This is a genomic window from Pseudomonas profundi, assembly GCF_008638305.1.
Classification (GTDB): domain Bacteria; phylum Pseudomonadota; class Gammaproteobacteria; order Pseudomonadales; family Pseudomonadaceae; genus Halopseudomonas; species Halopseudomonas profundi.
Genome location: NZ_VTPZ01000007.1, coordinates 172,281 through 214,955 on the forward strand (window position 1 = coordinate 172,281; position 42,675 = coordinate 214,955).

A 42,675-nucleotide genomic window follows, 5' to 3' on the forward strand; every position below is an offset into this window, starting at 1 on the left:
GTGGGGCTGGTTTCCCGGTAAAAGACCTTTGAAATCAGTTGAGCAGATCGCGCCTGAGCGCTTCCGCATGCACCTTTTCCAGGACCTCATCGATTGTCATGCTGGTAGAGTCAATCAGGAGCGCATCCTCAGCAGGCCGTAAAGGCGCAACGCTGCGGTTCATGTCCCGCTCGTCTCGAGCAACAATCTCATCAAGAAGACTCGCCAGATTAGCAGTTTCACCCTTACCCAGCAACTGCTTGTGGCGCCGTTCAGCCCTTTCCTCGGGACTGGCGGTCAGAAATACCTTCAGTGGCGCGTCGGTAAATACCACGGTGCCCATATCCCGGCCGTCAGCAACCAGGCCCGGCGGCTCACGAAACACGCGTTGACGCTGCAACAACGCCTCGCGAACCGAGGATAACGCAGCGACGACAGAAGCATTGGCGCCGACCGCCTCGCTTCTGATCGCCCGGGTGACCTCCTCTCCTTCGAGAAGAATGTGCTGTTCCCGGTTGTCTTCCGAGGTTGCGAAGCGGACGTCAAGGTGAGCCGCCAATGCTTCCAGGCTTTTCTCGTTGTCCAGCGCGATACCATGATTTTGCGCAGCAAACGCCAGCAGCCTGTACAAGGCACCGGAATCGAGAAGATTCCAGCCCAGCTTCGCCGCCAGCAAACCTGCAATAGTGCCTTTCCCCGAGCCACCGGGCCCATCGATGGTAATTACCGGTATGGCTTGTTCTGTCACACGCTTTCCTCCAACCGGACCTGAATGCCCGCCGTTTGGGCAAGCCCGATAAAGTCCGGGAATGATGTCGCTACGTTGGCGCAGTCGTTGATATGAATCTCTCCAGTCGCACGCAACGAAGCGACGCTGAACGACATCGCGATGCGATGATCACCGTGGCTATCAATGCTGCCCCCATGAATATTGCCACCCTCGATAATGATGCCGTCAGGCGTCGGCTCAGCGGACACACCCAGCGCCTGCAAGCCGTCCGCCATCACCTGAATGCGATCCGATTCCTTTACCCGCAGCTCCTCTGCACCGCGCAACACGGTGCGGCCTTCAGCGCACGCCGCGGCAACAAACAGCGCGGGGAATTCGTCGATAGCCAACGGCACCTGGTCCACAGGAATCTCGATTCCCTTCAGTGACGCATAGCGCACGCGTATATCGGCTACTGGCTCGCCACCTACCTCGCGCTCGTTCTCAACAGTCAGGTCGCCACCCATGGCGCGCAGGATATTGATCACGCCGATACGGGTCGGGTTGATGCCGACGTGCTCAAGCAGCAGGTCGGACCCTTCGGCAATACTGGCGGCCACCATGAAAAACGCAGCGGACGAGATATCTGCAGGAACGTCGATCTTGCACGCCGTCAGCTTATGTCCCGGTTCGACCGTGACCGTGGCGCCTTCGACTTTTACCGGATAGCCAAAGCCTTTCAACATACGCTCGGTGTGGTCACGGGTAGGCGCAGGCTCGGTGACCGAAGTCGACCCTGATGCATACAAGCCCGCCAACAGCAGGCAGGATTTCACCTGCGCACTTGCCATCGGCATAGTGTAGTCCATGCCCATCAGGGTGCCATCGCCGTAGATCCGCAGCGGTGGACGCCCATCGCTGGCGGTCTCGATACGAGCGCCCATTTCACGCAGCGGCTTGGCGACCCGGCCCATCGGCCGCTTGGAGAGCGACGCATCGCCAGTCAGTACCGTATCGAACCGCTGCGCGGCAAGCAGGCCGGACAGCAAGCGCATGGACGTTCCGGAATTGCCCACATACAGCGGACCGGGCGGCGCTTGTAGTCCGTTCATGCCAACACCGTTGATCGTCACCCGGCCGTGGTGCGGGCCTTCGATGACTACGCCCATGTCGCGGAACGCCTGCAAGGTCGCCAGGCTGTCCTCGCCCTCGAGGAAACCTTCGACCTCGGTTACCCCTTCGGCGAGTGATCCAAGCATGATTGAGCGATGGGAGATAGATTTGTCGCCTGGTACGCGGATGCGTCCTGTGACAGACCCACCCGGAGCGGCTATGAAGTTGGTCATTTTAGTCTGCATGGGTTCCATATATGCCCTGCGGGCCAGAATAGTACTGAAATGCTCACGCGCCGACTTAGCCCGGGTAAACACACCCAGCAGGGTATTGGCATCCCGCGCTTCGACCGCCGCGCGCAAGCGGCTTAAATCCTTGGTAAAGGCATCGAGACTACGCAACACGGCGTCCCGATTGGCCAGAAACACATCGCGCCACATCACCGGATCGCTGGCGGCAATACGGGTAAAATCCCGGAAACCGCCTGCAGCGTAGCGAAAGATGTCGAGGTTCTCACTGCGGGCGGCCAGCGTATCGACCAGCGAAAACGCCAACAGATGCGGCAAATGACTGGTCGCGGCCAGCACTTCATCGTGATCTGTAAGCCCCATGAATTCCACATCTCCACCCAGGGCACGCCACAGGCTCGCCACCCGCTCGAGTGCCTGCTCGCTGGTATTTTCCAGCGGAGTGAGAATGACCTTGTGTCGCTTGAACAGATCTGCCCGTGCAGCTTCGATACCGCTTTTTTCCGAACCGGCGATCGGATGACCCGGCACGAACAGCGACGGGATATTGCCGAACGCCTTCTCAACCGCTTCGACGACCCCGCGTTTGGTACTGCCGGCATCGGTCAATACAGCCCGACCCAGGTCCAGCGTGGCCAACGCAGCGAGCACTTCTTCCATTGCCAGCACTGGCACGGCGAGCATGATGACATCGGCCCCCTGCACCGCCTCGGCCAGATCGGCAGTGACCCGGTCCACGATCCCGAGCGGAACAGCCATACGACGCGCCATCGGATCAGGATCGCAACCGACCACTTCCCGACAGATCCCGCTGGCCCGCAAGCCCTTCGCAAAGGAGCCGCCAATGAGGCCCAGCCCTACTACCGCCAGCCGCCCGATAATAGGCGCCTCGGGTGACGGAGCGGTGACATCATTCATCGGCCAGGACCTCTGCCAGCGCATCCAGGAAACGCTGGTTTTCGGCCGGCAACCCAATGGTGACACGCAGGTGATTCGGCATGCCGTAGCCTGCAACGGGACGTACGATGACGCCCCTGCGCAACAGCCCCTGGTAAACAGGCGCTGCTTCGCGTCCAAGATCGACCGCAATGAAGTTGCCGCGCGAGGGAATCCAGTTCAGCCCCAGCTCACGGAACCCCTGCTCCAACTGCGCCATGCCTTCGCGATTGGCGCGGCGACTTTCTTCCAGGTAGGCGTGATCAGACAGACTGGCCACTGCGGCCGCCAGCGCGAGACTGTTTACGTTGAATGGCTGGCGAACCCGGTTCAGCACATCTGCGATAGCCGGACTACTGATGCAATACCCGACGCGCAAAGCGGCCAGGCCATACGCCTTGGAGAAGGTGCGCGATACGACCACATTGGAATAGCGCGTCACGTAATCGAAGCCATTCACTGCGTGCTCGTCTTCGACGTACTCGGTATAGGCCTCGTCCAGCACCACCAGCACCCGCTCAGGCACCCGGTCAAGAAAGGCTTCTAGCGCCGCGCGCTCTACCCAGGTACCCGTCGGGTTATTCGGGTTCGCCACAAATATCACGCGTGTAGCTGGCGTGATCGCGGCCGCCATGGCGTCGAGATCATGCCCCCAATCGCGCGCAGGCACTTCCACCGCGCGGGCGCCCACCGCCTGAGTGACGATCGGATACACAGCAAAAGCGTGCTGACTGAAGATCACCTCATGCTCAGGTGCAACGAAGGCGCGGGCCAGCAACTCGAGAATGTCATTGGAGCCGTTTCCGAGTGTAATCATCGCCAGGTCAAACCCGAAGCGGCTACCAATAGCCTGCTTCAGAGCAAAACCGTTACCGTCCGGATATCGGGTCAGATCCGGTAATGCCTGCTGGATGGCCTTGATTGCCATCGGTGCCGGACCGAGCGGATTCTCGTTGCTTGCCAGTTTGATGATTTCAGCCGGATCGAGATCGAATTCCCGAGCCAGCTCTTCAATGGGCTTTCCGGGTACATAGGGGCTCAACTTCTGCACGCCCGGAAGCGCCAGGGCGAGGAAATCACAACTCATAGTTCATACCTCAAGCTTCGAGAGAGACCGGGCAATGCTGTTCGCAAACAACGCTTGCCCGCTACAGGCAGATTACAGGACGGCTTTTGGATAGGAGCCCAACACCTTCACAGCCACCGAATCGTTGTTGACCTTTTCCAGCACATCCCTGACCAGGGGATCATCCTGATGGCCAAAGAAATCGATGAAGAAGACGTAAGTCCACTTGCCGATGCGCGACGGACGCGTTTCGATCCGCGTCAGATCAATTCCATTGGCATGGAAAGGCTGCAGCAGCTCATGCAGCGCGCCAGGCTTGTTGCGCGTGGACACAATAACGGAGGTCTTGTCATCACCGGTCGAAGGCACTGACTGAGTGCCAATAATGAGGAAGCGCGTGGAGTTATCCGGACGGTCTTCAATCTTCTCGGCAATCTTGGTCAGCTCGTACAACTCACAGGCCATATCACCGGCGATAGCCGCGGAGTTCCATTCTCCACGAACCCGCTTGGCTGCCTCGGCGTTGCTGCTGACTGCCACCCGCTCGACGTTGGGGTAATGCGCATCCAGCCACTTGCGGCACTGCGCCAACGACTGGGCGTGAGAATACACGCGGGAAATCTTGTCAGTGCGGGTGTTCTCGCCGACCAGTAAATGGTGATGAATACGCAGCTCGACCTCGCCACAGATGACCATATCGTGTTCGAGAAAGCTGTCGAGCGTATGGTTGATTGCCCCTTCCGTGGAATTCTCCACCGGCACCACGCCGAATTGCACCGCGCCAGCGGCAACCTCCCGGAAGATTTCGTCGATGGCCGCCATCGGCACACTGATCACCGAATGCCCGAAATGCTTGATCGCGGCAGCCTGGGTAAAGGTGCCCTCCGGCCCCAGGTAGGCGACCTTGAGCGGCTCTTCAAGTGCCAGGCAGGCAGACATGATTTCGCGGAACAGCCGGGCCATTTCCTCGTTATCGAGGGGCCCCTTGTTCAGCTCCATGATGTGTTTGAGTACCCAGGCCTCACGTTCAGGCCGGTAGTACACCGGCTTGGCACCGGCGGGCAACGACTTCTGCTTGACCTGAGCAACCGTCTGCGCGCACTGGGCGCGCTCACTGATCAGCTCGAGAATCTTCTCGTCAATCGTATCAATACGGTTTCGTAGAGCCTGGAGCTGCGCTTCATCTGACATGGACATCAACCGTGCTGTTTCTCGAATTCGGCCATATAGGCCACCAGCGCATCCACCGCCGTTTCAGGCACTGCGTTATAGATGGAAGCGCGCATACCGCCTACTGACCGGTGCCCCTTCAGGTTGAGCAGGCCGCGCTCAGCCGCGCCCGCAAGGAAAGGCTTGTCCAGCCGATCATCAGCCAGCCGGAACGGAATGTTCATCCACGACCGGTCGGCGATGTTGATCGGATTGGTATACAGCTCGCTGCCATCGATAGCCGCGTAGAGCTTGCGCTGCTTGGCATCGTTGATCTTTTCCATCGCATCCAGACCACCCTTGTCCTTCAGCCACTGGAAAATCAGGCCGGAGAGATACCAGGCAAAGGTCGGCGGCGTGTTGTACATCGATCCGTTCTTGGCTGCCACGCTGTAGTCGAGCATGGTGGGGCACTTGCTGTGCGCCTTGCCCAGCAGACTTTCGTGAACGATGACGACTACCAGACCGCTGGGCCCGATGTTCTTCTGTGCGCCGGCATAGATCAGACCAAATTTCGACACGTCCAGCGGACGGGACAGGATGGTCGAGGACATATCCGCGACCAATGGTTTGTCGCCTACTTCCGGAATCCAGTTGAACTCCAGCCCACCGATGGTCTCGTTGGGGGTGTAATGTACGTAGGCCGCCTCGTCTGACAGGCTCCACTCGTTCTGCCCCGGAATAGCGAAATAGTCATAGGCCTCTGCCGAGGCGGCCACATTGACGTGCCCGTACCGGGACGCTTCCTCGATGGCCTTGCGTGACCATATACCGGTATCGATATAGTCGGCGCTTCCGCCTTCTCCCAGCAGATTCAACGGTATCTGCGCAAACTGCTGGCTCGCGCCACCCTGCAGAAACAACACGCGGTAGTCACTCGGGATCAATAGCAGATCGCGTAAATCCTGCTCCGCGCGCTCGGCGATACCGACGAACTCATCACTGCGGTGGCTCATTTCCATGACTGACAGACCCTTGCCCTGCCAGTCAAGCAAATCAGCCTGGGCTTGCTGCAGTACCGCTTCGGGTAGCGCGGCCGGGCCGGCGCAGAAATTGAACAGACGCTTGCTCACATTCACTCCTGGTCATCAATCGTCGGTGCGGCATCATCGTCTGCCGGGCCGGTCGCCATGTCATCCGTCACATCCGCTGCGTCGGCATCTTCTTCGAGTTCCTCATCATCAAGCTCGCTGGGCTCTTGCACGCGCTCCAGGCCGACCAGCTTCTCGCCATTGGATAGCTTGATAAGCGTCACGCCCTGGGTATTGCGCGACAGGCTGGATACTTCGCTGACGCGGGTACGCACCAATGTGCCCTGATCGGAAATCAACATGATTTCCTCACCGTCGACGACCTGTACGGCCCCGACCAGCGGACCATTGCGCTCATTGGAGACCATGGCAATGACGCCCTGACCACCGCGCTTGTACTGGGGGAAGTCCTCGATTGGAGTGCGCTTACCGAAGCCTCGCTCGGAGGCGGTAAGGATCGCAGTGCCTTCTTCAGCCACGATCATCGACACCAGGCACTGCCCTTCTGCCAGGCGCATACCGCGCACACCACGGGCCGTACGACCCATTGCCCGCACATCGGTCTCCTTGAATCGAGTCACCTTGCCGCCATCGGAGAACAGCATGATTTCACGTTCACCATTGGTCACAGCGGCGGAGATCAGCGTATCGCCTTCGTCCAGATCCAGCGCGATCAGACCCACTGTACGCTGACGACTGAACTGCTCGAGCGGCGTCTTCTTCACCGTGCCCTTGGCGGTCGCCATGAACACAAACCAGCCTTCGGTGTATTCATCGACCGGCAGCATCGTTGTGATGTACTCGCCCTCGTCCAGCGGTAACAGATTCACCAGCGGACGGCCACGCGCGGTGCGGGACGCCTCGGGAATTTCGTAGGTCTTGAGCCAGTACACCTTGCCCTTGCTCGAGAACATCATGATGGTTGTGTGACTGTTGGCTACCAGCAGGTGAGAAACATAATCCTCATCCTTCACGCCTGTGGCTGCTTTCCCACGGCCGCCCCGGCGCTGCGCCTGATAATCAGCCAGCGGCTGGCTCTTCGCGTAACCGCCATGGGAAATAGTGACAACGCGGTCTTCCTCGGTGATCAGGTCTGCGATAGTCAGATCCAGGCGTGAGGCGACAATTTCACTGCGACGGGCATCGCCGTAGTTGCTGCGAATCAGCTCGAGCTCCTCGACGATCACTTCCATCAGCCGTACCTGGCTGTTCAGAATGCGCAACAGCTCGCCGATCTGGACCAGGATTTCCTGATACTCGGTCAGCAGTTTTTCATGCTCCAGACCGGTCAGGCGATGCAGGCGCAATTCGAGAATGGCCTGAGCCTGTTCCGGAGACAGATAATATTTGCCTTCACGCAGCCCGTACTGCTCAGGCAGCTCATCGGGGCGACAGACATCCGCACCAGCACGATCGACCATCTCCAACACCGCACCGGGTTCCCAGGCAGTGGAAATCAGACGTTCCTTGGCTTCAGCTGGTGAGGGCGATGCCTTGATCAGTGCAATGACCGGGTCGATATTGGATAACGCAACCGCCTGACCTTCAAGAATATGGCCGCGTTCACGCGCCTTGCGCAATTCATATACGGTACGGCGGGTAACCACTTCCCGTCGATGCCGTACGAAGGCTTCCAGCAGCTCCTTGAGATTAAGGATCCGTGGGCGCCCATCCAGCAAACCAACGATATTGATGCCGAATACGTTCTGCATCTGGGTTTGCGAGTACAGGTTGTTCAGCACGACCTCGGCCACTTCGCCGCGACGCAGTTCGATAACTACGCGCATGCCGTCCTTGTCGGACTCATCGCGCAGCTCAGTAATGCCTTCGATCTTCTTCTCTTTAACCAGCTCGGCGATCTTCTCGATCAAACGAGCCTTGTTGACCTGGTACGGTAGCTCATGGATGAGAATCTGCTGGCGGCCACCGACCTTGTCGATGTCCTCGATCTCGCAACGAGCGCGAACGTAAATGCGGCCGCGACCGGTCTTGTAGGCTTCAACAATGCCCGCTCGCCCGTTGATGATCCCGGCCGTGGGAAAGTCAGGACCCGGAATATGTTCCATCAATTCATCAATGGACATTTCAGGGTTGGCAATCAGCGCCAAACACCCGTTGATGACCTCGGTCAGGTTGTGCGGCGGAATATTGGTCGCCATACCGACTGCGATACCGCTGGAACCGTTTACCAGCAGGTTCGGGACCTTGGTCGGGAGTACCGCTGGGATCTGCTCGGTACCGTCATAGTTTGGTACCCAGTCAACGGTTTCCTTTTCCAGGTCGGCCAGCAGCTCATGGGCCAGCTTGGTCATCCGGATTTCGGTATATCGCATGGCAGCAGCGCTGTCGCCATCTACCGAACCGAAGTTGCCCTGCCCGTCCACCAGCAGGTAACGCAGCGAGAATGGCTGAGCCATACGAACAATGGTGTCGTATACGGCGGAGTCGCCATGCGGGTGATATTTACCGATGACGTCACCCACCACACGGGCGGATTTCTTGTATGGCTTGTTCCAGTCGTTATTCAGCTCGCTCATGGCGAACAGCACGCGGCGGTGAACCGGCTTCAGGCCATCGCGCACGTCAGGCAGAGCACGACCGACGATCACGCTCATGGCGTAGTCGAGGTAGGACTGTTTCAGCTCGTCTTCGATATTGACTGGAAGGATTTCTTTGGCCAGTTCGCCCATGAAACGGCATTCCTTTTGGTGGCGGCAACCTGATGATGCCTATCGCGTAAGATCGACGCTTGCGAGGCCTCCTGAGAGGCCCCGGATTAAAGGCGGAAAGTGTACCACAGTCGAGCCCTGGAGGGAGTCGCAAGAAAGGCTGGGGGCGCTCACAAGCTTACTGTGAGCGTAAATCTGCCCGGGGATGCGAAAGCGCTCTCAATGAAGCCGCCGATGACTCATCAAATCCGCGATTCTGGCCGCGTCCGGACGTTCAATAAGACCTTTTTCCGTCACGATCACATCCACCAGATCTGCGGGTGTGACGTCAAAGGTCAGCGGGCCCGGGGACAGCGCACTGACCTTGCTGCGCTCATCGTTACCCGGCTGCTCATCCGGCGCAACGTCATCATCGATTTCCAGACCCATGTCGATGGCTGACGAAGGCGCCACGACCATAAAGCGCAACCCATGGTGCATCGCCAGTATCGCCAACGCATAGGTACCGATAGTGCTGATCACGTCACCGTTTGCTGCGATACGCTCTGCGCCTACGACCACCCAGGTCATCGGCACCGATTTCATCAGATGGCCGGCTGCCGAATCCACGCCAACCCGGGCAGCAATACCCAGCTGTGCCAGCTCCCATTCAGTCAGCCGCGCCCCTTCCAGCCCCGGCCGCGTTTCGTTTACATATATCGCATCCACCAGCCCCGCGGCATGCGCAGTCCGCACTACGCCTAACGCCGTACCGTAGCCCGCAGCGGTCAGCGCACCAGCGTTACCATGGGTCATCAGGTTTTGCTTGCCTTTCTGATGCTTGCGGATCAGTTGTGCACCCAGCTTGCCCATAGTGAGATTGGCTTCGATATCGCTGTGATGGATGGATATCGCCGCGCTGAGCAGCTCACCCGGCACATCGACATGATCCGCCAGGCGCCGCGTGCGTTCGTGCATCATGCGCAATGCCCAGCTTGGCTGCATAACCTCTGGCATGGACGCTTCGAGCATGGCGAAAGCATCGGCAAGCGCCGCCTCCCAATTGTCCGACGTGCCTATCGCTTTGGCTGCGAGCACGACGCCATAGGCTGCCGCAATGCCAATCAACGAATTTCCACGGACCGCCTGACCCCGGATAGCCCCGGCTATCGCGGCGGCGTCCATGCATTCCAAATAATCTACATCATCCGGCAAAGACCGCTGATCCAACAGGCGAAGAGCATTGCCGCTCCACTCGATGGCATTGATACTGGCTTCCATAGCCAACTGCTGTTGTGGCTGCATATCTCGCTCCGCTACTAAAGGAGCAGTATACGCCCCTCCCGGGGCGATTAATTGTCGCTGCAAGCAATAAAAGCCAGAGGGTATACTGCCAGCCTATGATGCAAAGCGAACTGTTAATGACTTCACTGCCCGACGCGATCGACCTGCTGATCACGCCGCGCTGGATCGTGCCCGTGGTGCCCTCGGGCCTGGTGCTCGAAAACCACGCCATCGCCGTACATCAAGGCCGAATCGCCGGTATCGTCCCGGTCAGCGCGACGCTCGATCTGAAAGTCGCGGAGCGACGCGACCTGCCCGACCGCCTGCTGATACCCGGCTTGATCAATGCCCACGGCCACGCTGCGATGAGTCTGTTGCGCGGCATGGCCGACGATCTGCCGCTTATGGACTGGCTTAACGACCACATTTGGCCGGCCGAAGCCCAGTGGGTCAATGAAGCCTTCGTGCGCTGCGGCACTGAACTGGCCATAGCTGAAATGCTGCGCGGCGGGACGACCTGTTTTGTCGATATGTACTTCTATCCCGAGATCGCTGCCAGCGTGGCGCTCGAGTACGGAATCCGCGCGCAGGTGGCCTTTCCGGTCATCGACAATCCGATTCCCGGCGCGAAGAACAGCGATGAAGGTATAGCCAAGGGGCTGCGACTGCACGACGAGGTCAAACACAGCCAGTTGGTCAATGTTGCCTTCGGACCCCATGCACCCTACACCGTAGGCGACGCGACGCTGACCCGGATTCGCACCCTGGCCGACGAGCTGGATCTGCCGGTGCATATGCATATCCACGAATCCGCCGTGGAGATCGAAGACTCCGTGCGCCAGACCGGCTTGCGGCCACTGCAACGGCTGCACCAATTGAACCTGCTGACGCCCAGATTGCAGGCCGTACACATGACCCAGATCAGCGATGAGGATCTCGAGCTGATCAGGGACCTCGGCGTGAGCGTAATCCACTGCCCTGAATCCAATCTCAAGCTTGCCAGCGGCTTCAGCCCGGTGCAGCGCATGCTTGATGCCGGCATAAATGTAGCGCTCGGTACTGATGGTGCCGCCAGCAATAACGATCTGGATATGCTTGGTGAGATGCGCACTGCTTCACTGCTGGCCAAAGGGGTGTCAGGCCAACCGACGGCGATGGATGCCCATACCGCCCTGCGCATGGCGACACTGGGTGGCGCCCAGGCGCTATGCATGGGCGACGAAACCGGATCCCTGGAGCCTGGCAAAGCCGCAGACATGATTGCTGTCGACCTCTCGGGTCTCGACCAGCAACCCGTTCATAACCCATTGTCGCAGCTGCTTTATAGCTGCAACGCCAGCCATGTATCCGACGTCTGGGTGGCCGGCGCGGAGAAGGTCCGCGACGGCAAGCTACTAGGTATCGACCAGACCAGACTGCTTGCCGAAGCGCAGGAATGGGCACGCAAGATTCAACGAGGGAAACAAAATGACGCTTAACGTCGATCGGGCTGAAATCGCCAAATTCGAAGCCCTGGCCAGCCGCTGGTGGGACCGCAACAGCGAGTTCAAGCCGCTGCATGAGATCAACCCGCTTCGCACCAACTGGATCGACCAGAAGGTCGGGCTGGCTGGCAAGGAAGTACTGGATGTCGGTTGCGGCGGCGGGATTCTTGCCGAGGCAATGGCGCTGCGTGGGGCCAAGGTGACCGGGATAGATATGGGCGAAGCGCCCCTGGCCGTGGCCAGCCTGCACAAGCTCGAGTCCGGTGTCGAGGTTGATTACGAGCAATGCACGGCCGAACAGATGGCCGAACAGCATCCCGGTCGCTTCGACATCGTTACCTGCCTGGAGATGCTTGAGCACGTGCCGGATCCGTCTTCAGTGATCCGCGCCTGCGCCACGCTGGTCAAGCCGGGCGGGCACGTATTCTTCTCGACCATCAATCGCAACCCGAAGTCCTTCGCCTTCGCCATTGTCGGCGCCGAATATGTACTGCGCCTGTTGCCGCGTGGCACCCACGAGTTCGCCAAGTTTATTCGACCGGCCGAACTCGGGGCCTGGTCACGGCAAGCCGGACTGGACGTGCAGGACATTACCGGGCTGGGCTACAACCCCCTTTTCAAGACCTACAAGCTGGAACGCAGCGTAGATGTCAATTACATGATCCACACCCAGCGCGGAGCCTGATACATGCTCACCAGCGTTCTGTTCGACCTCGACGGCACCCTGCTCGATACCGCGGGGGACTTCATGTCGATCATCCAGGCCATGCGCGCGGACCGCAACCTGGCACCAGCCGATCCTGATCTGGTGCGCCCGACGGTATCCAACGGTTCGGTTGGCATGCTCTGCGCTGCATTCAACATACAGCCTGACGCACAGGGCTTTGATGATCTGCGCGAGGATTTTCTTCAGCGTTATCAACGCGACCTCGCGGTGTTCACGCGCCCCTTTCCCGGCATCGAGCCGCTGCTTGACTGGCTGGATGACGAAGGCTTGCCCTGGGGCGTGGTAACCAACAAGCTGAGCCGCTTCAGTATTCCTTTACTTGAAGCTCTGGAATTGTCGGATCGCTGTCAAAGCCTGGTTTGTCCTGATCAGGTGACGCGCAGCAAGCCGCATCCCGAGCCCTTGCTCAAAGCCTGTACGCAAATGGGCGTCAAACCCGAGCAATCGGTATTTGTCGGCGATCATTTGCGTGACATCCAGGCCGGCCGCGCCGCCGGAATGCCCACCGTTGCGGCGCTTTATGGTTATCTGCCAGTGGGCGACGACCCCGAGAACTGGCAGGCCACCCACAGTATTCATACCGCAGCAGACCTACGCCCATGGCTGGAACGGCTGCGCTCGCAGGAGACCTTTCATGTTTGATTACAACGCACCAGCCGGCCTGCTGAAGGACCGCGTCATTCTGGTCACCGGCGCTGGCGATGGCATCGGCCGTGCCTGTGCGCTGAGCTGCGCTGCCCATGGCGCCTCGGTGGTGCTGGTGGGCCGCACGCTGTCCAAACTGGAAGAGGTGTACGACGAGATTGAAGCAGCGGGTCACCCGCAGCCAGCCATCTGCCCGCTGAATCTGGAAACCGCGGTGGAAAAGGATTTCGATGACCTGGCTGATCAGCTGTTCGACACATTCGGCAAGCTCGACGGCCTGGTGCACAACGCCGGGCTTCTCGGCCCACGTACGCCACTGGATAGCGTCAAGACGGAGGCCTGGCTTCAGCTTATGCAGGTCAACGTCAACGCACCCTTCGTGCTGACCAAGGCAATGATGCCCTTGCTGCGCGCAGCGCTGGACGCCTCTGTTGTGTTTGTATCGTCCAGCGTCGGCCGCAAGGGCCGCGCCTACTGGGGGCCCTACGCAGTCAGCAAGTTTGCCCTGGAAGGCCTGATGCAGGTGTTTGCCGACGAGCAGGACGGCACCAGCACGATTCGCGCTAACAGCATCAATCCCGGCGCTACCCGGACGTCAATGCGCGCTGCGGCTTACCCTGGCGAAGCCCCGGAAAAGAACCCGGAACCTGCAGAGATCATGCCCGTGTTTCTCTATCTGCTTGGTCCCGACAGCAAAACCATCAATGGACAGGCACTGGACGCACAATAGTTACTATTCTGGCACGCTTGCGGCAAGATCCCGCGTCTGCCGTTCCGGGCGGCAAGAAGCTGCCGCCCGGCTTGCCGGAGCTCGCCACGACAGCCCTATCTATCTGATATATAACGATATATATTATTGGCACGATTCCTGCTGAAAACATCCTGACCAGCATATAAGGGATCTGTAATGTCGTCCACCCTGGGCAATACCATCGATTTCGATTCAGCGCGCCTGAAGCTCGGATTGCCGTCGGCCGTCCACCGAGTGGCTGCGCCACGCCCGCGGATCACTGACCTGCCTGCCCTGCAGCAACGGCTCGCCCAGATGCTACAGACCAGTCTCGAGCTCGATCGCGTCCTGAGCATGTTCTTCGCTCAACTAGCCGAACATATGGCACTGGATGAGCTGCGTTTCACTCACGCTGCTCACAATATTCTTCTGCAAAACGGCAAAGCCGCTACCCATCGTTGCAACTACCGGATCACCCACGCCGGTGAGTATCTTGGCGACATACAATTCAGCCGCTCGAAACGGTTCGACGACGCCGAACTGGCGCAGATCGAAAGCCTGATGGGCATCCTGCTCTACCCGCTGCGCAATGCCCTGCTGTATCACCAGGCCATGCAGCGTGCGCTCAGTGACAGCCTCACCGGCGCAGGCAATCGCTTTGCGCTCAGACATGCGATGGAACGTGAGATTCCGGCCGCAGCGGGTCATGGCCGACCGCTGGCCATGATCATCATGGACATCGACCACTTCAAGGCAATCAACGACCGCTACGGACATGCTGGCGGCGACCTGGCGTTGAAGGCTGTGGTCGAATGCATGCATGGCTGCCTGCGCTCGGTCGACAACCTGTTCCGGTTCGGCGGAGAGGAATTCCTGGTGATACTGGGCGACACCGACTGCAGCGCGGCAGCACAGGTAGCGGAGCGGATCCGGCTGGCCATTGAAGCGACGCACTTCGAGATCAAGGACGAGCCGCTGCGTATGACGATCAGCGCAGGGGTAGCGATGCTGCAGGAAAATGAAAGCGGCGAAGCATTGCTGGATCGCTGTGACAAGCTGATGTATCAGGCCAAGCAGAGCGGACGAAATTGCGTCATCTGCTGCTAAATACCACCAGTCGGATTGCCGGACGCGCTGGCGGTCCGGCGTATCGACATTAACTGCGCCCGTGCGGCACCTTGGTACGACGAATGGTCCGCGCCTGGTGCATTGACGGCTTGCGCGCCTGACGCTTCTGCTTTTCCTTCTCGCTGGTTTTCATTACCGGCAATGCAACCGGCTTGAGCCCGACCTCTTCGCTAAGCGTATCGATCTCGTTCTGTTTCATTTCGCGCCAGCGGCCAACGGGCAGCTCGGCACCGAGAAATACCGGCCCGAAGCGCACACGTTTGAGGCGGTTGACCCGCACACCCTGCGATTCCCAGAGACGACGCACTTCGCGGTTGCGCCCTTCCAGCAGGCAAACGTGGAACCAGCGGTTGATCCCTTCCCCACCGGACGAGACCACGTCAGTGAATTTGGCCGGTCCGTCGTCAAGCATGACGCCTTCCTTCAGCCGCTCGATCATATCCTCGTCGACTTCGCCCATGACCCTGACGGCATACTCGCGGTCCATCTGATAGGACGGATGCATCAACCGGTTGGCCAATTCGCCATCAGTGGTGAAGAGCAACAGGCCTGTCGTATTGATATCGAGGCGGCCGACGTTGACCCAACGGCCCTGCTTCAAGCGTGGCAGCTGTTCAAACACCGTAGGACGACCTTCCGGATCATCCCGGGTGCAGACCTCGCCTTCAGGCTTGTTATAAATCAGCACCCGGCGCGACACTTCGGTGGTCAGGTCACGGCGCAGCGGGCGACCGTCAACGCTGATCTGGTCGAGGCCATCTACCCGGCAACCCAGCGTAGCCGGCTGTCCATTGACGTTCACACGGCCAGCCTGTATCCAGCTTTCGGCTTCGCGGCGGGACGCCAGGCCCATACGGGCGAGTACTTTCTGGAGTTTTTCCCCGGAAACGGGGATAGAGGAATCGTCTGTCTTGTCTGTCATGAGGCACCTCCCGGTGTGTATCGAATAGGAAACAGAGAGCGGGAGAATAGCACCGCCAGGCCGTTACGCGCTAGCGCTCATCGGAATCAGGCGAGTCCTTATCACTACCATCAACTTTCAGGTCATTGAAGTCGGTTTTGATGTTCGATTCCATTGAATTGAGCTCGTCAAGCAAGGCGTGAAAGCCGGTTTCCCCGGCGGCACTATCCAGAGGGGCCAGCGGTTCGACTGGTAGCCATGGCATCTGTTCGTCCGAACCGGCCTCTGGCTCCTCGACATTCGATAACCCCGCTTCAACCTGATCCAGGTCGCGCAATTCTGCCAGGGCGGGCAACTCGCTCAGACTGGCCAGGTTGAAGTAATCCAGGAACTGTCGGGTTGTCGCGTACATTGCGGGCCGGCCGGGCACGTCGCGATGGCCAACGATACGCACCCATTCGCGCTCCATCAGCGTTTTTACGATCTGACTGCTCACCGCCACGCCGCGGATATCTTCAATTTCACCCCGGGTAATCGGCTGTCGATAGGCAATCAGCGATAGCGTCTCCAGTAGCGCCCGGGAATAGCGCTGCGGCCGCTCTTCCCAGAGACGACTCACCCAGGGCGAATAGACTTCGCGTACCTGCAAGCGCCAGCCACTTGCAACTTCCTTTAACTCAACGGCCCGCCCCAGATACTGCTCCTGCAGCCGCGCCAAGGCGTTCTGCAGCTGCCGGGTGCTTGGCCGCCCGGATTCTTCGAACAATTCGCGCATGCGATCCAGCGATAACGGCTTGCCGGCAGCCAGCATCGCTGCCTCAAGAATGTGCTCAAGCGGTGGTTGTTTCATCCTCACCTCGCGCCTTGACATGAATGGGCGCAAACGGCTCGGTCTGCACCAGCTCAATCAGCTGCTCTTTTACCAACTCCAGCACCGCCATGAAGGTTACGACTACGCCGAGCCGCCCTTCGCTCACGCTGAACAGACTAACGAAGGGCATGAACTGTCCGCTACGCAGCCGGTCAAGCACGTCGGCCATCCGTTCGCGGGTCGAGAGCAGTTCCCGGGTGACCTGATGGCTTTCGAACATGTCCGCTCGCCGCAATACGTCAGACAGCGAGAGCATCAGTTCCTGCAGGGTGATTTCCGGGTGCGCTCTGGCGGACTGATAAGTTGGCGCCTCGGCACTGGCCAGTGCGATATCGCGGCCAACCCGCGGCAGGCCATCGATCTTCTCCGCCGCCTGCTTGAAGCGCTCATATTCCTGCAGCCGCCGGATCAACTCGGCCCGCGGATCATGATCGTCCTCTTCCTCGTCCTTCTGCCGCGGTAACAACAGCCGCGACTTGATCTCGGCCAGCATGGCAGCCATGACCAGGTACTCAGCAGCAAGCTCCAGCCGTACCACTTTCATCAGCTCGACATAGCCCATGTACTGCCGTGTGATCTCTGCGACAGGAATGTCGAGGATGTCGATATTCTGTTTTCGGATCAGATAGAGCAGTAAATCAAGTGGCCCCTCGAAGGCCTCGAGAAACACCTCGAGCGCCTCGGGCGGGATATACAGATCCTGGGGTAGCTCGGTCAGCGCTTTACCGTAAACCGTGGCAAATGGCAGCTCATGCTGGGTGCCGGGCGCAAGCGATGCATCAGTCATCGCCGTTTCGAGGCGTTCCCCGGAGGACGATGGCTGCTTGCGCTCGGTCTCGCTCATGTTACTGCCGGTATTGCAGGCCCATGGCCTGACGCACTTCAGTGAGCGTATCGCGCGCAGCGTCCCGGGCCCGCTCGGTGCCTTCGCTGATAATCAGGCGAACCGCGTCGGGGTTGGATTCATACTCGTTGGCCCGCTGCTGCATCGGCGCAAGCTCGGCAGCGATGGCATCGATTACCGGTTGTTTGCACTCGAGGCAACCGATGCCTGCGCTGCGGCACCCCTTCTGAACCCAGTCACGCGTGGTGTCATCGCTGTAAACCTTATGAAACTGGTACAGCGGACAGATTTCGGGTTCGCCGGGATCGTTGCGTCGCACACGGGCCGGATCGGTCGGCATGCGGCGAACCTTCTCGGCGATTTCATCTGTTGTATCGCGCAGAGTGATGGTGTTGCCATAGGATTTGGACATCTTGTGTCCATCCAGCCCGGGCATTTTCGAATCCGGGGTCAGCAGCTCCTGGGGCTCGGGCAGTATGACCTTGCCGCCGCCTTCCAGATAACCGAACAGTCGCTCCTTGTCGCCAAGGGTGATGTTCTGCTGCTCCTTGAGCAGCGCACGCGCGGTTTCCAGCGCCTCGATATCGCCCTGCTCCTGATAAGCCCGGCGCAAATTCCCGTATAACCGGGCCGCCTTCTTGCCCATCTTGTGGACGGCTGCCTCGGCCTTCTCGGCAAAGCCCACTTCCTTGCCGTACAGGTGATTGAAACGCCGCGCGACCTCACGGGTAAACTCGACATGCGAAACCTGATCAGCCCCCACCGGTACCTGTCCGGCGCGGTAAATCAGAATATCGGCGCTTTGCAGCAAGGGATAACCCAGAAAACCATAGGTGGCCAGATCCAGATCGCGCAACCGTTCCTGTTGATCCTTATAGGTAGGAATGCGCTCCAGCCAACTGACGGGCGTGACCATCGAAAGCAGCAAATGCAATTCTGCATGCTCGGGCACCTGGGATTGGACAAACAGTGTCGCCGAGTTTCCGCTGACGCCTGCCGCCAGCCAGTCGATCATCATGTCCCAGATACTCTGCTCGATATCCCGCGGTGTTTCGTAATGAGTCGTCAGAGCATGCCAGTCAGCAGCAAAGAAAAAACATTCATACTCATGCTGAAGCTTGACCCAGTTCTTCAGTACACCGTGATAGTGGCCGAGGTGCAGACGGCCAGTGGGACGCATTCCAGACAACACGCGGCGCTGGGATTCAACAGAACTCAAAGGGAACTCCTGGTAGAGGATGGACTTTCATACATTCATGCAATGACGAAACAGGCAAAATTATACGCGTATTGCCACCGATTCGTGCCGCCCTGCTCATTCAAAACCACGACTGCCGCCGAAGGGTTCGGGGTCGCCGAGGCCCACCCGGCGGACTTCCACCTCACCATCAAGCAAGCCGACTACCGTGGTCGGTTCGATAGTACAGGCGCCACCATCAATGATCAGATCGACCTGTTTTCCGAGGCGATCGCGGATCATCTCCGGATCGGTTAACGGCAGGTTGTCGCCCGGCATCATCAGGGTCACGCTCATCAGTGGTTCGCCCAGCTCCTCGAGCAAGGCCAGCGTGATGCGATGATCCGGGATGCGCAGGCCGATGGTACGCCGCTTCGGATGCAGCAAGCGGCGCGGCACCTCGTTGGTGGCATTGAGGATGAAGGTATAAGGGCCCGGTGTATTGGCCTTCAACAGGCGAAATACGCCATTGTCGACCTTCGCATAAACGCCCAGCTCGGAGAGATCCCGGCAGACAAGTGTGAAATTGTGCTTGTCGTCCAGCTGGCGGAGCCGCCGGATACGCTCCAGCGCATCCTTGTCGCCAAGATGGCAACCTAACGCATAGGCAGAATCAGTGGGGTAGGCAATCACCCCGCCCTGACGAATGATTTCAGCCGCTTGGCGCACCAGCCTGACCTGCGGATTCTCGGGATGAATCTGGAAATACTGGCTCACGGTACCGTCCTGTCGATGTTCGGGAATTTCACCTGGATGCAGCAGTTGTTCAGGTTGCCTGTATAACGCTGCCCAGGATCCGGATTCAGCGGTCGCCCGGGTTGCTTTGCCTGTATTTTAGCGGCAAAACAACGGGTCAGCCCATACCGGCGTGCAATCGTCAGGCATCGCCGTCATCTTGCCGAGCGCCATCCACGGCGAATCCGGATGATGGAAGTCACTGCCACAACTGGCAAAGAAGCCGAACTCGATGCTGAGTTTGGCCAGGTAAGCGACCTGTTCCGGTGGCTGTTTGCCGTTGACAACTTCAATGCCCCGGCCGCCCGCCTCGGCAAAGTCGCGCAGCAGCCGCCGCAGGCGTGAGCGGGTGAAGCCGTATTGCCAGGGATGCGCCATGACGGCTACCCCGCCTGCGGCGCGCATGGGTTCAATCGCTTCGGCCAATTCCGGCCAGTGTTGCTTGATATCGCCCAGCTTGCCGGCCCCGAGCCACTTGCGGAAGGCTTCGGCGCGATCGCGCACATGCCCGGCACTGACCATCCAATCTGCAAAATGCGGCCGGGCCGGCGGGCTGTGCAACTCCGCACCAGCGCTGCGTTGCACCGCCAATGCGCCTTCCAGAGCGCCCGGCATATTCTTGCCAGCCAGACGCTGCGCGATTTGTTCGGCGCGGCGCCAGCGACCCTCCTGCACCTTGTCTATCGCTTCAACCAGCCCGGGAGCCTGCGGATCAAAGCCATAACCCAGAACGTGCAAGGTATGGCCCTGCCACTGCGCAGAAAGCTCTACACCGGATACCCATTGCATACCCAGCGACTCAGCGGTTGCCTGGGCGACCTGTTGGCCGTCGAGACAGTCGTGATCAGTCAGCGCTACCAGCTCGACGCCGGACGCCGCTGCCCGGCGCATTAATTCGGCGGGCTCAAGACTGCCATCAGAGGCAGTACTGTGCATGTGCAGGTCAGCTAGCAAATTGATCTCCAGTACAGAATAATTTGGCTATTATGCGTCCCGGACGCTGACAACGCCTAATGTAATGGCATAAGTTACCCGTCTTTGAAATCAAGCAGGGACCATTCATGTTCTACGCCATTATCGCCAGCGATTTTCCAGGGACGCTTGAGGCTCGCCTCACTGCGCGGCCCGCTCACCTGGAGCGGCTGCAGCAATTGCAGGCTGGCGGTCGGCTGCTGGTGGCCGGGCCACACCCGGCGATCGATTCGAACGACCCGGGTCCAGCGGGCTTCAGCGGGAGCCTGGTTATCGCGGAGTTCGAATCATTACAGGCTGCCGAAGCCTGGGCTCAGGACGATCCCTATGTCGCCGCAGGGGTCTATCAGCAGGTGATTGTGAAACCATTCAAACCCGTATTGCCGGCCTGACAAGGAGTCTGACATGCCGAGACCTTTACCGGCTGCGCTATTGCTGTGCTGCCTGAGTTTCCCCGCTTCAATTTTCGCACAGGAGGCAGCCGATATCGCGCAGGAGGCAGCCGAGGTCGACGAGAGCGAAATGGCGACCAGCGAGCAGGACCTGGGTGTATTGCAGGCCGAGCTGGCCCGCATTGAAGCCGAGCGTCAGCGCCTGGCCGATGAACTGGCATCCGGTGCACACCAGCAGCTGGCGCAATTGGAGCAGGAAAACCAGGCGTTGCGTGCAGAGCGAAACAATACCGACCTGCAAGCCGTCGCATTGATGGAAGAACAGCGCCAGAAATGGTTTTTGATCGGCGGGGCAACCGTCGCGGGCAGTCTTTTGCTCGGCTTCCTTGCAGGCAAGGCAGGCGGAGGCCGCAGACGCAGAGAGTGGTTGAATTGAGCGAGCACTCGATACTCATCATCGACGACGACAAGGAGCTGTGCGAATTGCTCGTCGACTGGTTGTCCGCCGAAGGCTTCCGGCTAAGCTGCGCACATGACGGGCCTGGCGGCCTTGAAATAGCGCGCAGCCAGGCCTTCGAAGCGATCATTCTGGACGTCATGCTTCCCGGCATGACCGGCCTGGAGGTGCTGCGCGCATTGCGCCAGAGCTGTAATACACCCTTGCTGATGCTCAGTGCACGTGGCGAGCCTGTCGATCGCATACTGGGGCTTGAACTGGGCGCTGATGATTATCTGCCCAAGCCGTGCGACCCACGGGAGCTGGTTGCGCGCTTGCGCGCCTTGTTGCGACGTAGCCAGACAGCTGCGCCGGAAAACCATAGCCTGCAGGTAGATGATATCCGCCTCGACACCGCCACGCTCATGGCCTGGCAGAACGATCAACCGTTACCGCTGACGCAGACAGAAGCGCTCATCCTGCGCACGCTACTCGAACGAGGTGGTCAGTTGATCGATCGCCAAACCCTTTCGCGCGAGACCCTCGGCAAACCACTCGGGCCCTATGACCGTAGCCTGGATATGCATATGAGCAATCTGCGCCGCAAGCTGGGGATGCACCCCGACGGGCGCCCCCGCATCCAGTCGATACGAGGTCGCGGTTATCTGTATAGCTGAACGCTGCAAGTGCCATATCGATTCGATGGCAAGCGAGGCCACAGTTTCTTTACACATCCTTTACCCACCTCAAGCTCTGACTGACAGGTTTTCTCCTACACTTGTTCTACCGGCCAACAGGCCATTCATCGAATCGGGAGATATACCCATGAAAAACTTACTGTTAGCCAGCGTTACCGCCATCACCATCGGCCTGTCGGGCTCAGTGTTTGCCGGCTCGGACAAGAACGGCGAGCACCAGGATCGATACATGGAGCGATTGAGTGAAAAGCTGGAACTGACCCCGGAGCAACAGGAGCAATTTCGCGAGATCAAGAAAGAGCAGATGGAAAAACATCGCGAAATTCACGAGGAATCCAAGGAGCGCATGGACGAAGTATTGAATGACGAACAGCGCCAGCGTTTCGAGGAGATTCACAAGGAAAACCGCGACAAGATGAAGAAAATGCACGGCGACAAAAAATCCAAAGAGTCGGAGAATAACTGAGTCAATGCGGCTGTTCTGGAAGGTCTTTGCGGTTCTCTGGCTCGCTACATTACTGGTCGGAGGCTCGGGGTTTCTGGTCAGCCGCGCACTGCAGCAGGACTGGCTCCTGCTGCAGTTTCACCCTCAACTTCGTGACTTTTCCGAACAACTGATCGATACCTACGAACACCAAGGTTCAGTTGCTGCGCAGCAATGGCTTGAGACGCAGCGTCAGAAGCACCGGCTACGCGCGCAGCTGTACAACGACCAGGGGCTCAGTCTGCTCCCTGGCACCCTGCCCTCTCTGCCGCGGTTCGAAACATCCCTGCCAGGGCAACAACCACCCGCCCGTTTTCGCCACGGCCGCATCTTTCAGCTGGCCTGGAATTCGAATAGTGCAGATTACCAGCTCACTCTGAATATACCGGCGCCGGAGTTATTTCGCTGGCAGCGCACCCCGTTCGCGCTGATTGCCAACATTACTCTGGCGATGGCCATGCTGGCACTCATCAGCCTCGCCCTCAGCCGGTATCTGACCGCGCCTCTGCAGCGCCTGGGCCAGGCGGCACAGCAGTTGGCAAAGGGGCGCTTCGATGCAAGCACGCTGGAACATATTGGACAGCGCCGTGACGAGATCGGTGATCTGGCACGGCGTTTTCAGACCATGGGCGACCGCGTACAGAGCCTGCTGGACAGCCAGCGTCAACTGATGCGCGATATTTCCCATGAGCTGCGCTCGCCGCTGGCGCGCATGCGTCTTGGTCTGGCCATTGGCAGCAAACAGGAACTGCGTCCGGATGATCCGCTGTGGCAACGGCTGGATAAGGAATGCACGCGCCTGGACCGGCTGATCGACGACATCCTCACGCTGAGTCGCCTCGATACGCAGGACTTGCCCGCCGAGCACTTTGATCTCGACCAGATGGTCCGTGACGTCGTGGAAGATGCGCGCTTTGCCGCACACGGCCAACAGACGCTGGAAATCGAAGGACACACCCATGCAACGTTGCGCGGCTGGCGTGAACAGCTGTCAGCAGCGCTGGATAACTTGCTGCGCAATGCGCTGCGTTTTTCACCCGCTGATGGCGTCATCCGGGTGCGCCTGGCGGCAACCGGAGACAGCTTTCGCATCAGCGTCCAGGATCAAGGGGCAGGCGTGCCCGAGGCATGGCTGGAGCAGCTGGGTGAGCCCTTCGTACGCCTTCCTGATCAGCCCGCCGACAGCGGCCACGGCCTGGGTCTGGCCATCGCCCGAAGAGCCGTTGCCCGGCATGCCGGAACGCTATCGTTCAGCAGCCAGGGCCACGGCTTCGAAGCTGTCATCCAGCTCGACAAGAGCTAGCTTTCCGGCCAGCTCTGGAAGAAATCGTCGATATCGAGATGGGGAACGTTCTTCCGCATCCCGGCGGGATAACCCACATACAGGAAAGCTGCGATCAGCTCATCGTCAGCCAGACCCAGCCCCTCACGCACGATGGGATCGTATGCCAGATCGCCCGTACGCCATACCGCCCCCAACCCCATCGCGTGCGCAGCGACCAACATGTTACCCACCGCGACACCGCAGGACATGTCCTGCTCGATCATCGGCACTTTCGGGTGCTCAAAATGGCGTCCTATGGCAATGATCATCAGCGGTGCACGCAAGGGCAGTCCCTGATAGCGTGCCAGGGTATCCGGCGAAAGATCCTGGGTCTGCGCCAGGGCTGCCCGGCCAAACAATTCACCCAGTCGCTCAAGCCCTTCGCCTTCGACTACAAGGAACCGCCAGGGCCGCAGGTAGGCATGATCCGGTGCGCGCAGGGCCGCCTTGAACAGGGCATCACGTTGAGCAGCGGTAGGCACCGGCCCGGTGAGCCGCGGTACCGATACTCGCTCATGCAATGCCTTTAACGCGTCCATCAATTCGTTACCTCGGTCTGGTTGTCGGTCGGCTAACCGACTCTGATTATTGAAGCGTTGGTACAGCGCGATCAGAATTCCTTCTCTTCCAGGTGGCGCGCCCGGTACTGCCCCGGCGGCATACCGAACCAGCGCTTGAACGCACGAAAGAAATTGCTCGGATCCGCGAAACCCAGCAGATAGGCAATCTCCAGCAAGGTCAGGTTCGGTTGCACCAGATATTGCTGGGCCAGTTCACGCCGCGTTTCGTCCAGCAGCTGTTGAAAACTGTGGCCCTCCTCCTGGAGCCGACGCTGCAAGGTGCGCGTGCTCATATGCAGTACGTTGGCCACCGCCTGACGCTTCGGTTCGCCCTGCGGCAATAACCGGCATAAAGCCTGGCGCGCCAGATGGCTCACCCGCGACTCGTCAAAGCGCGCCAGGTATTCGGTGGCCAGACGATCATGTATCCGCGCCAACTCTGGATTGGCCGTGGCCAGGGGCTGCTCGATCACATCGCGGGAAAAGCTCAGACTGTAAACGCCCGCATCGAACTCCAACGGACATGCGAACAGTTGCTGGTAAGCACTGACATCGGCCGGCTCGGGATAGGCAAAACACGCCTTCAACGGAACAATTTCCCGTCCGGTCATCCAGCGGCAGAACGCCAGCGCGTAGGCAAGCGCTGCGTCATGGCTCTGCGGTGATACCGGCAAGCGGTCGCCGTGAATGGACACCACCAGTGCGTAACTGTCAGGTCTGACCTGCAGAGCCAGAGCTGCCGCCTCGCCGAGAATGCGCTGGTAACGCACCAGCCTGCCAAAACCTTCAGCCAGCGTCCGGCTGGACATCAAGGCATACCCGACAACGTTGAAATGCGCCGGGCGAACCACCTTCGCCATGTTGAGCCCGATGGCCGGATTACCGGAGCGCGACACCGCCAGTTGCCACAACCGGGTCATCTGGTCCTGTGCAATGCGCGCATCGGGGTCGTCCAGCAGAGCGCTATCGAGCCCCAACTCGGCAAACAGGCTGCGCCCGTCTACTCCCCCCAATGCCAACGCATCGACGATGGCATGCGCCCAGCTTGAAGATGTGGTTCGCTCAACGGTCAGCATGTCACTCCTGATCAGACGGATCGAGGTAAACACCGGGTAGCGCAGTCATAATGAAAGGCGCGCGCTTGAATACCGGGCCAAGGGCAAAGCTTTGGCCCGAATGGCCATGTGGATGGGACACCCACCCCGTTAAACTGAAAGCTGGTTAGCCCATGAACACAACAAGAGGCATCACCATGCAACTGCCACACCCTGACCCCGCTGCAGAACACAAACGCTTCGATTCTTTCGCCGAGTTCTACCCGTTCTACCTCAGCGAGCATAGCAACGACACCAGCCGCCGCCTGCATTACATTGGCAGTCTACTGGTCCTGGCTGTTTTGATCTATGCGTTGGTCAGCGGTAGTTGGGGCCTGCTACTGCTCTTGCCGATCGCCGGATATGGCTTCGCCTGGGTGGGACATTTCTTTTTCGAGAAGAACAAGCCCGCCACCTTCCAGTATCCGCTCTACAGCTTCATGGGAGACTGGGTGATGCTCCGTGACGCCCTGACCGGACGCATCCGTTTCTGAGATTGTCCACAGCGCGACAGTCCGGTCAGCGCGTCTAGCCCTATGATCGGGAAAACCCAACCTGCGGAGAATCTCGAGATGGATCAACAACGCGCCTCATTTCGCGCCATGCAAGAGGGTACAGCTGAAGACTGGAATCTTATCTCCAGCCACTTCAGATCCTTCGCCCGGGAGCTACCGGACCGGATCATGACGCACCTGAAATTGCTGGATGGCGATTTTGGCGGGTTTCCGATCGACCGCCTTGAGCATTCCTTGCAAACTGCGACCCGCGCGCACCGTGACGGGCGCGATGAAGAATATGTGGTGTGCGCCTTGCTGCATGACATCGGCGACACGCTCGGCTCGTTCAATCATCCGGATATTGCTGCCGCGATACTCAAGCCATTCGTATCCGAGGAAAACCTCTGGATGGTCGAAAAACACGGCGTTTTCCAGGGGTATTACTTTTTCCACCATCTTGGGATGGACCGGCATCTGCGAGACCAGTTCAAGGATCACCCGCTCTACCAGCGCACTGCCGAATTCTGCGCACTGTACGACGCGACAGCGTTCGACCCTGATTATGAGAGCGAACCGCTGGAATTCTTCGAGCCCATGATGCAACGGGTTTTTGCTCGCCCCCGCCAGTCTGTCTACAAGACCGAGCGCGTAGCATCCTGAGCCCGCCGCCAGGCTGGCGGTCAATGCGCCGGCCTCAGCCATTCCCCGAAAACGTCTAAGGCTTTCAACCGAGACAGTTGCATATTATGATCCGCTTGGGATTCTCCCCGGGCTGATCAGCCGGGACATGGCCCGCGTTCTAGCGGACGCGTCTCGAAACAACGATCAGCCACGGCCGTCGTGATGGCCAAGGAACCGCTGACGATGAATATGCATAAGCGCCTGAAACCTGTCAGACCGCCTCTGGAAGGATACTATTCCAGAGTCATGGCGTACCTGTGCGTGGCCATTACCTTTATTGCGATAGCGGTTGAAGAAGGCGTCACCACACTCAACGTCTCGGTGGTTGTCTATGCGCTGCTCTTTCCCCATGTTGCGCAACTTGGGGTAGACCGGCTGCGGCGGATCGAGGGTTTGCGCAGCCGCCTCGCGCTGCTCGCTCTCGACGGTCTGCATACCGGCATATTCGTCACGCTATGCCAGTTCAACATCGTACCGAGTCTGGTATTCATCATGCTCTTGAGCCTCGCCAGCATCATCGTTGGTGGGCCTCTATACCTTATGGCGAGCTGGTTACTGGCGGTGGTCGGATTGCTGATTACGTCTGTCATTGCCTCGCCGCAGCCCGAATTGTACAGCGGAGCCCTGGTGAACTTCACCAGCCTGGCCAGCGGTGCGACCTTTACCGTCATCGTCGCTGCCTTCGTTTACCATCAGGGCCGCAAGCTGGAGCAGGCACAAAAAGTCATCAGCGCCGAGCAGGAGAAAACCAGCCTGCTGGCGAGTAACCTGTCCAAATATCTCTCGCCCCAGGTCTGGGAATCAATATTCGCTGGCAAGCAATCGGTCACGCTGGAAACCCGCCGCAAAAAGCTCACGGTGTTTTTTTCCGACATCCGTGGCTTTACCGAGCTGGCAGAGGAAATGGAGGCCGAGGCGCTGACCGACCTGTTGAATAATTACCTGAATGAAATGTCACGCATTGCGCTGCAGTACGGCGGCACCATCGATAAGTTCATCGGCGACTGCGTCATGGTGTTTTTTGGTGATCCCGCCACCCAGGGTGCCAAGCAGGATGCTGAAGCGGCAGTATCCATGGCAATCGCCATGCGTAAGCACATGAAAGTACTGCGACAACAATGGCGCAGCCAGGGCATTACCCGTCCGCTCGAAATCCGCATGGGCCTGAGCACCGGCTATTGCACTGTCGGTAACTTCGGTGCAGACAACCGCATGGACTACACCATTATCGGGCGCGAAGTGAATCTGGCGAGCCGTCTGGAAAATGCAGCCGAAGCCGGAGAAATCCTGATACCGCACGAGACCTGGGCGCTGGTCAAGGACCTGGTCATGTGCCGTGACAAGGGTCAGGTGATGGTCAAGGGGTTCTCCAAGCCAGTACAGGTGTATCAGGTTGTTGGTTTGCGCCGTGACCTGGGCGCAGCGCCCAGCTTTGTCGAGCATGAACTGCCCGGTTTTTCCATGTACCTGGACACCACCAATATCCGCAACTATGACAAGGACGAGGTGATCAAGGCACTCGAGCATGCGGCGCAGAAGCTCAAGGACAAGGTCATCGTCTGACCTGCCAACCGAAACGCTGAGACCGCCGTCAGAAATCCTGCATAAGCTCACGCGACCTTCGGCGGCTCGTATACAATACGCGGCGATCCAGCTTTATCGATTAGGCGCAGGCCCCATATCATGCTCAAACGCTTCACCCTTCTTCTACTGGTCGCGCTGACCCCACTGAGTCATGCCGAAGAACTGCGCACCGGCCTGGTGCTGTCTGGGGGCGGCGCCCGGGGCATGGCACACATCGGTGTGCTGAAGCAGCTGGAAGAGTTGAACATACCCATCCACGCGATAGCGGGCACCAGTCTCGGCGCCGTGATCGGCGGGCTGTATGCGGCAGGCTATAGTGCCGATGAGCTGGAAAAGATCGCACTGGAGACTGACTGGCAGAACGCTCTGAGCGACACGCCTTTGCGTCAGGATATCCCCTTCCGCCGCAAACAGGACGACCGCGATTTTCTGGTCAAGCAACGTCTGAGTTTCGATCGCGGGCGGCTGAGCTTTCCCCTCGGCTTTCTTCAGGGACAGAATCTGGGTCTGATCCTCGAAACGCTATTGGTACATACCAACGATATCGACGACTTCGATCGCCTGCCCATTCCCTTCCGTGCGGTCGCGACCGATATCGCAACAGGTGAAGCGGTCATCTTCGATGAGGGCCATCTGCCGCTCGCAATCCGCGCGAGCATTGCCATTCCCGGCTTTTTCGCTCCGGTAACCGTGGATGGCAGGCTGCTGGTTGATGGTGTGCTGTCGAAGAACGTGCCGGTGGATGTCGCCCGCGAGATGGGCGTCGATCGACTCATCGTGGTGGATATCGGTACTCCGCTGCGCTCGACGGATGAGCTGGAAACCATCATTGATATCATGGATCAGACCACGACCCTGCTCACTCGCCGCAACACCGAAGAGCAGCTCGCGACCTTGGGACCGCAGGATCTACTGCTACAGCCGGAGCTGGGCGATATCGGCTTCAGCAGCTTTGCAGAAGTGGCGGATGCGATCGCCGCAGGTGAACGCAGTCTGCCTGAAACCAGCGAGGTATTGGCATTTTCCGCTCCGGCTTCCGAGACCCGACCAGGCGGAAACATGGCCACGGTCCGGCCGCAACGCAGACCGGTTATCGACGAGATCAAGGTCATAAACAGCGGAATAGTGGCGGATCAGGTCGTGCGCAACATGATCCGTCAGGAGATTGGCCAGCCATTGAACCTTGAGCGCCTGGAAAAGGACATGGGCACTATCTATGGCACCGACTACTTCAGCCGGGTCAATTACGAGGTGGTACACGGCGACACCAGCAATACGCTGCTGATACGTACCAGTGGGCGCCAGACCGGGACGGACTACCTGCGTCTGGGGCTGAATCTGGAAGACGATTTCCGCGGCGGAAGCCAATTCAATATCGGCGCGAGCTTTCGGGTAAACGGGGTGAATCCGCTAGGTGCAGAATGGCTGACCCGGCTACAAGTGGGCGAACGCCAACTGGTTTACAGCGAGTTTTACCAACCACTGGATTACGGTTCGCGCTATTTCGTCGCGCCCTTTATCGATGCCGAATCGCGCAATATCGAAGTGCTCTCCGATGGCGATCCGGTGGTCGATTACCGTCAGGTGCGTTATGGCGCAGGATTGAACATCGGCAGGCAAATTTCCACCCACGGCGAGGTGCGCTTCGGAATTTCCCGTTATGAAGGCGAAGCCAAGGTACGGGTGGGTGACCCGGAGCTGCGGTCATTCAGCTTCACCGAAGGGTTCTACACGCTGCAGCTTGATCGCGACACGCTGGATAACGTGAACTTCCCCCGCTCCGGCGATGAGGGCCGGCTTATCTGGCGCCAATCTGAGCCGAACCTGGGTGCCGATTCGCGCTATCAGCAGTTGGAGTTTCGCTATAACAAGGCTTTTGCGAGCGGACCGAACAGTTTTCAACTGGGAGGCTTTCTGGGGCGCACCGACAGCAACGTCGATATCGCCCAAAGCAGTTTCCTGCTCGGCGGCCCCGGCATGTTCTCAGGCTATCGTCAAAGCGGTGTGGCCGGACAGAACTACAACCTGGCACGGCTTGTGTACTACCGTCGCCTCAATCCCACCACCTTCCTTCCAGTAAACATGCCGATCTACCTCGGTGGCAGTTTCGAGTACGGCCGGATCTATAACAAGGACGACGATGGTCTGGATACTGGCTACATAGGGGCCGGCAGCCTGTTGCTGGGGCTGGATACCTTCCTTGGACCGCTGTTCTTCGGCATCGGATCCAATCAGGAAGGCGAGAGTGCTTTGTACATGCGTCTGGGTCAGACCTTTTAGGAACCTCTGAATAACTACTACGCTCGGCCATGCTGCGTTGAAATCCTCCTCAAGATGCTCATTTACAACACGTAAACTCCGCTCTTTCGTCGGATTTCGCCTTGCCTGACCTTCGCTCGCTACGTTCTTCAGAGAACGTAGCTTTTTTCTAGCCTGCAATCTCCAGCATCAGCGCTGCGCGGATGCAGTGCAGAATGCCCTCGTCCACCGGCTCGTCCAGCTGCTTGGCCAGCGTCCGCACACCCGGCAAGTCTTCTTCGGCTTCGTTGAGAAATGCATCCTGGATACGCTGCAGCTGCATCGGTGGCAAATCAATCGCGTGATGCAGCTCTATCTGGCCGGTGCTGATTGCCTGCGCCAGCTGCATGTACACCTGTTTCACCGGCTGCCCGAGCTGCTGCGCAATCTGCTCCGCGCCCATGCCTGCCAATGCCAGCGTCTGCGCTTCCTGCGCCTTGTTGAGCGCATTCTGCGCCTCAGGTGTCTTGTCCGTATCGTCCAGCATGACCTGCAGGAAGTCCGCGCCGTAACGCTCCAGCTTGTGGGAGCCGATGCCGCTGACCAGCCCCATGTCCTGCAGCGAGGCCGGGCGCTGGCGCAGCATATCCACCAGCGTCGAGTCCGGGAAGATCACGTAGGGCGGTACACCGTGAGATTCGGCCAGACGTTTGCGCAAGGCTCGCAATTGCTCCCACAGCGGCTTGTCCGCCTCGGCGATTACCGGCTTGTCGGCATATCGGCCAGGGGACGGCGTCGCGCGGGCTACATCCTTGCGCAGCGCCAGCGTTTCCTCACCGCGTAGCAGCGGCCGGCAGGCATCGGTTAAACGCAGGCTGCCGAAGCCATCCAGATCGATCTCCGCCAGCCCGCGTGCGAGCAGCTGTCGAAATACCGAGCGCCACTCCTGCTCGGCCAGATGCTTGCCAATGCCGTAGGTCGACAGATGCTGATGACCGGCGGTGCGAATCTTCTCGTTATCGCGGCCAAGCAGAATATCCACCAGATGACCCACGCCATACCGCTGGCCGCTACGATAGATGGTCGACAGGGCCATGCGCGCGGCTTCACTGCCGTCCCAGGTAGCCACCTCGTCAACACAGTTGTCGCAGTGACCGCAGGGCTGCTCAAGCTGATCGCCGAAGTAACTCAACAGCGATTTGCGCCGGCAGCTAGTGAGTTCACAGAGTGCCAGCATTGCGTCCAGCTTGTGGCGCTCGATGCGTTTGTGACGTGCGTCGCCATCGGAATTGGCCAGAAACTGATTCAGGGTCAGCACGTCCTGCAGCCCATAGGCCATCCAGGCGTCCGCTGCCAGGCCGTCGCGCCCTGCCCGACCGGTTTCCTGATAATAGGCCTCAATGCTTTTGGGCAGATCCATGTGCGCCACGAAGCGCACATTGGATTTGTCGATGCCCATACCAAAGGCAATGGTCGCGACCATGATCAGCCCCTCCTCGTTGAGGAAGCGCTTCTGATTGAAGGCACGCAACTCCGCTGACAGCCCGGCGTGATAAGGCAGCGCGGGCCAGCCTTGCTCGCTGAGCCAGTGCGCCGTGTCCTCGACCTTTTTGCGCGACAGGCAATAGACGATGCCGGCATTGCCGCGATGGCCGGAGAGAAAGCTCTGCAACTGCTGGCGGGGCTTATCCTTGGCGACAATGCGATAGAAGATGTTCGGTCGATCGAATCCGGAAACGAAGCAGGCGGCCTGTTCAAGCTTCAGTCTTTGCTGGATCTCCTGCCGGGTGCGCTCATCTGCGGTCGCAGTAAGCGCTATGCGCGGCACGTCGGGAAAGAGTTCAGCCAGTTGCCCGAGCTGCAGATATTCCGGCCGGAAGTCGTGCCCCCATTGCGATACGCAGTGCGCTTCATCGATGGCAAACAGCGCGATATCGAGGCTTTGCAGGAAATTGAGCGTGCGCGGCTTGAGCAGGCGCTCGGGCGCCAGATATAGATAATCCATCTCGCCCCGCCGCAGGCTGTTGGCGATATCGCGCTGGGCCTGCTCATCGAGTGTCGAGTTCAGCGCAGCCGCTTTCAGCCCCAGTTCATTGAGCGTGGCGACCTGATCATCCATCAAGGCAATCAAAGGTGACACCACCACTGTCAGTCCGGCCCGCAACATACCCGGGACCTGGTAGCAAAGCGACTTGCCGCCACCGGTGGGCATCAGGACCAGCGCGTCCCCGCCGCGTGCTACCTGCTCGATGATATCCGCCTGCTGTCCACGAAATTCCGCGTAACCGAAAACTTCCTGCAGCCGCTCCAACGCTTGCTCGCGCATGTCTCTCCCAAGGTCTGTTGCTGCGACCTTTGTGTTTTTGACAGAACGACAAACCTTCGCGGCCCGTCGGCCCCGGATTATATCAGGCCATTGCGCGCTCTATTGCCTACAATCGGATAGAGTCCAGGGGGCTTCGAAATACGTAGCCCGCACGGCAGCTAATCCGTTGGTATTAAGCGGTAGCATGAGTACAATGCCAGCACTATTAATGATGAGGTGTCCCATGTCCTTCGCTGATCAACTCGACCGCCTGCAGCAGTTTCTGGATGCGGATGATCTTCATGACGAAGCGCTCGATTACCAGGCCGGGCATGGCTTCCTGACTGCCCTGTGTATCAGCCCCGTCGAGGTGTCCGAGGAAGAATGGATTTCCGAGCTTTTTTCCGAAGAGCCCAATTACACAGACGACGCCCAGAAACAGGATATTGAAGGTACTCTGCGCGCGCTCAAGGCTCACATCAGCCGGGAACTGGCCAGCGACGAAGATTTGGAGCCACCCTGTGAGTTATCGCTGGGTGATGAGCCGGATTATTCGGATTTGCGCAGCTGGTGCGTCGGCTTTCTTGAAGGCGTGTTCCTGCGTGAAGAAGACTGGTTCGACCAGGAAGAGGAAATCGTCAGCGAGCTGTTGTTGCCGATCATGGTCGGCTCGGGTCTGTTTGATGACCAGCCGGAATTCGCCGAGATCGCCAGCGACCAGGACATGGTTGAAGACATGATGGAGCACATTCCAGAGGTGCTTACTCAACTGTTCCTGTTGTTCCACGCACCCGAAGACAAGCCCAAACCCGCCCTGCTCGCACCGCGGCACTGATCGCCGGTTGCATCTGATGCACGAAGCAGCGCTGTTCGCTGCTTCGCTCGCCGGACGGGCGGGCACCCTCTCGCTGCGCCAGCCCCCATTTCTACCCCAACTATCTCGACCGTTGCGCTCGTCTCTGACGATTATCCGACCGCTTCTGATGCTGCTGTTGTTCTGCGCGTCAGGCCTTGCGCATGGCTGGGATATGACGCGGATCATGCAGCAGACAAACGAGCTCTACGAGCCGGACCGCGCCGCACGCAAGCGACTGCAGGCCTGGCATGCCTTGCTTGATCAACAGAAGCTTACCGGCACCGAGGCGCAGCTGGACGCCGTTAACCGATTTTTTAATGCGCAGCTGTTTTTTGCCGATGACAGGGTAATCTGGGGCGAGGCCGATTACTGGGCGACGCCCGTCGAATCGCTAGTGAACGGCTCAGCCGACTGTGAAGATTTCACCATCAGCAAATACTTCAGCCTGCTCAAGCTTGGCGTGCCGGACGAGCAATTACGCCTCACCTACGTCAAGTCGTTGAAACTGGACCAGGCACATATGGTGCTCAGCTACTACCCGACGCCACTCAGCGAACCCTTGATCCTGGATAACCTGGTGCGGAACATCCTGCCTGCCTCCCGGCGCAGCGATCTGCTGCCGGTATACAGTTTCAACTCACAGGGTTTATGGTTGCCCGGCAAGGTGAGTGACCGCCGTGTCGGATCGTCCCGGAACCTGCCCCAGTGGCAGGATCTGGCAAGGAAAATGCGCGACGAGGGCTTCGATATGACCCTAAGGACAGCACAATGAACACATCCCTGGTCCGGCAATTGACCCTGGCGATCTGCCTGTTTCTGCTGATCGCCGTCGGCGGCAGCTTCGTCATCAGTCTCGATAATGCACGCGACCAGCTCCGTCTGCAGCTCGGCTCACATGCGCAGGACGCAGCCACTTCGCTGGGGCTGTCACTTGGGCCGCACATCCGCGATCAAGCGATGGTGGAGCTGATGATCAGCGCCATGTTCGACAGCGGGCACTTCGCACGCATCCGTGTCTCGTCTCTTGATAGCGGTCAGATCCTTGCCGAGCGCTATCAGGCAACGACAGATACAACCGCACCCGCCTGGTTCAGTCGGCTGGCGGATATCCAGCCGCAACCGGGCAGCGCCACGGTCATGGACGGCTGGCAGCAGGCTGCACAGGTCGACGTGCTCAGCCACCCGCAGGCGGCGCTCGACAGTTTCTGGGAAAGCGCGCTGAGCATTCTGGCCTGGCTGTGCGTGTGCGCGGTGATCAGTGGTCTGTTGTGCACCCTGCTGCTCAAACGTCAACTTCAGCCTCTGCATTCGATCGCGCTGCAAGCCCAGGCGATCAGCCGCCGCGACTATCAAATCAATCCCATCATCCCCCGCGCAATCGAACTCCAGCCCGTGGCGGCCGCCATGAACCAGATGGCGGAACGGCTGAAAACGCTGTTTGCACAGGAATCAGCACGCGCAGAGGAATACCGCCAACAGGCCTATCATGATCCCCTTACCGGGCTGCCGAACCGGGTCGCCTTCGGCCAGGCGCTCGCAGCCGCGACACACGCCGAGTCGCCGGCGGGTCATGTTCTGGCGCTACGACTGCATGATCTCGAGACCATCAACCAGCAATCGGGGGCCGAACATACCGATGCCCTGCTGCAAGCATTCGCAGCACCTCTGCAGCGCTGGCAAACCAGGCAACCTGACTGGCTGTGCAGTCGGTCACGCGGCGGTGAATTCCTGATACTGGCGCCCGACACGACGCGGGAGGAATTGCAGCCCCTGGTAACTGAGCTCACAAACCTGATAACGGAACTGTTGCCCCAGCCCCCCGCCGCCGGCGAGCCAGCAGCGCTCGGCATTGCCGTATACCGCTCCGCTGATACGCCCCAAATAATCATGGGGCGGGTCGCACAGGCCCTGGCGGAATCACTGTGGTTGGCCGGACAACTCCAGCCCGGCCATGTTCTGGCGGACCCATCGACAACACAACCGGCAAGCGGCGAGCATGCCTGGCAGGCCCGCCTCGACGCGGCCATTGCGCAGAAAGCGTTACACGCCTTGTTCCAGCCTGTGTTCAGCTCCGGAACCTCAACGGCCATACTGCATTACAAGCTTCTTGTGCGCCTGGCTGAGCCCGATGGCTCCATGCTTCCCGCCGCCCGGTTTCTCCCCTGGGTAAGGCGGCTTGGCCTGGGCGAAGCCTTCGACCTCTGTGTGCTTGGGATGGCAGCCAATCAACTCGCCGCGCACCCCGGCCCCGTGGCCATCAGCATTACCCCCGAGACCCTGGCGACCCCTCAATCACGACGAAGCTTCTGCGCTGCGCTGCAGCAGCATGCTCTGGCAAAAGGACTGCTGAGCATCGAAGTTGATGCTCGCTACCATCCGGACGGAGCCGTCCTGCGCACTTTTTCCGAGGAGATTGCAAAAGCCGGGGGTGGACTCGCACTACAACACTTCGGGCATACCCCGGCACTGTTGGGCGAACTGCAGTCTACGGATCTGCAATATGTGAAAGCCGACAGCAGTTTTAGTCGCGATCTGGATGTTGAGCCGGACAAGAAGCTTTATCTGGAAATGCTGATACGCATGGCCAATCATCTGCAGCTGCCGGTCATCGCGGAGCAGGTACAAACCACCGGTGAGCTGGACGCTCTCAAAGCGCTCGGTTTCGACGGCATACAGGGAAACGTTCTGGCCGAGCCAGCCGCCTGGCCGCTGCCGACGAAGACGCCCGTCTCAGGGTAGAGGAAAGCCCGCCATGCGCCAGCAATCGCTGGCGTCGAGCAGCATGTGAATCAGCAGCCCGATTCCCACGAGTCGGGTGACGCTCCACAGCGACAACAGCAGATAGCCGGTGATAGCGGTATAGGTATGCAGAGGATGGAAGCCGATTGAACAACGGTTTGCGGCGAAAATCGGCTCAGCGAGCAGATGGTCCACATCGACCAGCATTGTCAGCAACATGATGCCCCATGCCCGGCCCCACTGCTGCCGGAAGAAAATCAATGCCACAGCGAGTGGGACCAGCGCATGCAGCGCCAGGTGAGTCGCAGTCGCCATCAAGCGTTCTGACCCGCCGCCAGCCAGCGCTGGAACAATGGCAGCACCGCGTCAGCCGATTGGTAACCATTGGTCAGCAAGGCCAGCGCGCCGTCGCGTTGTGCCAGCAATGTCGGGAAACCGGCAATGCCCAGATCGCGCGTCCATGAAATGTCGGCGGCGAGCGCGGCGCGGGTCATCTCGGCATCATAAGCCTGGCTGAACGCGTTGCGGTCATAACCAGCCTGCTCGGCCAGATCCATCAGAACCGATATCTGCCCCACGTCATCAGCACGCGTATAGAAGGCCATTTGAATATGGCTGATCAGCAGCCCCAACCTGTCGACTTCGAGCTCTCGCCCCACCACTAACGCCCGGCATACCGGCTCGGTGTTGTATTGAAACCCGGGTGGGAGCTCGTCAGGCGTAGCGAATGGCTGACCTGAAACGGACGCGACAGCCTGCCAATGCTCGGCAAGCGCCGCCCTGCCGCTGTCATTCAGGGTTTCGCCACGACCGGGGCGCAGGCCGCCCGCTACAAAGTGAACCGGCACGTCTGGCGCGAGCTGCTGGATCTGCTCCATTACCGGTGCGAAACCCCAGCACCAGGAACACATTGGATCCATTACGTAAATCAGCCGCTGGGACATGGCGCTCTCCATTGGAACATTGAGCCTGCGACAGCCGCAGGCAAGGCAACTTATCTCGCCATAAACCTGCGACTGCAAGCGAGGTCAGGATTCTCCCGCGTTCGGAGTGGCCTGCTCCTTGGGCAATCCGATAGGATGCGGCTGGTTGCGGATCCGCGCGAGATGAATCTGACGCTGACGCTCTTCGGCCCGGCGCCGTGTCTTCTCCGGCAGGCTATCGTAGCACCGCGGGCAGCTGACACCTTCTTCATACTGCGGAGAGGCTTTCTCCTCCGCTGAAATGGGATGGCGGCAGGCGTGGCACTGGTCATAGGAGCCCGGCGCCAGGTCATGGCGTACGGTCACGCGATTGTCGAAGACAAAACACTCGCCGTTCCACTTGCTCTGCTCTGCGGGCACTTCCTCGAAATACTTGAGAATGCCGCCCTTGAGGTGGAACACCTCGTCAAAACCCTGCTGCAGCATATAGCTGGACGCTTTCTCACAGCGAATCCCGCCGGTACAGAACATCGCGACCTTCTTGTGCCGGGTCGGATCAAAATTCTGCTTCACGTATTCGGGAAATTCGCGAAAGGTTTTGGTCTCGGGGTCAACCGCACCTTCGAAGGTGCCAATTGATACTTCATAGTCATTGCGCGTGTCTACCAACAGCACTTCAGGATCGCTGATCAATGCGTTCCAGTCCTGCGGCTCGACATAGGTGCCGACTTTCTCGTTGGGGCTGACGCCCGGAACGCCCAGCGTGACGATCTCCTTCTTCAGCTTGACCTTGGTACGGTAGAACGGCATTTCTTCACATACCGATTCCTTGTAGTCAAGATCGCTGAGTCGCGGATCACTGCGCAGCCAGTCCAGTACCGCCTCCATGCCTTCGCGGGAGCCGGCGATAGTGCCATTGACCCCTTCACGGGCGAGCAGGAGCGTACCTTTCACGCCGTGGTGCGTGAGGGTTTCGAGCAGGGGCTGGCGGAGATCCTGATAATTTTCGAGCGTGACGAACTTGTACAGCGCCACAACAACAACCTGGGACATGCGTGCCTCATATATTCAGTAGTCGCCCACGTAAAGGGCGTACCTGGTTCGGGGCGCGATTCTAGCAAAGATGCTGCGGCAACAGAATCGCTTGAAATACCAGAAGGCTGATGGCCGCCTGCTTAGCGGCAAGCTTCTAGCTCTCGGTGAGGTTCGGCGTAGCGCAGGCGCGCTACACCCCCAGGCTGTGCCTCGAGCCGCGTTCGGACTCAACGGCAAGCTTCTGGCTCGCGGTGAGGTTCGGCGTAGCGCGGGCGCGCTACGCCCCAAGGCGGATCAGTCCTTGTCTGCCTTGCTTCCGCCCATGCAGTTCGGTGAGTCGGGGGCCTGTTGCCGTGCGGCCCATTCGTCCGGGCTATAGGTATGCAGCGCCAGCGCATGGATCTGCTGCATCAGGTCGCCGAGACTGCGATACACCATCTGGTGCCGCTTGACGGCATTCAGCTCCTCGAACTCGGCGCTGACGATCACGGCTTTGAAATGCGACTCCGAACCCGGCGGCACGCTGTGCATATAGCTTTCGTTGGTCAGCTCCAGATGCTCTGGCGCCAGCCTTTGCATGGCCTGTTCAAGTGCGGCTTGTGTGCTGCCCATTGTCGTTCTCCTGTCAGTTGTCGGGCAGATTCTAGCTGGCTTAGCGCTGGTCCGTCTGCTTCGCCATGATCGCTTCTTCCATCTGGTCGATCAGGACCTCTATGCGCGGAGCCACTCTCCCCTGCACCCGCTCACGGGTAACCGCCATCGACTCGCGGGTCAGCTCGGGTAGGTACACCATTAACTTGGTGCCGACCCTGGACTCGTAAAAATCGGATAACTGGTCAAGTTCGTGCTCGGTAAACACCGATGTATAGAGGGCGATCATCTCGTCGCGCATGGCATCCCAGGTCAGCTCCTTGTCCAGTTCAAGCCTGGCTTTATCCTGATACTCACGCAGCACGTGTTCGGTTTGCATCGAGCCGCCCATGCGTGCAAATTGGGCGGCCATCAAATCGTCGACCTGCTCGTATACGGTATTGGTCATGCTTTCAGCCTTGGCAAGCTTGAGAAAGCGTTCGGCACTGGCACGATGCGACGCCTCGTCGGCTGCAGCAGCCGACGCCAGACCCATCCAGCAAACCCAACCGATAACGAATGCGCGCATGACGTGTCCACACATAGGAGAGTAACGGTAACTTCTATACTGGCAGCGATATTCAATATTCACCACTCGCGGAGACTCACATGAACACGCGTACAGAATCAGACAGCATGGGTGACATAGAGGTGCCCGCGGATCGCTATTGGGGCGCCCAGACTCAGCGCTCGCTACAGAACTTCGCTATCGGTGAAGAACGGATGCCGCCTGCAGTCGTGCATGCGCTCGCGTTGGTAAAAAAGGCAGCGGCGCGCAGCAACCGGCAGCTTGGCAACCTTGACGAACAGATCGCAGGCTTGATTGAACAGGCCGCAGACGACGTGCTCAGCGGAGAACTGGGCGAGCATTTCCCGCTATCGGTCTGGCAGACGGGCAGCGGCACACAGAGCAATATGAATATCAACGAAGTCATTGCCAACCGCGCGAACGAGCTTGCCGGCCAGCCCCTCGGCGGCAAACAGCCGGTGCATCCAAACGATCACGTGAACAAGTCGCAAAGCTCCAACGACACCTTTCCCAGTGCCATGCACATCGCGGCAGCAATCGAAACACGCGAAAAACTGGTCCCCGCCGTGACCGCCCTGCGCGACGAACTGCACACGCAAGCTGAACGTCACGCCCGGCTGATCAAGATCGGTCGCACGCACATGATGGATGCGACGCCAGTGACCTTCGGCCAGGAACTGTCGGCCTTCGTGGCGCAGCTGGACATGGGTTTACAGGCCGTAAACGCAGCATTACCGCAGGTTTATACGCTGGCCCAGGGCGGCACAGCCGTCGGCACCGGCCTGAATACTCCGCCGCGCTTTGCAAGCTTGTTTGCCGAAGAAGTCGCCAGCCTCAGCGGGCTGCCCTTCACCAGCGCGGATAATAAATTCGCTGCGCTCACCGGTCATGAACCCCTGGTTCAGCTGCACGCTGCCTGCAAACAGCTGGCCGTCACATTGATGAAACTGGCCAATGACTTTCGCCTGTTGGGCAGTGGCCCCCGGGCAGGGTTTGCTGAGTTGCGGCTACCAGCCAACGAACCCGGCAGCTCCATCATGCCGGGCAAGGTCAACCCGACCCAGTGCGAAGCGCTATCCATGATCGCCTGCCAGATTCAGGGTAACGATGTGACCCTCGGCATCGCTGCAAGTAACGGTCAATTGCAGCTGAACGTATTCAAACCGGTGATCATCCATACCCTTCTGCAATCGATCCGGCTGCTCACTGATGGCTGCGACAGCTTCCGCCGCAACTGCCTGGAAGGTGTGGAGCCAGACGAACAGCGCATGCGAGAGCATCTGGATAACAGCCTGATGCTGGTCACCGCGCTGAATCCGGTAATTGGTTACGACAAAGCCGCGGACATTGCCAAGAAAGCGTACAAGGAAGGCTCGACGTTAAAACAGGCAGCGCTGCAACTCGGCTACCTCGACGAAAAAGCCTTCGACGAAGCGGTGCGGCCGGAGCAGATGCTCGGCGACCAGACCGCATCATGAGGCCGGCGGAGGCGTAACGGACAGCCGACGCAGGCGGCGATTCTTCAGATTCTGGATCAGGCTCGGCGCCAGGGCGATCAGTGCCGAGCCGCCCACCACCAGCAAGGCGCCGACGTAAGCCAGACTGTTCAATAACTCAGGCTCGATCACGCCGGGCCAGATCATCGCCCCGAGCGCAACCATGCTGAAGGTGAACAGCGGCGTGGTAGCCACGGTGGCGCTTACCCGTGAAGCTTCCCAGTGGCTCAGCGCTTCAGCGAAGGCGCCATAGGCGATCAATGTATTCAGACAGCAACCAAGCAGCATCCAGAGTTGCAGGGTGCTCAGCTCCAATACCTGCAACGGCGAAGCCAGTGGAAAGATCAACACTGCACAGGCCAGATAGATCACCATCATCACTGTCACCGATGACCATACGGTAAGCAGCTGTTTTTGCGCCAATCCGTATAGCGCCCAGGTGAAAGCGGCGCCGAGAGTGAGCAGTATCCCCAGGGTATAGCTGCTCAGCTGGGTAAACAGCTCTTCCAGCCGCTGGTTGAAAAACAGCACAAAGCCGAGCGAAAGCGTGATCAGACCGATTACCTGACCCACACCAAACCGCTCTTTGAAAATTACCATGCTGCCCAACATCAACATAACCGGTGCGCTCTGGATCATCAGCTGCATGGTGCCCGGCGTAAGTCGGCTCAGACCCATGACGTACAAGATGTAATTAAATGCCAGACCAAGAATAGCCACGACCAGCAGCCAGCGGTTGGTGACCGAGAGAGCCCGAACCGAGGGTAAACGACGCTGCGCTGCAAGCCAGATGAACAGTACGATGCCCGCGCTGCACATTCTGAACCAACTGACAGTAAAGGCATCCATGCCCTGCAATACCTGCTTGAGCATGATCGGCAACACGCCCCAGAGCGTGGTGGTAGTCAACGCCAAAACGAAACCGTACAACCAGCGACCGGATGAAACGTGCATGGGGAAACTCGAATCAGATAGAACGGGGAGGAGGAATATCCCGCGCATTGTAAACGCGTCCATCACACCGAAACAGTCACAGCTGTCGGCGCGCTGCAAGGGCAACTGTTCCGGTTTGGATCTCGCGCCCCAGCCTACATTCAGCTGCTAAGCTCAGGTCAGCTTGCTTCGTGCGAACGCAATCAAACCTGAACCTGTGGAGAACCCTATGAGCACACTGGCAGACGAACCCCTCACCCATGGCGACCAGACCGCGCTGGACTCAGCCGCCCTCGAGTCGCTTACCAGCAACCTGGACGGCTGGACCATTAACCGTTCAACAGACATTCCGCGGATAGAAAAAACATTCAAATTCGCCGATTTCGCCAGTGCCCTGGCGTTTACCAACCGTGTCGGAGAGCTTGCCGAACAAGAGAATCACCACCCTGCGTTACTGACTGAGTGGGGCAAAGTAACAGTGAGCTGGTGGACGCATACTCTGCATGGTGTGCACCGCAACGACGTAATCATGGCAGCACGGACTGAGCGTTTAGCCTAGCGGCGTTTCGATTACGGGCCCGCTACCGCAACAGTCGACTCAGCCCTGTCGCCACGCTTCGCCCGGAAATTACCGTTACCGGATCAAAAATCGGATTCAAATCTCAACATCACACTGAAGTCAGAACGAGCCCGCCGGCTGTCGGGCTGGAGCAAGTGTTGAAAACAGGGATGTTTTCACCAAGC

The 42,675-nt window shown here is 59.1% G+C and carries 40 protein-coding genes and 1 pseudogene; 19 read left to right on the top strand and 22 right to left on the bottom strand.

All coding sequences use genetic code 11. From position 1 onward, the window contains the following. Nucleotides 1–34: 34 nt before the first annotated feature. The 7 genes from cmk to mtnA form a co-directional block, all read right to left on the bottom strand. Nucleotides 35–727, bottom strand: coding sequence for a (d)CMP kinase (gene cmk, locus FZE95_RS11535; RefSeq protein WP_150301001.1), 693 nt, complete (start codon nt 725–727; stop codon nt 35–37). Further along, on the bottom strand, nt 724–2,967 hold the full coding sequence (locus tag FZE95_RS11540) for a bifunctional prephenate dehydrogenase/3-phosphoshikimate 1-carboxyvinyltransferase (protein WP_150301002.1): 2,244 nt from the start codon (nt 2,965–2,967) through the stop codon (nt 724–726). The genes cmk and FZE95_RS11540 overlap by 4 nt, the downstream gene beginning before the upstream one ends. Then, a complete protein-coding gene (hisC, locus tag FZE95_RS11545) occupies nt 2,960–4,072 on the bottom strand; it encodes a histidinol-phosphate transaminase (protein ID WP_150301003.1) in 1,113 nt (370 codons plus the stop codon). Before hisC ends, FZE95_RS11540 begins: the two co-directional genes overlap by 8 nt. Nucleotides 4,073–4,144: 72 nt before the next feature. Then, a complete protein-coding gene (pheA, locus tag FZE95_RS11550; protein WP_150301004.1) occupies nt 4,145–5,242 on the bottom strand; it encodes a prephenate dehydratase in 1,098 nt (365 codons plus the stop codon). Between the two features lie 5 nt (nt 5,243–5,247). Further along, nucleotides 5,248–6,333 (bottom strand): 3-phosphoserine/phosphohydroxythreonine transaminase, encoded by a 1,086-nt coding sequence (gene serC / locus FZE95_RS11555; RefSeq protein ID WP_150301005.1) that lies wholly within the window; start codon nt 6,331–6,333, stop codon nt 5,248–5,250. Between the two features lie 2 nt (nt 6,334–6,335). Beyond that, entirely contained in the window at nt 6,336–8,981 is a 2,646-nt protein-coding gene (gene gyrA, locus FZE95_RS11560) for a DNA gyrase subunit A (RefSeq protein ID WP_150301006.1), read from the bottom strand. Between the two features lie 198 nt (nt 8,982–9,179). After that, a complete protein-coding gene (gene mtnA / locus FZE95_RS11565; RefSeq protein WP_397387130.1) occupies nt 9,180–10,244 on the bottom strand; it encodes an S-methyl-5-thioribose-1-phosphate isomerase in 1,065 nt (354 codons plus the stop codon). A 116-nt stretch (nt 10,245–10,360) separates the two neighbouring features. Here mtnA and FZE95_RS11570 point away from each other — a divergent pair, with 116 nt between their 5' ends. From FZE95_RS11570 to FZE95_RS11590, 5 genes are all read left to right on the top strand, one after another. Further along, nucleotides 10,361–11,701: a TRZ/ATZ family hydrolase gene (locus FZE95_RS11570; RefSeq protein WP_150301007.1), complete on the top strand. Its 1,341-nt coding sequence runs from the start codon at nt 10,361–10,363 to the stop codon at nt 11,699–11,701. Continuing rightward, nucleotides 11,691–12,392: a bifunctional 2-polyprenyl-6-hydroxyphenol methylase/3-demethylubiquinol 3-O-methyltransferase UbiG gene (gene ubiG, locus FZE95_RS11575; protein WP_150301008.1), complete on the top strand. Its 702-nt coding sequence runs from the start codon at nt 11,691–11,693 to the stop codon at nt 12,390–12,392. The genes FZE95_RS11570 and ubiG overlap by 11 nt, the downstream gene beginning before the upstream one ends. A 3-nt stretch (nt 12,393–12,395) precedes the next feature. Further along, nucleotides 12,396–13,076: an HAD family hydrolase gene (locus FZE95_RS11580; RefSeq protein ID WP_150301009.1), complete on the top strand. Its 681-nt coding sequence runs from the start codon at nt 12,396–12,398 to the stop codon at nt 13,074–13,076. Next, complete coding sequence (locus FZE95_RS11585; protein ID WP_150301010.1) at nt 13,069–13,809, top strand: YciK family oxidoreductase; 741 nt, start codon at nt 13,069–13,071, stop codon at nt 13,807–13,809. Before FZE95_RS11580 ends, FZE95_RS11585 begins: the two co-directional genes overlap by 8 nt. Before the next feature lie 177 nt (nt 13,810–13,986). After that, nucleotides 13,987–14,916 carry a GGDEF domain-containing protein gene (locus FZE95_RS11590; RefSeq protein WP_150301011.1) on the top strand — a complete coding sequence of 310 codons (930 nt, stop codon included), beginning with the start codon at nt 13,987–13,989 and terminating at the stop codon, nt 14,914–14,916. Between the two features lie 67 nt (nt 14,917–14,983). Here the strand turns inward: FZE95_RS11590 and rluB are convergent. From rluB to FZE95_RS11620, 6 genes and pseudogenes are all read right to left on the bottom strand, one after another. Next, nucleotides 14,984–15,859, bottom strand: a pseudogene (gene rluB, locus FZE95_RS11595) (23S rRNA pseudouridine(2605) synthase RluB); the annotation flags it as partial. Nucleotides 15,860–15,929: 70 nt separating this feature from the next. After that, on the bottom strand, nt 15,930–16,688 hold the full coding sequence (scpB, locus tag FZE95_RS11600) for an SMC-Scp complex subunit ScpB (RefSeq protein WP_150301013.1): 759 nt from the start codon (nt 16,686–16,688) through the stop codon (nt 15,930–15,932). Continuing rightward, nucleotides 16,669–17,496: a segregation and condensation protein A gene (locus FZE95_RS11605; RefSeq protein ID WP_397387133.1), complete on the bottom strand. Its 828-nt coding sequence runs from the start codon at nt 17,494–17,496 to the stop codon at nt 16,669–16,671. Before FZE95_RS11605 ends, scpB begins: the two co-directional genes overlap by 20 nt. Before the next feature lie 58 nt (nt 17,497–17,554). After that, a complete protein-coding gene (locus FZE95_RS11610; RefSeq protein ID WP_178100972.1) occupies nt 17,555–18,772 on the bottom strand; it encodes a tryptophan--tRNA ligase in 1,218 nt (405 codons plus the stop codon). A gap of 96 nt (nt 18,773–18,868) precedes the next feature. Continuing rightward, nucleotides 18,869–19,507, bottom strand: coding sequence for an L-threonylcarbamoyladenylate synthase (locus FZE95_RS11615; RefSeq protein ID WP_150301015.1), 639 nt, complete (start codon nt 19,505–19,507; stop codon nt 18,869–18,871). Nucleotides 19,508–19,624: 117 nt separating this feature from the next. Further along, complete coding sequence (locus FZE95_RS11620) at nt 19,625–20,479, bottom strand: PHP domain-containing protein (protein WP_150301016.1); 855 nt, start codon at nt 20,477–20,479, stop codon at nt 19,625–19,627. Nucleotides 20,480–20,586: 107 nt separating this feature from the next. Here FZE95_RS11620 and FZE95_RS11625 point away from each other — a divergent pair, with 107 nt between their 5' ends. From FZE95_RS11625 to FZE95_RS11645, 5 genes are all read left to right on the top strand, one after another. After that, nucleotides 20,587–20,889 (top strand): YciI family protein, encoded by a 303-nt coding sequence (locus FZE95_RS11625; RefSeq protein WP_150301017.1) that lies wholly within the window; start codon nt 20,587–20,589, stop codon nt 20,887–20,889. A 13-nt stretch (nt 20,890–20,902) separates the two neighbouring features. After that, nucleotides 20,903–21,325, top strand: coding sequence for a hypothetical protein (locus FZE95_RS11630; protein ID WP_150301018.1), 423 nt, complete (start codon nt 20,903–20,905; stop codon nt 21,323–21,325). After that, a complete protein-coding gene (locus FZE95_RS11635) occupies nt 21,313–22,002 on the top strand; it encodes a response regulator (RefSeq protein ID WP_397387131.1) in 690 nt (229 codons plus the stop codon). The genes FZE95_RS11630 and FZE95_RS11635 overlap by 13 nt, the downstream gene beginning before the upstream one ends. Nucleotides 22,003–22,150: 148 nt before the next feature. Then, a complete protein-coding gene (locus FZE95_RS11640) occupies nt 22,151–22,489 on the top strand; it encodes a Spy/CpxP family protein refolding chaperone (RefSeq protein WP_150301019.1) in 339 nt (112 codons plus the stop codon). A gap of 4 nt (nt 22,490–22,493) precedes the next feature. Further along, complete coding sequence (locus tag FZE95_RS11645; protein ID WP_150301020.1) at nt 22,494–23,810, top strand: HAMP domain-containing sensor histidine kinase; 1,317 nt, start codon at nt 22,494–22,496, stop codon at nt 23,808–23,810. Here FZE95_RS11645 and FZE95_RS11650 read toward each other — a convergent pair. Both FZE95_RS11650 and FZE95_RS11655 read right to left on the bottom strand, forming a co-directional pair. Next, entirely contained in the window at nt 23,807–24,370 is a 564-nt protein-coding gene (locus tag FZE95_RS11650; RefSeq protein WP_150301021.1) for a nitroreductase family protein, read from the bottom strand. The genes FZE95_RS11645 and FZE95_RS11650 overlap by 4 nt on opposite strands. Nucleotides 24,371–24,441: 71 nt before the next feature. After that, nucleotides 24,442–25,467 (bottom strand): AraC family transcriptional regulator, encoded by a 1,026-nt coding sequence (locus FZE95_RS11655; protein ID WP_150301022.1) that lies wholly within the window; start codon nt 25,465–25,467, stop codon nt 24,442–24,444. Between the two features lie 176 nt (nt 25,468–25,643). Here FZE95_RS11655 and FZE95_RS11660 point away from each other — a divergent pair, with 176 nt between their 5' ends. The 4 genes from FZE95_RS11660 (at nt 25,644) to FZE95_RS11675 (ending at nt 30,527) form a co-directional block, all read left to right on the top strand. Further along, a complete protein-coding gene (locus tag FZE95_RS11660; RefSeq protein ID WP_150301055.1) occupies nt 25,644–25,979 on the top strand; it encodes an Mpo1-like protein in 336 nt (111 codons plus the stop codon). A 78-nt stretch (nt 25,980–26,057) separates the two neighbouring features. Beyond that, nucleotides 26,058–26,642, top strand: coding sequence for an HD domain-containing protein (locus tag FZE95_RS11665; protein WP_150301023.1), 585 nt, complete (start codon nt 26,058–26,060; stop codon nt 26,640–26,642). Nucleotides 26,643–26,846: 204 nt separating this feature from the next. Beyond that, nucleotides 26,847–28,226, top strand: coding sequence for an adenylate/guanylate cyclase domain-containing protein (locus tag FZE95_RS11670; protein ID WP_150301024.1), 1,380 nt, complete (start codon nt 26,847–26,849; stop codon nt 28,224–28,226). 120 nt (nt 28,227–28,346) lie between these two features. Beyond that, a complete protein-coding gene (locus FZE95_RS11675; protein ID WP_150301025.1) occupies nt 28,347–30,527 on the top strand; it encodes a patatin-like phospholipase family protein in 2,181 nt (726 codons plus the stop codon). 148 nt (nt 30,528–30,675) lie between these two features. Here the strand turns inward: FZE95_RS11675 and recQ are convergent, their stop codons facing one another. After that, complete coding sequence (gene recQ / locus FZE95_RS11680) at nt 30,676–32,811, bottom strand: DNA helicase RecQ (RefSeq protein ID WP_150301026.1); 2,136 nt, start codon at nt 32,809–32,811, stop codon at nt 30,676–30,678. A 223-nt stretch (nt 32,812–33,034) separates the two neighbouring features. On the opposite strand from recQ, the gene FZE95_RS11685 reads away from it, so the two are divergent. The 3 genes from FZE95_RS11685 to FZE95_RS11695 are packed head-to-tail and all read left to right on the top strand — an operon-like array spanning nt 33,035 to nt 36,385. Beyond that, nucleotides 33,035–33,625 (top strand): UPF0149 family protein, encoded by a 591-nt coding sequence (locus FZE95_RS11685; protein WP_150301027.1) that lies wholly within the window; start codon nt 33,035–33,037, stop codon nt 33,623–33,625. 16 nt (nt 33,626–33,641) lie between these two features. Continuing rightward, a complete protein-coding gene (locus tag FZE95_RS11690) occupies nt 33,642–34,418 on the top strand; it encodes a transglutaminase-like cysteine peptidase (protein WP_223825044.1) in 777 nt (258 codons plus the stop codon). Next, a complete protein-coding gene (locus tag FZE95_RS11695; RefSeq protein WP_150301028.1) occupies nt 34,415–36,385 on the top strand; it encodes an EAL domain-containing protein in 1,971 nt (656 codons plus the stop codon). Before FZE95_RS11690 ends, FZE95_RS11695 begins: the two co-directional genes overlap by 4 nt. Here the strand turns inward: FZE95_RS11695 and FZE95_RS11700 are convergent. The 5 genes from FZE95_RS11700 to FZE95_RS11720 form a co-directional block, all read right to left on the bottom strand. Further along, entirely contained in the window at nt 36,377–36,700 is a 324-nt protein-coding gene (locus FZE95_RS11700) for a DUF6122 family protein (protein WP_150301029.1), read from the bottom strand. The genes FZE95_RS11695 and FZE95_RS11700 overlap by 9 nt on opposite strands. Then, nucleotides 36,700–37,329 (bottom strand): DsbA family protein, encoded by a 630-nt coding sequence (locus FZE95_RS11705; RefSeq protein ID WP_150301030.1) that lies wholly within the window; start codon nt 37,327–37,329, stop codon nt 36,700–36,702. The genes FZE95_RS11700 and FZE95_RS11705 overlap by 1 nt, the downstream gene beginning before the upstream one ends. 84 nt (nt 37,330–37,413) lie before the next feature. Next, nucleotides 37,414–38,361 carry an oxygen-dependent tRNA uridine(34) hydroxylase TrhO gene (trhO, locus tag FZE95_RS11710; RefSeq protein WP_150301031.1) on the bottom strand — a complete coding sequence of 316 codons (948 nt, stop codon included), beginning with the start codon at nt 38,359–38,361 and terminating at the stop codon, nt 37,414–37,416. Nucleotides 38,362–38,637: 276 nt separating this feature from the next. Beyond that, nucleotides 38,638–38,955 (bottom strand): BolA family protein, encoded by a 318-nt coding sequence (locus tag FZE95_RS11715; protein ID WP_150301032.1) that lies wholly within the window; start codon nt 38,953–38,955, stop codon nt 38,638–38,640. A gap of 40 nt (nt 38,956–38,995) precedes the next feature. Next, nucleotides 38,996–39,502: a DUF2059 domain-containing protein gene (locus FZE95_RS11720; RefSeq protein WP_190324555.1), complete on the bottom strand. Its 507-nt coding sequence runs from the start codon at nt 39,500–39,502 to the stop codon at nt 38,996–38,998. Nucleotides 39,503–39,582: 80 nt separating this feature from the next. Between FZE95_RS11720 and fumC the strand changes: the two genes are divergently transcribed. Further along, nucleotides 39,583–40,980, top strand: coding sequence for a class II fumarate hydratase (gene fumC, locus FZE95_RS11725; RefSeq protein ID WP_150301034.1), 1,398 nt, complete (start codon nt 39,583–39,585; stop codon nt 40,978–40,980). On the opposite strand, the gene FZE95_RS11730 is transcribed toward fumC, so the two are convergent. After that, nucleotides 40,975–41,952: a DMT family transporter gene (locus FZE95_RS11730; protein WP_150301035.1), complete on the bottom strand. Its 978-nt coding sequence runs from the start codon at nt 41,950–41,952 to the stop codon at nt 40,975–40,977. The genes fumC and FZE95_RS11730 overlap by 6 nt on opposite strands. Before the next feature lie 208 nt (nt 41,953–42,160). Here FZE95_RS11730 and FZE95_RS11735 point away from each other — a divergent pair, with 208 nt between their 5' ends. Beyond that, nucleotides 42,161–42,490, top strand: a complete 330-nt coding sequence (locus tag FZE95_RS11735) for a 4a-hydroxytetrahydrobiopterin dehydratase (protein ID WP_150301036.1) — start codon at nt 42,161–42,163, stop codon at nt 42,488–42,490. Nucleotides 42,491–42,675: the final 185 nt, after the last annotated feature.

Bases quoted from the DNA above. Each gene is read 5' to 3' on its own strand.
- FZE95_RS11690 (WP_223825044.1), top strand. From the start codon at position 33,642: ATGCACGAAGCAGCGCTGTTCGCTGCTTCGCTCGCCGGACGGGCGGGC.
- FZE95_RS11590 (WP_150301011.1), top strand. From the start codon at position 13,987: ATGTCGTCCACCCTGGGCAATACCATCGATTTCGATTCAGCGCGCCTG.
- recQ (WP_150301026.1), bottom strand. From the start codon at position 32,811: ATGCGCGAGCAAGCGTTGGAGCGGCTGCAGGAAGTTTTCGGTTACGCG.
- FZE95_RS11700 (WP_150301029.1), bottom strand. From the start codon at position 36,700: ATGGCGACTGCGACTCACCTGGCGCTGCATGCGCTGGTCCCACTCGCT.
- FZE95_RS11720 (WP_190324555.1), bottom strand. From the start codon at position 39,502: ATGCGCGCATTCGTTATCGGTTGGGTTTGCTGGATGGGTCTGGCGTCG.
- fumC (WP_150301034.1), top strand. From the start codon at position 39,583: ATGAACACGCGTACAGAATCAGACAGCATGGGTGACATAGAGGTGCCC.
- FZE95_RS11670 (WP_150301024.1), top strand. From the start codon at position 26,847: ATGAATATGCATAAGCGCCTGAAACCTGTCAGACCGCCTCTGGAAGGA.
- FZE95_RS11685 (WP_150301027.1), top strand. From the start codon at position 33,035: ATGTCCTTCGCTGATCAACTCGACCGCCTGCAGCAGTTTCTGGATGCG.
- FZE95_RS11730 (WP_150301035.1), bottom strand. From the start codon at position 41,952: ATGCACGTTTCATCCGGTCGCTGGTTGTACGGTTTCGTTTTGGCGTTG.
- FZE95_RS11655 (WP_150301022.1), bottom strand. From the start codon at position 25,467: ATGCTGACCGTTGAGCGAACCACATCTTCAAGCTGGGCGCATGCCATC.
- FZE95_RS11605 (WP_397387133.1), bottom strand. From the start codon at position 17,496: ATGACTGATGCATCGCTTGCGCCCGGCACCCAGCATGAGCTGCCATTT.
- hisC (WP_150301003.1), bottom strand. From the start codon at position 4,072: ATGAGTTGTGATTTCCTCGCCCTGGCGCTTCCGGGCGTGCAGAAGTTG.
- FZE95_RS11705 (WP_150301030.1), bottom strand. From the start codon at position 37,329: ATGTCCCAGCGGCTGATTTACGTAATGGATCCAATGTGTTCCTGGTGC.
- FZE95_RS11645 (WP_150301020.1), top strand. From the start codon at position 22,494: ATGCGGCTGTTCTGGAAGGTCTTTGCGGTTCTCTGGCTCGCTACATTA.
- FZE95_RS11625 (WP_150301017.1), top strand. From the start codon at position 20,587: ATGTTCTACGCCATTATCGCCAGCGATTTTCCAGGGACGCTTGAGGCT.
- mtnA (WP_397387130.1), bottom strand. From the start codon at position 10,244: ATGCAGCCACAACAGCAGTTGGCTATGGAAGCCAGTATCAATGCCATC.
- FZE95_RS11650 (WP_150301021.1), bottom strand. From the start codon at position 24,370: ATGGACGCGTTAAAGGCATTGCATGAGCGAGTATCGGTACCGCGGCTC.
- FZE95_RS11735 (WP_150301036.1), top strand. From the start codon at position 42,161: ATGAGCACACTGGCAGACGAACCCCTCACCCATGGCGACCAGACCGCG.
- ubiG (WP_150301008.1), top strand. From the start codon at position 11,691: ATGACGCTTAACGTCGATCGGGCTGAAATCGCCAAATTCGAAGCCCTG.
- scpB (WP_150301013.1), bottom strand. From the start codon at position 16,688: ATGAAACAACCACCGCTTGAGCACATTCTTGAGGCAGCGATGCTGGCT.
- trhO (WP_150301031.1), bottom strand. From the start codon at position 38,361: ATGTCCCAGGTTGTTGTTGTGGCGCTGTACAAGTTCGTCACGCTCGAA.
- FZE95_RS11640 (WP_150301019.1), top strand. From the start codon at position 22,151: ATGAAAAACTTACTGTTAGCCAGCGTTACCGCCATCACCATCGGCCTG.
- FZE95_RS11630 (WP_150301018.1), top strand. From the start codon at position 20,903: ATGCCGAGACCTTTACCGGCTGCGCTATTGCTGTGCTGCCTGAGTTTC.
- FZE95_RS11570 (WP_150301007.1), top strand. From the start codon at position 10,361: ATGACTTCACTGCCCGACGCGATCGACCTGCTGATCACGCCGCGCTGG.
- FZE95_RS11580 (WP_150301009.1), top strand. From the start codon at position 12,396: ATGCTCACCAGCGTTCTGTTCGACCTCGACGGCACCCTGCTCGATACC.
- FZE95_RS11715 (WP_150301032.1), bottom strand. From the start codon at position 38,955: ATGGGCAGCACACAAGCCGCACTTGAACAGGCCATGCAAAGGCTGGCG.
- FZE95_RS11695 (WP_150301028.1), top strand. From the start codon at position 34,415: ATGAACACATCCCTGGTCCGGCAATTGACCCTGGCGATCTGCCTGTTT.
- FZE95_RS11675 (WP_150301025.1), top strand. From the start codon at position 28,347: ATGCTCAAACGCTTCACCCTTCTTCTACTGGTCGCGCTGACCCCACTG.
- FZE95_RS11540 (WP_150301002.1), bottom strand. From the start codon at position 2,967: ATGAATGATGTCACCGCTCCGTCACCCGAGGCGCCTATTATCGGGCGG.
- FZE95_RS11585 (WP_150301010.1), top strand. From the start codon at position 13,069: ATGTTTGATTACAACGCACCAGCCGGCCTGCTGAAGGACCGCGTCATT.
- gyrA (WP_150301006.1), bottom strand. From the start codon at position 8,981: ATGGGCGAACTGGCCAAAGAAATCCTTCCAGTCAATATCGAAGACGAG.
- FZE95_RS11665 (WP_150301023.1), top strand. From the start codon at position 26,058: ATGGATCAACAACGCGCCTCATTTCGCGCCATGCAAGAGGGTACAGCT.
- pheA (WP_150301004.1), bottom strand. From the start codon at position 5,242: ATGTCAGATGAAGCGCAGCTCCAGGCTCTACGAAACCGTATTGATACG.
- FZE95_RS11660 (WP_150301055.1), top strand. From the start codon at position 25,644: ATGCAACTGCCACACCCTGACCCCGCTGCAGAACACAAACGCTTCGAT.